Origin of the sequence: Shewanella baltica, assembly GCF_900456975.1 — a bacterium.
Lineage (GTDB): Bacteria > Pseudomonadota > Gammaproteobacteria > Enterobacterales > Shewanellaceae > Shewanella > Shewanella baltica.
The window spans coordinates 3,055,623-3,113,293 of the sequence record NZ_UGYM01000002.1 but is presented as its reverse complement, the minus strand read 5'-3'; the positions used below and the strand labels follow the sequence as shown (position 1 = coordinate 3,113,293).

General features: G+C 47.6%; 45 protein-coding genes (2 of these 45 cut by a window edge). 26 read left to right on the top strand and 19 right to left on the bottom strand.

From position 1 onward, the window contains the following. The 8 genes from DYH48_RS14125 to DYH48_RS14090 all read right to left on the bottom strand — a co-directional run. Positions 1-203 carry the 5' end (the start) of a diacylglycerol kinase family protein gene (locus tag DYH48_RS14125; RefSeq protein WP_115335153.1) on the bottom strand. 1,489 nt of this gene lie to the left of the window's left edge, so the window shows 203 of its 1,692 coding nt (coding positions 1-203); the start codon lies at positions 201-203; the stop codon falls past the left edge of the window. A 167-nt stretch (positions 204-370) separates the two neighbouring features. After that, entirely contained in the window at positions 371-565 is a 195-nt protein-coding gene (locus tag DYH48_RS14120) for a hypothetical protein (RefSeq protein ID WP_006085205.1), read from the bottom strand. Positions 566-588: 23 nt separating this feature from the next. Continuing rightward, on the bottom strand, positions 589-765 hold the full coding sequence (locus DYH48_RS14115) for a DUF1328 domain-containing protein (protein WP_006080947.1): 177 nt from the start codon (positions 763-765) through the stop codon (positions 589-591). Positions 766-1,179: 414 nt separating this feature from the next. Then, positions 1,180-2,826, bottom strand: a complete 1,647-nt coding sequence (gene pfaD / locus DYH48_RS14110; RefSeq protein WP_006085212.1) for an eicosapentaenoate synthase subunit PfaD — start codon at positions 2,824-2,826, stop codon at positions 1,180-1,182. A gap of 119 nt (positions 2,827-2,945) precedes the next feature. Beyond that, entirely contained in the window at positions 2,946-8,957 is a 6,012-nt protein-coding gene (locus DYH48_RS14105) for a hotdog fold thioesterase (protein ID WP_115335152.1), read from the bottom strand. Further along, on the bottom strand, positions 8,954-11,251 hold the full coding sequence (locus DYH48_RS14100; protein ID WP_115335151.1) for a PfaB family protein: 2,298 nt from the start codon (positions 11,249-11,251) through the stop codon (positions 8,954-8,956). Before DYH48_RS14100 ends, DYH48_RS14105 begins: the two co-directional genes overlap by 4 nt. After that, complete coding sequence (locus tag DYH48_RS14095; RefSeq protein ID WP_115335150.1) at positions 11,248-19,359, bottom strand: type I polyketide synthase; 8,112 nt, start codon at positions 19,357-19,359, stop codon at positions 11,248-11,250. Before DYH48_RS14095 ends, DYH48_RS14100 begins: the two co-directional genes overlap by 4 nt. Continuing rightward, positions 19,356-20,225 carry a helix-turn-helix domain-containing protein gene (locus tag DYH48_RS14090; RefSeq protein WP_115335149.1) on the bottom strand — a complete coding sequence of 290 codons (870 nt, stop codon included), beginning with the start codon at positions 20,223-20,225 and terminating at the stop codon, positions 19,356-19,358. Before DYH48_RS14090 ends, DYH48_RS14095 begins: the two co-directional genes overlap by 4 nt. 640 nt (positions 20,226-20,865) lie before the next feature. Here DYH48_RS14090 and DYH48_RS14085 point away from each other — a divergent pair. Both DYH48_RS14085 and DYH48_RS14080 read left to right on the top strand, forming a co-directional pair. Next, positions 20,866-21,759 carry a 4'-phosphopantetheinyl transferase family protein gene (locus DYH48_RS14085; RefSeq protein ID WP_115335148.1) on the top strand — a complete coding sequence of 298 codons (894 nt, stop codon included), beginning with the start codon at positions 20,866-20,868 and terminating at the stop codon, positions 21,757-21,759. A gap of 189 nt (positions 21,760-21,948) precedes the next feature. Continuing rightward, positions 21,949-22,500, top strand: coding sequence for a hypothetical protein (locus DYH48_RS14080; protein WP_115335147.1), 552 nt, complete (start codon positions 21,949-21,951; stop codon positions 22,498-22,500). Positions 22,501-22,641: 141 nt separating this feature from the next. On the opposite strand, the gene DYH48_RS14075 is transcribed toward DYH48_RS14080, so the two are convergent. Next, positions 22,642-24,630 (bottom strand): alkyl/aryl-sulfatase, encoded by a 1,989-nt coding sequence (locus tag DYH48_RS14075; protein WP_115335146.1) that lies wholly within the window; start codon positions 24,628-24,630, stop codon positions 22,642-22,644. 123 nt (positions 24,631-24,753) lie between these two features. On the opposite strand from DYH48_RS14075, the gene DYH48_RS14070 reads away from it, so the two are divergent. Continuing rightward, positions 24,754-25,695 carry a LysR family transcriptional regulator gene (locus DYH48_RS14070; protein ID WP_115335145.1) on the top strand — a complete coding sequence of 314 codons (942 nt, stop codon included), beginning with the start codon at positions 24,754-24,756 and terminating at the stop codon, positions 25,693-25,695. Between the two features lie 93 nt (positions 25,696-25,788). Here the strand turns inward: DYH48_RS14070 and queF are convergent, their stop codons facing one another. After that, entirely contained in the window at positions 25,789-26,646 is an 858-nt protein-coding gene (gene queF, locus DYH48_RS14065; protein ID WP_006080957.1) for an NADPH-dependent 7-cyano-7-deazaguanine reductase QueF, read from the bottom strand. A 59-nt stretch (positions 26,647-26,705) separates the two neighbouring features. Here queF and syd point away from each other — a divergent pair, with 59 nt between their 5' ends. Continuing rightward, on the top strand, positions 26,706-27,356 hold the full coding sequence (gene syd, locus DYH48_RS14060) for a SecY-interacting protein (protein WP_115335144.1): 651 nt from the start codon (positions 26,706-26,708) through the stop codon (positions 27,354-27,356). Positions 27,357-27,511: 155 nt separating this feature from the next. Here syd and DYH48_RS14055 read toward each other — a convergent pair whose 3' ends face one another. Continuing rightward, complete coding sequence (locus DYH48_RS14055) at positions 27,512-28,285, bottom strand: Zn-ribbon-containing protein (protein WP_006080959.1); 774 nt, start codon at positions 28,283-28,285, stop codon at positions 27,512-27,514. Further along, positions 28,285-28,668: a hypothetical protein gene (locus DYH48_RS14050; protein WP_115335143.1), complete on the bottom strand. Its 384-nt coding sequence runs from the start codon at positions 28,666-28,668 to the stop codon at positions 28,285-28,287. The genes DYH48_RS14055 and DYH48_RS14050 overlap by 1 nt, the downstream gene beginning before the upstream one ends. A gap of 164 nt (positions 28,669-28,832) precedes the next feature. On the opposite strand from DYH48_RS14050, the gene DYH48_RS14045 reads away from it, so the two are divergent. After that, positions 28,833-29,240 carry a DUF3192 domain-containing protein gene (locus tag DYH48_RS14045; protein WP_115335142.1) on the top strand — a complete coding sequence of 136 codons (408 nt, stop codon included), beginning with the start codon at positions 28,833-28,835 and terminating at the stop codon, positions 29,238-29,240. Positions 29,241-29,250: 10 nt separating this feature from the next. Here DYH48_RS14045 and DYH48_RS14040 read toward each other — a convergent pair whose 3' ends face one another. Beyond that, entirely contained in the window at positions 29,251-29,484 is a 234-nt protein-coding gene (locus DYH48_RS14040) for a DUF2789 domain-containing protein (RefSeq protein ID WP_012588139.1), read from the bottom strand. Positions 29,485-29,633: 149 nt separating this feature from the next. Between DYH48_RS14040 and DYH48_RS14035 the strand changes: the two genes are divergently transcribed. Beyond that, positions 29,634-30,281 (top strand): GNAT family N-acetyltransferase, encoded by a 648-nt coding sequence (locus DYH48_RS14035; protein WP_006085234.1) that lies wholly within the window; start codon positions 29,634-29,636, stop codon positions 30,279-30,281. Then, on the top strand, positions 30,265-30,570 hold the full coding sequence (locus DYH48_RS14030; RefSeq protein ID WP_006085235.1) for an Mpo1-like protein: 306 nt from the start codon (positions 30,265-30,267) through the stop codon (positions 30,568-30,570). The genes DYH48_RS14035 and DYH48_RS14030 overlap by 17 nt, the downstream gene beginning before the upstream one ends. 1,714 nt (positions 30,571-32,284) lie before the next feature. Here the strand turns inward: DYH48_RS14030 and DYH48_RS14015 are convergent. Further along, positions 32,285-32,671: a DUF3301 domain-containing protein gene (locus DYH48_RS14015; protein ID WP_115335141.1), complete on the bottom strand. Its 387-nt coding sequence runs from the start codon at positions 32,669-32,671 to the stop codon at positions 32,285-32,287. Further along, entirely contained in the window at positions 32,668-33,681 is a 1,014-nt protein-coding gene (locus DYH48_RS14010) for a DUF3549 family protein (protein WP_115335140.1), read from the bottom strand. The genes DYH48_RS14015 and DYH48_RS14010 overlap by 4 nt, the downstream gene beginning before the upstream one ends. 162 nt (positions 33,682-33,843) lie before the next feature. On the opposite strand from DYH48_RS14010, the gene DYH48_RS14005 reads away from it, so the two are divergent. Both DYH48_RS14005 and truC read left to right on the top strand, forming a co-directional pair. Then, entirely contained in the window at positions 33,844-34,164 is a 321-nt protein-coding gene (locus DYH48_RS14005; RefSeq protein WP_115336139.1) for a YqcC family protein, read from the top strand. After that, positions 34,151-35,014: a tRNA pseudouridine(65) synthase TruC gene (gene truC, locus DYH48_RS14000; protein ID WP_115335139.1), complete on the top strand. Its 864-nt coding sequence runs from the start codon at positions 34,151-34,153 to the stop codon at positions 35,012-35,014. The genes DYH48_RS14005 and truC overlap by 14 nt, the downstream gene beginning before the upstream one ends. Positions 35,015-35,197: 183 nt before the next feature. Here the strand turns inward: truC and DYH48_RS13995 are convergent, their stop codons facing one another. Then, complete coding sequence (locus DYH48_RS13995; protein WP_106650014.1) at positions 35,198-35,392, bottom strand: hypothetical protein; 195 nt, start codon at positions 35,390-35,392, stop codon at positions 35,198-35,200. A gap of 121 nt (positions 35,393-35,513) precedes the next feature. Here DYH48_RS13995 and DYH48_RS13990 point away from each other — a divergent pair, with 121 nt between their 5' ends. The 4 genes from DYH48_RS13990 to DYH48_RS13975 all read left to right on the top strand — a co-directional run bounded on the left by DYH48_RS13990 (position 35,514) and on the right by DYH48_RS13975 (position 40,572). After that, entirely contained in the window at positions 35,514-35,978 is a 465-nt protein-coding gene (locus DYH48_RS13990; RefSeq protein WP_115335138.1) for a flavodoxin, read from the top strand. Next, complete coding sequence (locus DYH48_RS13985) at positions 35,930-37,417, top strand: PTS transporter subunit EIIC (protein WP_115335137.1); 1,488 nt, start codon at positions 35,930-35,932, stop codon at positions 37,415-37,417. The genes DYH48_RS13990 and DYH48_RS13985 overlap by 49 nt, the downstream gene beginning before the upstream one ends. Positions 37,418-37,582: 165 nt before the next feature. Continuing rightward, entirely contained in the window at positions 37,583-38,449 is an 867-nt protein-coding gene (gene purU, locus DYH48_RS13980; RefSeq protein WP_012088721.1) for a formyltetrahydrofolate deformylase, read from the top strand. A 191-nt stretch (positions 38,450-38,640) separates the two neighbouring features. Beyond that, entirely contained in the window at positions 38,641-40,572 is a 1,932-nt protein-coding gene (locus DYH48_RS13975; RefSeq protein ID WP_115335136.1) for an HD domain-containing phosphohydrolase, read from the top strand. Between the two features lie 130 nt (positions 40,573-40,702). On the opposite strand, the gene dapD is transcribed toward DYH48_RS13975, so the two are convergent. The 3 genes from dapD to map are packed head-to-tail and all read right to left on the bottom strand — an operon-like array spanning position 40,703 to position 44,998. Beyond that, complete coding sequence (gene dapD / locus DYH48_RS13970; protein WP_006080976.1) at positions 40,703-41,527, bottom strand: 2,3,4,5-tetrahydropyridine-2,6-dicarboxylate N-succinyltransferase; 825 nt, start codon at positions 41,525-41,527, stop codon at positions 40,703-40,705. 21 nt (positions 41,528-41,548) lie between these two features. Continuing rightward, a complete protein-coding gene (glnD, locus tag DYH48_RS13965) occupies positions 41,549-44,134 on the bottom strand; it encodes a bifunctional uridylyltransferase/uridylyl-removing protein GlnD (protein WP_006080977.1) in 2,586 nt (861 codons plus the stop codon). 33 nt (positions 44,135-44,167) lie between these two features. Next, entirely contained in the window at positions 44,168-44,998 is an 831-nt protein-coding gene (gene map / locus DYH48_RS13960) for a type I methionyl aminopeptidase (protein WP_227257044.1), read from the bottom strand. 283 nt (positions 44,999-45,281) lie between these two features. On the opposite strand from map, the gene rpsB reads away from it, so the two are divergent. The 13 genes from rpsB to lpxA form a co-directional block, all read left to right on the top strand. Then, entirely contained in the window at positions 45,282-46,010 is a 729-nt protein-coding gene (rpsB, locus tag DYH48_RS13955) for a 30S ribosomal protein S2 (RefSeq protein WP_006080979.1), read from the top strand. Between the two features lie 120 nt (positions 46,011-46,130). Continuing rightward, positions 46,131-46,982 (top strand): translation elongation factor Ts, encoded by an 852-nt coding sequence (gene tsf, locus DYH48_RS13950; protein ID WP_006085247.1) that lies wholly within the window; start codon positions 46,131-46,133, stop codon positions 46,980-46,982. 68 nt (positions 46,983-47,050) lie between these two features. Next, positions 47,051-47,788, top strand: coding sequence for a UMP kinase (gene pyrH / locus DYH48_RS13945; protein WP_006080981.1), 738 nt, complete (start codon positions 47,051-47,053; stop codon positions 47,786-47,788). Positions 47,789-47,809: 21 nt separating this feature from the next. Beyond that, positions 47,810-48,367 carry a ribosome recycling factor gene (gene frr / locus DYH48_RS13940; RefSeq protein WP_006080982.1) on the top strand — a complete coding sequence of 186 codons (558 nt, stop codon included), beginning with the start codon at positions 47,810-47,812 and terminating at the stop codon, positions 48,365-48,367. Positions 48,368-48,449: 82 nt separating this feature from the next. Then, positions 48,450-49,277 carry a polyprenyl diphosphate synthase gene (uppS, locus tag DYH48_RS13935; protein ID WP_115335135.1) on the top strand — a complete coding sequence of 276 codons (828 nt, stop codon included), beginning with the start codon at positions 48,450-48,452 and terminating at the stop codon, positions 49,275-49,277. 20 nt (positions 49,278-49,297) lie between these two features. Next, positions 49,298-50,155, top strand: coding sequence for a phosphatidate cytidylyltransferase (locus tag DYH48_RS13930; protein WP_006085249.1), 858 nt, complete (start codon positions 49,298-49,300; stop codon positions 50,153-50,155). A gap of 4 nt (positions 50,156-50,159) precedes the next feature. Beyond that, a complete protein-coding gene (ispC, locus tag DYH48_RS13925; protein WP_115335134.1) occupies positions 50,160-51,350 on the top strand; it encodes a 1-deoxy-D-xylulose-5-phosphate reductoisomerase in 1,191 nt (396 codons plus the stop codon). Between the two features lie 39 nt (positions 51,351-51,389). Then, positions 51,390-52,760, top strand: coding sequence for a sigma E protease regulator RseP (gene rseP, locus DYH48_RS13920; RefSeq protein WP_115335133.1), 1,371 nt, complete (start codon positions 51,390-51,392; stop codon positions 52,758-52,760). A 31-nt stretch (positions 52,761-52,791) separates the two neighbouring features. Further along, positions 52,792-55,272, top strand: coding sequence for an outer membrane protein assembly factor BamA (gene bamA / locus DYH48_RS13915; RefSeq protein ID WP_012088728.1), 2,481 nt, complete (start codon positions 52,792-52,794; stop codon positions 55,270-55,272). Between the two features lie 64 nt (positions 55,273-55,336). Then, the gene (locus DYH48_RS13910; RefSeq protein WP_011846353.1) at positions 55,337-55,834 is read left to right on the top strand and encodes an OmpH/Skp family outer membrane protein; all 498 of its coding nucleotides are present in this window, start codon (positions 55,337-55,339) and stop codon (positions 55,832-55,834) included. A 3-nt stretch (positions 55,835-55,837) separates the two neighbouring features. Further along, positions 55,838-56,863, top strand: coding sequence for a UDP-3-O-(3-hydroxymyristoyl)glucosamine N-acyltransferase (gene lpxD / locus DYH48_RS13905; RefSeq protein WP_115335132.1), 1,026 nt, complete (start codon positions 55,838-55,840; stop codon positions 56,861-56,863). Between the two features lie 31 nt (positions 56,864-56,894). Continuing rightward, a complete protein-coding gene (fabZ, locus tag DYH48_RS13900) occupies positions 56,895-57,359 on the top strand; it encodes a 3-hydroxyacyl-ACP dehydratase FabZ (protein WP_006080990.1) in 465 nt (154 codons plus the stop codon). Continuing rightward, positions 57,356-57,671: the start of an acyl-ACP--UDP-N-acetylglucosamine O-acyltransferase gene (lpxA, locus tag DYH48_RS13895; protein WP_115335131.1), read on the top strand. It continues 455 nt past the right edge of the window; only the first 316 of its 771 coding nucleotides appear in the window; the start codon lies at positions 57,356-57,358; its stop codon lies beyond the right edge, outside the window. Before fabZ ends, lpxA begins: the two co-directional genes overlap by 4 nt.

The window sequence follows — 57,671 nt, the reverse complement described above, 5'->3', positions numbered from 1 at the left end:
ATATACCAAGGGATAGTGCCATCTTGGCGCTTTCTAAAAATGCTAGCCAGATTAAACCAATAGGCTGAACCGACTAAAAACAGCGACAGGCTCGTCCAAGCCCAAATAAAGGTGAGCAGGGGAGACGTGCCCGTTACCGCAAAATAGGCTAGCAACACGGCACCTGCTAAGTAGAAATATTTGATGTGGATTTTGCTTAGCATACGCGCCCTCCAATGCTGTATTTTTGATTTAACCGCTGCATGTTAAACGGCTGACTGCATCGGTGAATCGCGTCGTTGAAACTAGGTTCTAACTTAAGTTTAAATTAGGTGCTAACTCAAAAGGGTGGCAGTAGACGAGTCTATTGCCACCCTAAAGTGAGGTTTGTTTAGCACTTAGTATCTTTAGCCTTAACGCCTTCTTTCACTTCTTCACAGGCATCTTCAATGGCATTACCTGTATCTGTCATCACTTCATCAATTTTTTCGCCGGCATCTTCGGCTTTGTTATCACTACAGGCGGTTAAACCTAAAGCGAGCAGTAATGCCAGTGAAGCGCTTGTCATCAGAGTAAATGGTTTCATATACATCTCCTTTTCTAAAAAAATTAAAGTCGCGGTGACTTGCCCTTGAGGGCATTAATCAGCAGTGAAATTACGAGTAACACAATAAATAAGAAGAAAATAATTTTTGCGATTCCCGCTGCCGCGCCAGCGATGCCCGTAAATCCAAACAGTCCGGCAATAACAGCGACAACTAGAAATACTAATGTCCAACCTAACATAATAACCTCCTGCCCTTGTCTTAATCCTTCGCATGACCGTTTGTGTCATTTGTAAGGTAACGGCTAATGGTTATTTCTAGATTGCGAACATAATGCCAACTTTGCATATTTTAATTAGTTTATTGATTTTAAATGAAATTTAATTGATTAGTTTTAAGTGGGCGCGAATGTACTAAACGTAGTACAGGCAATTTTTACCTAAGCTTCGGTAAGAGTTTCAGCCTAATATTGGGATTTGAGACGTTGGAGCAAAGCCTTGATTGAAGGTCGGGGAGCTGAGGTTGATAACAAATGAAACAGAATAAAAAGCCGACACTATTAATGCGTGAATCAATTAATCCATTCATTCATCAATCAGTGTCGGCTCTTGCATTAATTCGCTTTGTTAGCAGCCTGCAATAGGGCTAAAAGCGGTTAAAAACGATTCAGCGGTTTCCAGCGTAGTAGTGTGACTGGAATGCTCGCGCCTTGGGATAACAGCAAGTTAATCCGGGATTGATACGCCGCGCCCACCATTAAGTGCTTGGCTAAATCGACCGCATTACGGGCTTTATAGTCATCTAAATAACTGCCTTTCGCCCAAGCGTTAAATGCACCCAGCGCTGGGCCTGCCCAGATTTGGTAATCCATTTCGCGGCCGACTTCACCTGTGTTTGACCAGCGGCTCGAAAGACCCAAATACCAGCGGAAAATCAGCGCCATCTTACGTTTTGGATTATCCAGTGCGCGCTCGATTTGCTTAGGATCGCGCTCGTTAAAGTGGGCGACAGTGCCAGCCCAAATGTCATCGAGTGATGAGCGGAACACTTGCTCTTCGAGCTTTTTACGCTCGTCCGCAGGGATGGCATCAATCGAATCGTAACGGGTGTAGATTTCATAAAGCTTATTGGCGCGCATCGGGAACAGAGTGCCACGCTTTACCACTTGTAATTTCACGCCCATTTCGAACATATCGGCGGCAGGCGCCATAGTCACATCGGCCATTTCTGTGGTGGCGAGTAACTTACGGGTGTGTTCGCTCGCGCCCGCTTCGACGCAAGCTTGGTTGATAGAACCTGTGACGATAAAGGCCGCGCCCATGTTGAAGGTCGCTAATGCTGCATCTGGAGTGCCGACGCCGCCGCCTGCGCCAACACGGATTGGCGTTTTATATTGATACTTAGCTTGGATTTCATCTTTTAGGGCCAAAATTGTCGGCAATAGCGTGACCAATGGACGATTGTCGGTATGGCCGCCAGAATCGGCTTCGGCCGTGATGTCATCCGCCATTGGCACGAGTTGCGCCATCGCCATTTGATCTTGGCTGATAAGACCATCACTCACTAATTGCTGGAGGATTTTGGCAGGCGCCGGCTCCATAAACTTAGTCGCGACTTCGGTGCGGCTGATTTTTGCTATGACTTTGTTGCCAATGACTATCTCGCCATGTTCGTCGCGGCTCAAACCTGCTGCGCGGTAATAGACGATCTGCGGCGTTAAACCTAAAAATGCCGAGGCTTCGACCGTGCGCACTTTATGTTTTAAAAACAGCTCAACGCTGCCGCGCTCTAATGCGGGCTCGCTTGGGCTGTGAATTAAGTTAAAGGCGTAGGGGCCATTGGGCAGCGCCGCTTGAATGCGAGTAATGGCCGCTTCAACACGGGATGGAATTAACCCTGCCGCGCCAAATGAGCACAAAATGCCCGCTTGGCCAAGGGCGATAACCAGTTCTTCCGAGGCAATACCGTTGGCCATAGCGCCGGCGTAGTAAGCGTATTTGACGCCGTGGACGCGGCGAAAATTACTGTCGCCTAAACTTTGGGTGCCAAGGGCTGGGGCAAAGGCGCTGACAGGGTGTGAGCCCAATGGCGCTTGGCTGTCACTTGTGGTCACTTCAGCCGTTTGCGCTATGCCTAAGCCTTTTTCACTGTGATTGACTAAGTAACAGGCTTGGCTTAAATCTTTGAGTTTTTTGCCTAATGAGTCGATATCAAAGCTCAGCTCTGCATCGTTGACTTGCCACGGCCAAGGGCTGAGTTTTTCGTTATTACTATTGAATTGATCTAGAGTATGGCTAGTCATCTTGGGTCTCGTTTTTAATGCTGCTGCGTTGCTATTACTTGAGTAAAAAGTTCGGGTGTAAAAAGCCAACGCAGCGGCAGGATTATTTTTAAGTGATTCAATAAATAGAATTTACCGCATTAAGCTTCTTCAATACAGATGGCGATATCTTTGACTTCATAAATCCGCAGACCATCTTTACTCAAGTTGGCATCGCCCATAATGATGCGTTTGCCATTGTCGTCTGTCACGCTGGTAATGTGTACATCCAGCGACATCTGCTTGTTTAATGGGTTAATTTGGCCGCGATACTTCCATTTGATATCCGATAATATCTGGCCGAATTTTGGACTCTTAAAGCTCGCACCAAGGTCTTGGTCAATCGCATAGGTTTGCATCAGCTCGATAATGGCTTCAACCCCTAATGAGCCTGGCATTACCGGATCTTGATGGAAGTGGAATTGGAAGAACCAATCACTCGGGTCAATGGTGCGCTCGGCGTATAAATAGCCAAGGCCCGCTTTACCGCCGGTCTTCACGATGTCGGCTTTGTCGATAAAGTTAAGCTGACCGCCCGCTAAACGGTAATGCGGCTGACCTTCTGGCGCGTTGAAGCTGCGATGCTGTTTATCTAACAGATTGATTTGGCTATCGGCGGCTATGCCATTTTGCACATGCCAAGGCTGTGTGATCTTGCCGTTGTCTATGCCTAACTGGTTTTTCAGCGCATCGCCCTTGAAGTAACCAAATACCGCTTTACCTTGGTAGAAAGGCTCGCCATCGCAGCTTAGCTCGAAGCTGAAATTCTGGATGATGTTGCTGCCAGCAATCACAGTCGATAACAGACGTGAGTCGTTCACTATGGTTTTGCCGCGTAAATCCACGTGGCGCAGCAACTTACCGCTACCGTCTAAGTTACGGAAAAACAGCTCTTGGCCGGGGAAGCCCAAGGTGGTGCCCATATAACCTGAGATAAAGCCATTTGGCTGCAGTGATATTTCCATCAGCACAGAATAGGGCATCACGGCGTGATGGCTGTTTTTATCGTAATACCAAGCATTTGCAGGCACTTCATATTCGGCGATACACGAAGAGGGCTTTTTCAGCTCGCCGCGTTTGCCGTCAATCGCAATGACGCGAGTCGTGAGCTGTAAATCACCGCAAGGCGTGCGCGGTGGAATAAGGCCGCGATAGATGCTGAAATCAGGGCCGAAGCAGTTTTCGATATCGCCCGTGGCAAATTCGAACATGTGGTACGGCGTGAACGGCAGGGTATCGGGCACGCGGTTGGCGTACTTTGAATCCGCTGGCGCAATCGGCGCAGGTACATGCTTTAGCGGCACTACGCCTTTGTTGGTTGGCGCAGTTAAATCTGGCAGCTGGGCCATCAACGGCGCAGCGAACGATGCGGGTGCTGTTGAAACCAGCGTCGCAGCCGAAGCAGCATTTTTGGCAGCATTTTTAGTCGTATTGTTAGCTGTGCAGGCATCGTTATCCGCAAGGTAGCGGGTGCATTCGGCTTCTTCTTTGAGCATCACCCCAAGGTTTTGGAAGTCCACCACCACTTTACCATTGAGCAGAATATCGATATTCGCCTTAGCATAGGGGCGCGGGCTCATACCGATTTCAGTGATTTCCATACGATAGGTGAGCAGGCCAGATTGCGGCAACACTTGACCGCGACAGCGCACTTTTTGTGATGCGTTTTCGAGTGGCTGGAAACGACCGTTTTTGACACCCCCTTCTTCTGTACTGGCATGCATTCCAATATGCAGCATAAAGAATTGCAGTAATTGTCCACAACCTTCAGCCATTAACGATCCCGCCATCACTTGGTCGCCCTTGAAATGACACGGGAAATACCAATGATCAGCTTCGAGCTGTTTATGGCCTTGAACTGAACCTAAGCCCCACGCGCCGCCATGCACCTCAAGATGGCTGACCTGTTCAATCATCAGGAATTTTTCGGATGCAAAACATAAAGAGGGCTGCAAACCATATTGGGCTTGATGAGCCGCGTGTGCGCCGCCAAAACAGTCACCGATATCGGCGCCGAGCAGTTTATGGATTTGGCTGTAATCAAATTGGTTTTGCGCGCAGTTCAGTAACGGATTAAAGCGCGGCTTATTCGGATTGTTCAAGGCGAGGTTGCGCGCTTTGATTTCGGCTTCGGTGTGAATAACGCCTTTGCCGTCGGCCAGTTCCTTGTCTGTGAAGAAGCCGGCACAGCCGCCATCCATTTTCAGGATCAGCTTGTCGCCCACGAAACATTCGTAGGAGAAGAAGAACAACAAGGTATCGCCATTGCGGGCAAAGTGATTGATGGAAATATCGTAGCGCAGGGTGTCGCCACCGCGCGGTAAGTCGCCAAGGAAGGTCAGGGTGCAATCGAGCAGGCGATAAACGCGCTCGCCCTTATTTTCAAAGTCGATACCTAAGTAGCTGATCAGCATCAAGTCGCATTGACCCGATTCAACCGCTACGGCCCACGGAATTTGACCATCGACCAAATACGGCGCGTCCACAGGAATGTCGTATTCTGTGGTCATAGTGCAAGGCTGATATTGGTTCATCTGGGCGTTTAATTTCGTCACCCGAGATACCAGCAAATAGTCTGTGGTTGGCAGGCGTACACGGCGCGAGTAGCTGTCGATAATGGCGTAATCTTGGCCAAATACTTTAGCGATATCACCTTCGGCGTACTCGACTAAATCCGCATAATCCCAAATACAAGGCTTGCTTATCGGTGTTGGCGGCGTGTACAGAGGCACTTTTGCATGGTTTGGATAAAGCACTTGGTTTGGATAAAGTGCAGTATGTGGGAGAACCGCTGTCGCAGATGCTTGAACGGTGGCTTGCTGTTGTACCGGCGCAGCTTGGTCATTGACGGCTAACTCGCTGGCAAGCTGGGCTTTCATCAAGGCATCGGCCAGTTTCAGGCCTTGCTCACGGCTTTGTAAAAAGGCTAAATGAGCTTCACGGGCGAGTTGCTGATTACGTATAAATGCAGCGTCTTTTAGCTCTGCTTGAGCGGCGTTGTTATTGGGCGTGCTTAGGGCATTAATTGGCATGCTGCTTAATGTCTCTTTTTGTAGAGCCGTGGTTGGGCTGCTTGTTGCAAAGCCACTCGTGTCTTTGCTCGCTATTTGGGCCAAATGTTTGCGTTGGCTGCGCTTTGGCAATGCAGTGATGGCTTGGGCTTTTTGTTGTATAGCATCAAGGCCAGCGAGCGGCGTATCAAGGATATGCTGATAGATATCGCGGCCACCGAGTGTCACTTGTTTTATTAAGTGTTTTTGCTCTGAAAGCGTTAAGTCTTGCTCAAGCCTTTGCTGCAAACTGTGTGCTTGCGTGGCACTTTGACTGAGCAATAATTGCGAGCATTTACCTTGGCTAAACGTGGCAACGAGCGCGTGCTGCACTTGATTAGCTTGTGGCTGTACTTGGTTTTTTAATTGCCCATGATTTTTAAGCTGAAGCAGCGCGCTCAAAATACTCGCCATGCCCGCAGCGGCAAAGTTGTGACCTAGGGTATCTGCGGCTTGGTTGCGCTCACTTACACTCGGCAGCAGGGTATTGAGTACCAGTTCCGAATCGGCAAGTTGCTCAACTGCAATACTGGTTTCAATCAAGCTAATTTGGCTGCTATTCACCTTGGCTTGGGTTAACAAGTCATCGCAAATGCGCGCCGTGTTGCTGTGACCTTGCGGGTCACACATAGCGCCAAACACTTGGCCGCTGATATGACCATAACAGTCGCCATAGCTGTTGCTATTGGCATTGTCAGCGCTTGGCTGGGCTGCACTTGATTGTGTTGTCGTGAGCACTAATGCGCCTGCACCTTCACCGACTTTCCAACCAGTGCCAGTGGCATTAAATGCCACTGGCGATACGGCGTTTTTGAGGATCACTTGCTCAAGGCTGCCACTTAAATCGACGGCAGCGATCACTACGGCATCTAAGGACTCTTGGGACAACAGATTTTCGGCTACATCGATACAGCGGGCGACCGATTGCTCCGCCGCCGAAATGGTAAAGGCAGGGCCGTTAAAGTCCCAAAGGGATGCGATGCGTGACGCCATGATATTGCCAATAAAACTGGTGTATTGGTTCAGTTTGGCGGCATCGAGCACACTGTCCATGGCGATTTTTTCAAGGGCGAGATACTCAGCTTGCGTGAGGGTGATCCCTTGTTTTTTAAGGCTGTCTGCCAGTTGAGTGTGCAGGTTCACCCTGCCACGGAACTGGTGCAATTCAAGCTCTGTTTCCATCGCCACTAATACAGCAACCTTGCCACCGGGCTTTAAGTTCGCATCACGAATCGCTTCATCGGCCACTTTGATCAGCAGCAGTTGCTGGGAGATCAGGCGATCATCCTCATTAGGCGGCACTTTAAAGCGCAGGAAGTCAAAATCGAACTGGTCGATATACGCGCCCTGTGGTGCGGCTGCGAGGCCAGTTCCGCTTAAACCAAAGTTGGCTAGAATATCAGGGTGTTTATCTAAGCCTTTCCAGCGTTTAGCGGGCAGCGGGATAAAGGCATCTTGCTTTGCGCTTATCGTGTTATCCAGTGCATTAATAGAGGATAAAGGTCCAAAGTGCGATGCTATACCAATGATATTTAATGGCGTGTGCTGGTAACTTACAGCGGCTGCGGCTTGTTCATTCTTTTTGTTTGTATTGGCAGCATAGGATTCCAGCAACAAATGCGCATTACAGCCGCCAAAACCAAACACGGAAACACCGGCGTGGCGGCGGGAGTTTCCGGCTTTATCGGGCCAAGCATGCAATTCTGTTGGCAGATTTTTTGCGCTAAACAAGCCCTTAGGCGAAGATATCGGCGCTGATAAGTTAATACTTGGCGGCAGTCGGCCCGAGCGCATGGCAAAAATCATCTTCATGATCCCCGGCATGCCTGCGGCGGTGAGTAAATGGCCTAAGTTGGATTTTGCTGAACCGATCAGCGGCACTGCAGAGCCCGCGAGTTTGTCCTCGAAGAAGCGCTCCATCGAGGCGAGTTCGACTTTATCCCCAAGCGGCGTGCCGGTGGCATGGCATTCAATCACTTCGATATTGGCAGGCTGAGTGTTTGCCGCACTATAGGCGCGCTCGAAGGCTTGCACTTGGCCCTTGCTGTTGGGGCTTAATACAAACTGGCCTTTACCGTCGTTCGACAAACCAATGCCGCTGACGACGGCATAGATGTTATCGCCATCGCGCTCGGCATCTTCTAAGCGTTTTAAGACTAAAACACCAGCGCCTTCTCCGGCGAATAAGCCCTTGCTGTTGCTATCAAAGGGTGCCGAGATTCCATGATCAGGGTAGGCGTGGAAAATCGAGAATCCCATGTTGATAAAGAAGGGATCTGCGCCCGATACCGCGCCTGCAAGCATCATATCGGCCTTGCCAGTTGTTAGGTAATCGCAGGCGAGTTTAAGTGCGTAAACTGAGCTAGCGCAGGCGGCATCGAGACTTAACTGAGTGCCACCTAAACCGAGTGCATCGCTGACCAGCTTTGAAGCTGTGTGGGCAACGGCGCCATTGGCGACGTTTAATGCTTGCTCGACGTTTAACACTTCTCCAGCGTGAGCTTGGTTAAAATCAGCCAGTTGAAAAGCGCTTTGGTTAAGTTTGTTTTGCAGCGCCTTTTCAACGGTTTGATGATACAGAGGCAAAAACAGTTCGTTGGAGCGGGCGGTCGGGAACGACAAGGTTCCCATCACGATACCTGTGCGCGCCAGTACGGCATCGCTTGGAGCAATCCCTGCGTCTTTGAGGGCTTTACGACTGCAATCGAGTGCCCATAAAAAGCTTTCATCTAAACCGTCAAAGGCGGACTCAGGCAGTTGATAACCTTTGGCATCAAACTGGAAGTGTTGGATGTAGCCGCCTTTATCACAGTAAAAACGGTCAGACTGACCCTGCACACCTTGGTAATCGGCGGGATTAGCATTGAGCTTTTCGCGGCTAATTTGGGTGCGTGAGTCTTTTTTATCCAACAGATTTTGCCAGAAGGTTTGTGGATTATCGGCGTCAGGATACTGAGTCGCGAGACCGACAATCGCAATTTTTGACGCACTTTTTGATGCGCGGTTTGACGCAATGGTAGGCACGGTAGTTTTATCAATAGTAGGGGAATGCTGAGAACTCACAGGGGTTCTCCTTTTGGTGATACTGCTGATGATAAAGGGGCTTTGTTTGCACTTAATGGCTGGATGAGCGGCGCGAGCGACAGCGGTACTCTGTGGCTTATCAGCTGAGCTAAACACTTGAGTAAGCTGGTAATCGCGTCGGCACCCTTGGCATTGCAGGCAATGGCGGCTGTCGCCGCGTTCGCCGTGCTTTGGCTTGCGTGGGCGTGGCTAATTTTATCTATGAGTGTGCTAGTTTGCCTATCGGCGCCCACTTCGACAAACAGCCTTGCGCCTTGCTCAGTGGCATTTTGAATGAGCGCACTAAAGTCGAGTGGCGAACAAAAGGTATCGGCAATCGCGCGGCCAATGCTGTGGCTATCCACGATTACTGGCGCAGTTTGCGCTGCGCTGATAAAGCGGATAGACGAATCTTGCGCCGCCGCTTTCAGCGCCTCAGGTTCCAGTGCCTCAGGTTTTAGCGCTTGAGTATAGAAATCTTGTACTTGCCAATGGACTAACAGGGCAGGCGCGGTATGCATTGCCGTGACGCGATTGGCGGCAATCCCGCGTTTGCCTAACTTGGCAAGCAGGGCTTTACAGCTTGTTTCGCAGCCTGCAATGACGCAAGTATCACCTTGGGTGATGGCTAAATAAGCACGAGGAAACTCTGGTAATAATGCCTTTATTTCATTGCTATCAGCGCGCACCACAAAGCTGTTCCACACTATGGCTTCATCATCCGCAAGCTGCCACGCTCGGCGGACTGCGGTTAGCTCGCCAGAAATCGCATGGTTGAAAATATCGCTATTTTCAGTGGCGTTAATCATCCCGTGGGGTGTTTGCCACACATCTAGGCTGGCCCACATGGCCGCTTCGCCCATAGAGTAACCGAGCGCCATTTTAGGTTTAATATTAAAGACTTGGGTCAACAGTTTAGTGAATAGATAACTGGCCCCCACGCCACTAATCGCTTGCTGACTTAGGTTCATGCCAGCCGCGGTTTTAACATCTGCCGCATAAATCTGCGGTGATTGCAGCATGGCGCTTAAATCGCCTTCACGTTCTAGCTGGTGATACAGCGCGGGGAAGTACTCATGCAAGTTGTTGAACATATTGGCGTAAACCGTACCAACACCAGGATATACAAAGGTCAGTCCCGTATCCCCTAGCGGCTTAGCGGTAAAGCAGCTGCCCGCTGGTGTCTTAAAGTGCTGACCATGATGACGCACCGCATCATTTTCAAGCGCCGTAAGCATGGCCTTAGCTTCAAGTTTGAGATCATCAATCGATGCCGCCATTAAGACTAATGCTAGTGGTGCGTTGGCATTGTAGCGTTCAAACAAGAATGCGAGTTGATGTGATGCAAATGACGTGTCTAGTGCGCCAATGTCTAGTGAACCAAGCAACTGAAACAGTTTTGCTTTTAGCTTATTAATACTGTCACCACTTATCGGCACAAACAGCCTGTTTTCATCGACAAGAGCTTTGGGCGCGGCAAGTTGTGTGCCTTGGGTCAGCACTAGGCTTTGGCTTAGATTTCGAGACTCATCCGCTTGATGTGACGTCTTTGCTACAAGATTTAGACACAACACCCGCGCTTGATGTTGGTCGCTAAACCAATAGCCAGTTTGATGATTGGTGTCGTTTGTCTGTTTTATACCAGTAGTGCCTTTAAGCGGCGCTTGTGTTCGCGCGGCGAGTGCGGTTACACCTTGGCGCAGCGCAACAAATGTCTCGTTAAGAGTGTTGGCGACAGTCTGATGTTGAACGGTTTGAGCTGGGCTGCGCTTTGCCGCCGCTAAGGCCGCATTAGCAACAGTCGCCGCATTTTCAACATCTGTTGTTTCATTGCCAGCGGCAAAGCCAGCAATAAATGCGTGTGCGTGAAGGCGCAGTTTGGCAGCGCGTAAACCATCGAGCAAATACAGAGACTGGGGCAGATTGCCATCATTGAATGTCAGTTCAACGAGCTTGCCTTGTTCAATGGCTGTTGTTGCTTGGCCTAACAACGCAGTGAGCGACCTTTGCTCATGCACTGACGGTTCATGCACTGACGGTTCATGCATTTTCGACTCGTGCAATGTCGGTTCATGTGCTGTCGATTGGTTGGCATCGGCAGCGCAAATTTGAACTCTTTCACGTTCCGCAAACGTCCCTAATATTTGTGCTGAGTGAGAGTCAAGGTTGACGGCATCGCCAAGCAACACTGCAATACGCAGTGGCTTGGCGCTTTTGTCAGCATTAGCAGTGTCAGCAATCGACGTTTCAGCTTGGCCGCTATGGGTCGTTGCTAAAGGGTGGGCTAAGTTCACTCGACTTTCGCCTCCACGCTTTCAATGCTTTTATTAGCAACTTTATTCGCAATTTTATTAGCTAAAAATGCACCGTTAAGGTTTTTGCTAATCGTGACTTTGGCGTTGTTCATCTCGCAGCTTAAACGACCATCTTGATGATACAGTGCAATATTGGCTTCAAGGGCACGGCCAGAGTGTTTTACCACTTCCAGTACTAAATAGCCTTTATCGCCAAAGGCAAATGGCGCATGGGAAATAAACTCACCAATGCTTGATGGCAAACTCGCCGCGCCATATTTTAGTCTCGCCCACACCAGCATCGCCTGCAGCAACAAATCTTCCGCAAAAGCTTGTGAGCCTTTAGGGGCCAGATTGGGCACAAAACTCCCGCAATCCGCTAACGCAACATGGGGAATACTCACCTTGGCGACTAAGCTCGCATCGTCAAACTTCACCACAGACTCAATACCTTGCAGTCTTGGGCCGTGGAAAAGCGTGCCGTCGCTGTAAATGCTGCTTGCGGTTGTGATGGCAGAAAGTCCTGCCAAGCTATGCGCGTCAAAGGCAGTTGCTTTGCTATTAGTGCCTAAGTTATCACTAGGCGCATCATCAATCACTAAGATGGCTTGATATTGCGGACGACCTTCAAAGCTGATTAAGGCACTGAATTGTCCACTCAAGCACTCGTCTGTGTCTTTCGCGGCTTTATCCGTTAACGCAATCGGTGCAAGCTCAAGTTCTAGCGTGATGGGCGCGCCGTTTTCTAACGCACCTTTTTCTAACATCACAGCGTCGAAAATAATGCCCTTCAACAGCTTGTAGCTTTGCACTTTGACTGGTTGCTTGAGCACATCAAAGGCGGCTTCACGCATCCACTGAATCGCGCACACAGTCGGTAATACGGGATTACCGTTAATGCAGTGATCTTCAATAAAGATCATTGCCTTAGGGTCCAGTGTGCGCTGCAGTTTTACAGTGCTTGGATTTACAGCGCTTGGATTTACAGCGTTAGGCAAAGCATGCGGACCCGACGAGTCAGTGGTCAGATCCGCTTTAGGCTTTTTTAGATTGCTACCTTCAGTTTCTTGTACTTCGTTAGGCGTGTCGTCATGGGGTGCGCTGCCTTGCATGTCAGTACCGACCAGCAATTGTGCGCCTGTGTTGCTCAGTAATTGGCTCGCAAATAACTCAGCACCCGCCTTTAACGGGATCACATAAACACCGCGATCGATAAACATCTTTTTCAGCGCAGGATTCACCATGCCGCCATCCCACGGACCCCAATCGAAGCTCATCACTTTGGCATTTGGCAGTTGCTGCGCCAGTTGCAGTGCGGCTTTGTTGAGTATGTCGTTGGACATGGCGTAATCGCTTTGGCCAGTATTGCCGTAAAAACCCGCCGCCGAAGAGAATAGGGCAATCAGTTTTAATTTATCTAAATCCAGTGCGGCAAGTAGATTGCTTATACCTGTGACCTTAGTGCCATACACCCGTGCTAACTCATCTAAGGTTTTGTCTTGGATGTGTTTATCGGCGAGTACGCCCGCACCATGGATGATGCCAGTAATAGGCGACAACTCGGTGATCGGCACTATCGTGCTGGCGATCGCATCTGGATTGTTAACATCGAGGCTTAAGTACTCAGCGCTCGCGCCCACAGCGGTAAAGGCTTGCAGTGCGGCTGCAATTTCTAGGCTGCTTTGAACTGGCCATACTAAGGCATCCACTTGTTTTGGCGTGGGTTTCTCGCCCAAGCTTTGAATGTGGGTAATAGCTGCGGCTTTAAGTTCACTGTTATTTTTGCCCTGTGCCCAAGCGGGAATGGCCTGTTGGCTACTTCTGCCGGCAAGGATAAAGTGTGCCTTACTGCGTTTGGCCAAACTTAGCGCACATTCAAAGGTCACGCCTTTTGCGCCGCCGGTCACCAGAATTTTATCTGCACTCGTTAAATTCGCCGCGCCGTGGCGGGTATCGGCCTTGCCTGCCACTAAGGTCACGCGCTCAAGTGCTTGGGCTGCGCCTTGGCTAACACCGACTTCTAATAGCTTATCGGTTGTAAATAACTCAGCGATCACCGCATTGGCCAGTTGTTTGGCATCAAGTGCGGGCGCGATATCTAAGGCGCGGCAATGCACACTTGGCCACTCGTGGCTTAAGGTTTTCGTCAGGCCTGATAACGCTGCTTGGTTTAATTCGCTATTGGCAATTTGGCTGTGGTTAAGATAACCAAAACCACCGTCGATACGACTGACGCTGATAAAACTACTACCAGTATTGGCGGTCGCTGCTGTTGTTAAAAACGGTTGTAAGTGCTTGGCGAACAAGAACGCTTGCTCGACGGATGCCTTGGCGGCACTGGACAACACTAAACCTTTCGCATCGGCTGAGGTTTTATGTTGTGGTTGCAGATGAATAAAGCCTGCAACTGTACCTAAGCTTTTGATCTCATTAATTACTGCACCAATGCTGGCATCGTCAATCGCCGCCAATGTGAAGCTGGCAATGTGGCTATTGAGCGGTGATGCACTGGCTACAAGGTTTTCTGGCGAGCGCACAACCGCAACCGTTAGACCTTGAGCATGCAATTTCTCGGCAAGTACGCCAGCATTGTGACCATCATCGCTAATGATAATGCAGGCATCTTTAGCAAAAACGCGTGTTTGAGCTTGTTGCGCTGATTGCTTTGACGATTGCTGTGGCGATAGTTGCGTTAGCTCAGCCGCCGCTGGCAACTTTTTTAGCACTACCTCGCTATGGGGTGGTAAATCATGTGGTGGCAAATCGATAGTAGGTTCAGGCTGAACGACAGCGCTAACTGGCGCGGCATTCTGGCTTACCGCGTTTTGGCCTAGCTTACCTTGCCCTAAATCTTGCGAAAAGAGCATAACGATTTCACCTAAGGTGCGACACTCGGCCAGATCTTCAGGATTCAGCTCAGGTAAGCCTGGTAGCTCGTCTTGTACTGTGCCTAAGATTTCAACGCGCTTGATGGAATCGATACCTAGATCGGCTTCCATATCCATGCTGAGTTCTAGCATTTCAGTGGGGTAGCCCGTCTTGTCGGCCACCACTGACATCATGGTTTGTTGGACTTTTTCAGCACTTAAACCGTTATTCGCTGGAACTTGTGCTGGCGTTGCTTCAACGTTTGCCGCTGGTGCAACTGCTACCGCGCTAACTACTGGCAATTTGCTGTTCATGTAGTCAACGATTTCGCCTAAGGTGCGACACTCTGCCAGATCTTCAGGATTCAGCTCAGGTAAGCCTGGTAGCTCGTCTTGCACTGTGCCTAAGATTTCAACGCGCTTAATTGAATCGATACCTAGATCGGCTTCCATGTCCATGCTGAGTTCCAGCATTTCAGTGGGGTAGCCTGTCTTGTCGGCCACTACAGCCATCATGGTTTGTTGAACAAGTGCAGCACTTAAGCCGTTAGATGCTGGAGTCGCAATTGTCTGGGCGACATGAGCAACTGAGGCTGCTGCAGCAACAGGCAATTTACTTTGCATGTAGTCAACGATTTCACCTAAGGTGCGACACTCGGCCAGATCTTCTGGGCTGAGCTCTGGTAAACCCGGCAGCTCGTCTTGCACTGTGCCTAAGATTTCAACGCGCTTAATTGAATCGATACCTAAATCGGCTTCCATATCCATGCTGAGCTCCAGCATTTCAGTCGGATAGCCAGTCTTGTCAGCCACCACAGCCATCATAGTTTGTTGCACTAAGGCAGCGCTTAAACCGTTATTCGCTGGAACTTGTGCAGGCGTTGCTCCAACGTTTGCCGGTGGTGCAACTGCTACCACGCTAACTACTGGCAATTTGCTGTTCATGTAGTCAACGATTTCACCTAAGGTGCGACATTCGGCCAAATCCTCTGGGCTGAGCTCTGGTAAACCCGGCAGTTCGTCTTGTACTGTGCCTAAGATTTCAACGCGCTTAATAGAATCGATACCTAAATCGGCTTCCATATCCATGCTGAGTTCAAGCATTTCAGTCGGATAGCCTGTCTTGTCAGCCACCACAGCCATCATGGTTTGTTGCACTAACGCAGCGCTTAAACCGTTGGCGGCAGGAGCTGTTGGCGCTGTTGTAGAAACTACAACTTGGCCAGCCGCAGGCAGTTTGCTGTTCATGTAGTCAACGATTTCACCTAAGGTACGGCACTCGGCCAGATCTTCTGGGCTGAGTTCAGGTAAGCCCGGCAGTTCGTCTTGTACTGTGCCTAAAATTTCAACGCGCTTAATCGAATCGATACCTAAATCGGCTTCCATATCCATGCCAAGTTCCAGCATTTCAGTGGGGTAGCCTGTTTTGTCGGCAACCACAGCCATCATAGTTTGTTGAACAAGTGCAGCACTTAAGCCGCTTGTTGCTGGTGCCACAGATGTCATCTCTGGCATAACTAAAACAGGAGCTGCTGGCGCAACTTGTACTGTCGCAGCAGGCGCATGAGCAACGGGAGCGGTTTGCACAACAGGTGCAACAGGTGTGTTAATTGCTGGTCTCGTCGCAACAGCCTGAGCCGCTATTGGTGCGGCATTGTGCGCAACTGTCGATGCAGCAAAAGGTGCTGGAGCCGGCGCAGTTGCTCGTGGCTGACTTGCAACCGCTGGGGTAAAGTTAATCGGCGCATTGTTTAGCATCGCCAAGGCCGCTTGGCTGCTACTGCTTTGCAGTTGCATAAATTCGGCGTGGCTTTGCAGGGTTTGCGCTTGATGCTGGTGGAACATTTCCATCGAGCGTTGCAGGCTTTCTGGGATAGCAATGCCTTGGCTCGCCATCTTGGCTTGTTCTGTCATCAGTGTCGTGAAGGTATCGCCATATTGCTGCGGGATAGCTAAAAACTGTTGATGTAACTGCGCCGCTTGAGATTGTGCGCTGAAAAATGCCGTTAACGCATCGCCGCTGACGTTAGGTGTGCTTGGGTTTAACTGCGCCGTCGCTTGCTGCTGATTGCTTAAGCCTTGCGCAACGCTTGGGGATGTTTGTTTCATTTCAACAGCTGCCACTTGATTAGCTTCCACTTCTATTATTTTCTCAACAACTTTTTCGACGATGACTTCTTTCTCAACAATTTTTTCGACTTCTTTTTCGACAACCGTTTCAACGATGCGATCCACATATTGCACTTGGCTAGTCACGCTGCCTGTGGCGAGGGATTTGGCCATCTTAGCTTTGGTCGCAGCACTAATATGGTTAGTGGCGGTGAGTTTGATGTTCATTGCTGATGGCGCTTCACGTTCGGCAATATCTTGTGACGTGACGGCTTGATAGGGATCAACCTCAGTTAATGCCACACCGGCTACCGCGAGTTGCACAGCAGCTAAGCGTAATTGACTGTCACTGTCGCCCTTAGGATTCGGGTTCATGCTGACAAGGCAAAGCTCATTTAAGTGTTCGCCTAAGGTATTTTCAACTAACTTTTGCAATATGTTCTTAGGGCCAAACTCAACAAACACACGGGCGCCAGCGTCATACATGGCCTGCAGTTGTTCGCTAAAGCGAACCGATTGCAGCATGTGTTGTTTGAATTCTGCTTTAATCGCTTTGCCATCGGTTGGGTGTAATTGACCCGTTCCGTTGGCATAAAGTGCGACAGAAGGTGCGCTGAATCTAGCTTTATCAATGGCTTTGGCAAATGGCTTTTGTGCGTGTCCAACCAATGGGGTATGGAACGCGCCAGAGACAGGCAGGGCAATCGCTTTAAAGCCCAGTTCGCTAATGGCATTAGCGGCCAGCTGAGTTTGCTCTGTGCCACCTGCGATGACTAATTGTGTCGGCGCGTTGTAGTTGGCAATTTTAACGCCATCAAACTGGGCTAAACAGCTATTGAGCGCATCGATGTCATTCTTTTGCTTAAGAATGATGGCGAACATGGTTCCTAAATCAACTTGAGTCCCTGTATCGCTCGGCACTTGCGCCATGGCGTGCCCACGGGCGAAGGCCAGTTCGACGTAATCTTCATTGGAAATCACGCCTGCCGCGCAAAGGGCTGACAGTTCACCAAAGCTGTGACCTGCCACCATATCGGGGGCAAACCCCGCTTGAGTTAATAGCGAATATTGCGCCATTGAAACCGCGCCTATGGCGCTTTGGGCGAACAGGGTATTGGTCAGCGCCGCTTCTTGGGCTTTCACCGCATCGGCATCGAATGCCGGAATAGGGTAAAGGATGTTGGATAACGGTGTTTGGCCGTGGTGAGCAAATACCTTATCGCTGGCCATCACTTGTTGGCGCATTTCAGGGAAATGGCAGGCGAGTTCGCGGCCCATGTTGAGGTACTGTGAACCTTGACCGGCAAACAGGGCGGCTACTTTCTTTGATTCATTCTTAGCCACTAAGGCATGAGAGCGGTAGCTGATACCAGAAGGTAATTGCCACACTTCAATTACATTGGTTTCTAAATGCGCAATCGATTGATTTAACTGAGCTTGCAGCTGTGCGATATCCTTAGCTACAAAACCTAAACGGGCATCTGTGCTTGCCAGTGTGCGTAGTGGATATTGCTGAGCGATAGCGTTCAGACTCGCAGCGCTGCTCTTATTCGCGTTCGTGTTCACACTTTGGCTCAGCGCAGCTTTTAACTCGCTAAGCAGCGCGGCTTTATTGGCGGCGGCAAACAATAGTGTCTGCGGCACACTGCGCTGACGATATTGCTCGTCACGGCTATGCTCAGGTTTGTATTCTTCTAATACAAGATGGAAGTTGGTGCCGCCAAAACCAAAGGAGCTGACGCCAGCACGGCGCGGTGTTGCATCTGCGCGTTGGAACCATGGGCGAGTTTCGGTATTTAAATAGAATGGCGAACTTTCGATATTCAGTTTTGGATTAGGCTGGCTGACGTTAATGGTCGCAGGTAATACCTTGTGATGCAGTGCCAGCGCGGCTTTGATCACCCCGGCAGTACCCGCAGTTGATTTAGTGTGGCCCACTTGGGATTTCACTGAACCTAACGCGATATGCTGATTGGTGTCGTTGCCTTGGGCAAATACCGATTTTAAGCCATTGAATTCGGCCACATCACCTGCGGCAGTACCTGTGCCGTGGGCTTCAACCAAACCAATGCTGTGCGGTGCAAAACCCGCGTCGTCGTAAGCGCGTTCGAGTGCTTTAGCTTGGCCCTCAGGGCGCGGCGCATAAATACTCTTAAACTTACCGTCCGATGAGGCGCCAACGCCTTTAATGACGGCATAAATCCGGTCACCATCGCGCTCGGCATCTTCAAGGCGTTTAAGCGCGACCATGCCAATACCTTCGCCGATCATCATGCCTTTTGAATCGATATCAAAGGGTTGAATGGTTTCGTTAGTGGTGAAGGCGGGCGTTTTTGAGAAGCTCATGTACATGGACGGCGAATTGTCGGTACAGACGCCGCCGGTGATCATCATGTCGCTGCGACCTTCGGTCAGTTCAGTCAACGCCATACGCATAGCGGCAAGCGAGCCCGCACAGGCAGCATCGACCACACAGTTCATGCCGCCAAAATCAAATCGGTTGGCGATACGGCCTGCAATCACGTTGCCGAGTGAACCTGGGAAAGAGTTTTCTTCCCAGTGGATATATTGGTCTTGGAACTTTTTGATCAGCATTTCGCTGTCTTCATCGCTCAGGCCGCTGCTTTTGAATACTTTTTTAAGCACTGGATATTGCAGGCGCGAGTTCAAGCTCTGACTGATTTTTTGACCACCGCCCACGCCTAGCGTGATACCGATACGATCACGATCGTAATCGGTGGGCAGATTGGCATCGGCGAGCACTTCTTTGGCGACAATCAGCGACAATAGTTGCGAGGTGTCTGTCAGTTCTAAAATATTGGGCGGCAGACCGAATTCCATGGGGTTGAAGTCGACTTCAGGCAAAAAACCACCGCGTTTACAGTAGCTTTTATCGGCTTTGCTTTTGTCGGCATCGTAGTAATCTTCGGCGCGCCAATGGGTGTCTGGGATGTCAGTAATGGCATCGATTTTTTCGCTGATCAAATCCCAAAATTTATTTAAATAACGCGAGTTGGCGAAGATACTGGCCATGCCGACGATGGCAACGGGCATATCTTTCAAACGTTTGTTGAGTCGTTTATCTTTTTTTGACTCAGTCGCAGAATTAGGTACAGAAGGGGTATGGCTCATAAAGAGTCTCCACGGGTCGACCTGGATACGGTGACCTTGTTTTGGGATTCAGCCGCGCTTGTCTTTGGCGTGCCATGGGCACCGGGAAAACGGGCTAAGAAGGTGTGATAGTTGCGAACGAGCAACTTTCGTAAATGAAACGGCCCATGTCGGAGGACATAGGCGATATATCTATTGGTCGCTTGGGTGTTGCTGTCTTGATAAATATCGAGGTAAATCCAATCACTTGCCGTATCTATGCCTAATAGCACTGAGCTTGGAGCTTGCTCTGTAAGCTGCGGCGGTATGGTGAGTGATACCACTTGCACCACAGTATTGCCGTCGGTACTCGGCAATGCGAGGGCTTTGGCCAAGGTTTCGGGGTTGACCGTATAGGTTTGGATATCGCTGCCTTGAGTCACAGGTAATTGATTAAAATAGCGTTCGGGTACTTGTGGTGCTTCAAACTCATCGAGCCGCGATATGCCGTAGCGCTTTAAGCAACGGGCAAGGCCGGAGCGCGACACATTGGGATTAATGTAGGTTTGGGTGACGTGGAGCAATCTATCTAAGGTGAGTCTGAGTTGGTAACGTAATCCCACCACCACGTATTCTTCCATCGGCGTGAGCGTCGTGTTGAGATGGTGGGGCGTGTTCGAACTGTTGCTGATGGACTCACGCTTACGCCACTTACGCACCGTTGCCTCGGTAATATTTAAAATCTTTGCCAGCTGGCTCACGCTCAGATCTGATTGTTGGATAAAGAGTCGCATTTCAGGCGTAGTGGTGGCGTTGCGATGCCGAGGTGTGCTGTCTTTTTGCGCCACTGGAGTCGTGCTCTTGGGGGCGTATGACGGCGCTTTAGATTGAGAGTCGCGAGTTGCCATTAAAAATAATTATCATCCGACATAATCTATTGGGACTGATAAGCGATTTTGGCTGAGTCACGACTGACATTTATGACTAATGTCGTGACACTCATCTTAAAACCTGTGCTTATCATCTGTGTCACTTAATGGGGATGCAGATTACCTGAGGTTTCGGAGCGATACAATCATCTGGGACTGGAATTTATTGGCTTTCGTTGAGTAATGGTATTTTCTGTGCGTTATGTTGGGTTTTCGCTGGCCGCTTGGGCTGTTTAATACTTTGATAGTGGAAGATTTATATTTGTAGCGGCGATGAAGGCAGCTTTTTTGAGTTATCGGGGTAAAATAGCCCAATATTGGCCTAAGTCCTTTTCGTCATGAATGAGGCTATGCGGCTAAAACTGTTATTTTTTGGGCAATTGCAGCAAAAATTTGCGCTTGGGATTGAGCTAATAGTCGTTCTAAGAATTGCTCTTATTAGAGTGCGGCTAAGAATTGAAATAGGGCTTAGTTGAAACTATTTAAGATGCATAATGAACTCAGATAATGATGAACCTAGACAATAATGAACTCAGATAAGAATGTTGCTAAGTGCTCTCCAAAAAGCCAGCCAATGATAACTCATCAGCCACAGAGCTTTGTACAGCTAGGCTCTCGAATGACCGACTCTCTAGCATCTAGCAAAAACGGCGTGAATGTGGATCTATTTTTTATTCCACTGAGCGATATTTCATTGCCGCAAATATCACTCGCCGAGTCTTGGTTAAGTGAGGATGAACTGGCAAAGGTCAGGCGCTATCGCGATCCCAAGGCGCAAATGAAGGGATTACAGGTCAGGGCAGCGTTGCGGGCCGTGTTATCTCACTATGCAGATTTATCGCCACAGGAGTGGTGTTTCGAATATGGCGCTAGGGGTAAACCGAGCTTAACGACGGCATTACGGCAGCAAACTGGGCTTGAGTTTAACCTAAGCCATAGCGGCGATTGGTTATTGATTGGTGTGGCTCAGTTTCATGGCGTTGAGTCTGGTTTATTTGGGGTCGATATTGAAAGATCGCGGCCGAAGACGGATATCTATCCAATCCTAAATCATTATTTTTCTCCCCAAGAAACGTCAGCCTTGCTCGCTCTCGCCGATGAAGCGGGTCAGCGGCAGCGCTTTTTCGATTTATGGGCGCTAAAGGAGTCCTATATCAAGGCGACAGGTCTCGGCTTAGCGCAGTCGCTTAAATCCTTCGCCTTTGAGCTAAAGCCGTTTGAGCAATTGGCGGCAGAATCGCTTGAGTTATCATGCCAAGATGCCGGATTGAGGCAAGCCTGCGGCGTAGCTTCAATGCTTAATGTTTATCCACATATTCCATTACAAGTCCCGCTACAAATTCCAATACACACACTGGATTTAGCAGACCCTATGCATTGGCAGGCACATTTTGGTCGTTTGACCGAGGAGTATCGCTTTGCCATTAGCCTAGCGCATGCCGGTAACGCCAGTATTCCTTTAACGTTAACCGCACAGCTGAGCAGTATAGAGTACTTACTTGTTGCTGATTAACGACGAAAGTGCGTGTTTTTTTCACGCCAGTAAACTCAGATAAACCGCTGAAGTTCGCGATCGCATTTAGCCATGGTTCTTTCTCCGTCTTATCTTACTATCAACTTTTATTCATCTTCGGTTAAACATTGCTGGGTATAGTCACACCGATAATATTTTGAATTTGAATGGATTAAATGAGGTTTAGTAATGAAACGGATTAAGTGCATGTTACCGGCTACTATGCTGGTGATGTTATCTGGTTGTGGTTATTTTGGTGGCGATGAAAAGCAACAATTAGAGCAGGCTTGGTTAGCCCAAGATCCACAATTGCAGCAAGTGGTTGAGCAAATTCGTGCTAATGGCTTAGATGTTGTGGCCCAAAGCGCAGCGGCGGGCACAGTTTCGGCCTGCGTGGCTGAAAAACTGAGCCAAGATCCGCTTGGCAAGTTAGTGAATGTTGAAGGCTCGCTGGTGGAGTCGGCCAAGGTGGCAGAATTGCTGGGTGACTTACAGAAAGTGATGGAACAAGACATCAGTTTTGATCAGGTCGCGAGCTTGCTGCAAAAAGGCGCCGATGCGGCGGCCTATGCTAAAAGTCTCATCGAGCAACAAGGTTTAGATCAAGCCTTACAAAGCCTTAAGCAAATGGCGACCGCGAGCGAGCAATTTGCCCAGCAAGATTTAGGCGCACATTTCCAGCAATTATTACTTGAGTGTAAAACTGTAGCGCCAACTCCAACGCCAGCCCCTGCGAACTAATTCTACTTTCTGAACTCACAACATCATCCTGAATCTGCTTGGCATGATGCCAATCCCCCAGTGTTAGAGGCGTTCAAGGTGAATATACGTTAGTCCGTTTTCCCATAAAAAAAGCCCTGAAGCTTCAGGGCGTTGATGTCATTATTTCGCGCTAGGTAGCGGGACGATTTCAAAGTTTTCATCAAATTTTACTAAGGTCGACGCTATTTTACTGAAGGCCGCTTTATCGCCCTCGAGTTTGGCCGTGCCGTTGGCAAGTAAGTCTTTGAGGGTCACTTTGCCGAGTAAAATCCCGGTAATGTAGCGCTTATCAATATAAAGATTGGTGTCGGCCTCCATTGGTTTATCAACCTTAATATTGCTTAAGTTACCGTTGCTTAGCTCGACGTAGAGAGTGTCTTTGGTATCGGGGTTAATTACATTTAGCCTGATGAGTCCAAGTTCTGCGGCCTTGATGCTATCGACTTTTACGGCTAGGAAGTCAAACAGAGTCGAGATATCCATTTCACCTAAAATATCTGCCGATGCCGATTTGGGCGCGCCGGGTTGGATCCCTACGCGTAACTCTTGGGCGCCGGTAAGATAAATGTTACGCCAGCCTGCGCCTTCGGCTTGGTAGCCCAGTTGCTCATAGGTATCGGCAAGTAATTGTCTGGCCTTTTCGTTATCGGGTTCTGCCATGATCACTTTATTCAGTGCCGTCGCCACGAAACGGTATTCACCTTGGGCATAGTCGGCTTTGGCATGTTTAACCACGGCTTTAGCACCGCCCATATACTCGACAAATTTCTTCGCTTCATCCTTTGTCGGTAGCGGGTTTAAGTTGGCTGGATTCATATCGAAATAGCCTAAAGACATGTTGTACACGGCTTTCGCATTATGGCTGTAGGTACCATGGTAACCATTGGTATACCAAGTATCGCGCACCGCCTTAGGGATAGTGGTTTGAATCGCATCGCCAATATCTTGAATACCCACACCGTTATTGGCTAAACGCAGGGTTTGATTATGCACTAGGCCATAGTTATCCCTTTGCATTCTGAGGTAAGCATTCACATCCGCATTACCAAAGACGGGCGCCGAGTGGGCCTCAAAAAGTACCTGTGCATCATCGCCAAAGCGTGTCAGCAATGCATTGATATCCTTTGACCATTTGATGGCATCACGGACTTTTGCACCGCGCAAGGTGTAAATGTTGTGCATGCCATGGTAGGTGAGTTCACCCGTCCACAGGGCTTTCATTGAGGGAATATAGGTGGCCATTTCCGAGGCGGCTTCTGTGCCTGAGGCATCCATAAACACCATGTCTATGCCATCAATGGTGAGTGTTTCCCACTTATCTTTGCCGTTTAAGGTGACATCGGGTTTAACGTAGGTCACTTCGCCTTTGGATAACCCCTTGGCGAGTGCGGCATCGACAATGCCTTGATCGTTTCGCTCTAATGTTGCGCCGTATTGATAGGCGGCGCGGCGGCTCATAGCATTACCGGCGAGGACGTTTTCGTCGACAATTTCTTTGGTGATGTTATTTGAACCATAGACTTTGACCTTAGGGTACATGTCTTTGATTGCACGGGAACCGCCAAAATGGTCCGCATGACTGTGGGAATAAATCATCGCCACCACAGGTAAGTCATTACCCTCAGGCAAGTTTTTTAGCGCAAACTCTAGGGATAACTTTGCCGCTTCTTTGGTGAGCAGCACGTCATAAAGGATCCACCCCGTTTTACCGCGGATAAGCGTTAAGTTCGACAAGTCAGTGCCGCGAACTTGATAAATGCCATCTGTGACCTTGTATAAGCCGTTAGACACCATATTCAACTGAGCTTGGCGATAGAGTGAGGGATTGACTGTGTCTGGGGTTTTGTCGCCGATAAAGCTGAATTCGGTGCGTAAAATGGCGGCAGTTGGTTCATCGAGTTCGGCGATGAGATTTTTAGAAAACTCTTCAAAGGCTTTTTTATCGGTGTAATTTAGAGTGGCTGCAGTGGCCTTGTTGACCTCAGCGGTTTGCTGGGTCGCAGGCTTTCCCTGATAGTGCAGACTGATATGTTCATGCTCGTGTTCTGCCGCCGAAGCGCTGAGGGAGAACGTTGCGATAATACTCAATGTCATCAAAGATTTTTGCATAATTTTACCTACAGATAGGAGGGATAGTGTCGTTGATGGTTTGAGTATAGACAGCTTGTGTATTTAGATAACTCGCGTTAGCTTGGGTTGTAATATTCATATTGTGAATGAGTGGTTTCCCTTATGCCGACACAAAAGCCGTTAGATTTAAACTTATTGCGAGTGTTTATGGTGGTTTACCGTACTCGTTCATTCACGCAAGCGGCTGAAGAGTTGGACTTAACTCAGTCTTCAGTCAGTAACGCGATCAGTCGATTCAGGGTATGGGTCGGGGAGTCACTGTTTAATCGGGTGGGGAGGGGAATTGAACCGACGGCGGTGGCGCGGGAAATGTATCGTAAGTTTGAGCAGCCAATGGCGGATATCGAAACCGTATTGTTGGGATTTGAGCATTTTGATCCAAAGTGCAGTCAGCGACGCTTCTATGTATATGCCAATGAGTCGGTTATCGAAGCGCTGCAAACTGGTGTGCAGGCGTTATTACAGGATGCGGATATTGAAGTGATTTTCCGAGAATCACCGCCACAGGAGGCTGATTTATATCGTGATATCTTGCTTGAGCGAGTCGCTGTGGCGATAGACATTAAACCCGCGCAGCAAAGTTTGCTCTCGAGCAAATTACTCTTCACCGAAACCTTAGTGTGTATCGTCAGTCGGCAGCATCCTCGGATTCAAGGCGCCATTACCCATGGGCAGTATTTTGAGGAGAAACACGTCTTTTTGAATATGCGGCGTTTTAATCTTACTGCGGGGGATTTGTTTACCGAAGGCGTCTTGCCTAGACGCAAGATGTATAGTGAGCAGTCATCGTTATTGAGTATGTTTGCTACCGTCGGCAAAAGTGAGGCGATAGGCATAGCGCCTTTGCGATACGCCAGTCAGTACGCCGAGTTGTTCGGCATCCAAATTTTACCTATGCCACTGAAAACAAGACCCATTGATTTGTATATGGTGTGGAGCAGTAAATACACTCAAAACCCGAGCCATCAATGGCTGCGAGGCTTATTGCTTGATGCCAGTGCGAGCACTGTAAATGAAAAAGCTCTGAATCTTGCTAGCAGCTAGGCTAGCGATTCAGAGCTTAGTTTCGGTTTTTAACCTTAGTTTTTTCTTAGTTCTAAACCTTAGTTCGTAATTTGATACTCGAACGAACGTTAATTACTGCCTTGCGAGTCTGTGGCTTTCGCCAGGTTGCTCGAAGTCACTGCGATACGGGTTGATATCTAAACCGCCGCGGCGCGTATAGCGGGCGTAAACGGTCAATTTAGTGCAATGACAGAAACGCTTCAAATCGACAAAAATCCGCTCGACACATTGCTCGTGGAACTCGTTATGTTGGCGGAAAGAAATCAAATAGCGCAGTAGTTTCTCGCGATCGATTTTAGGCCCTTGATAACGGATCATCACGCTGCCCCAGTCGGGTTGCGAAGTGATCAAACAGTTGGATTTCAGCAGGTTTGAATTAAGCGTTTCCGCGACCGTTTGCTTATCGTCCGTGCTGTTTTCCAAGTAATCAGGATTAAAACTATAATCGCTGACTTCAATATCGAGATCGTCAATACACGTGCCTGGTAACTCGATAATACGCTGAATGCCAAAGCTTTTTGGTTCGATGATTTTAACGCTAATATCACCTTGAGCACATTGGCTTAAGTCTGCGACTAAGGTCTTTTGCAGTGAATCTATGCTATCGAACTTGGTTTGATTAAAGCTATTGAGATACAGTTTGAACGATTTCGACTCAATCAGGTTCAGGCTTTCATAGCTTAAATGAAATTCAGCTATGGCCACCATAGGCTTACCTTTAGCATTTAACCAAGACAGCTCATAACCCGTCCAGATATCGGCACCATGAAACGGTAACGTCCCAGTGAGTGCAATAGCATTACGGTTTAGTGAGCGTGGAACCCCTTGCAGCAGCGACGCATCATACTCGGCTTGATAGTCTGTGGCTTTACCTAAAGTCAGGCCAACAAGCGCTTGCGCATCACTATAGGGATCGTGATTCTGTGTCATCAATACTGTTTCCATGTCAAAATAGGCGCACATTATACCTGAAATTGGATTGTGCTTAAGTGTCTTGTCTGCTCGCACTCGATAAATTTTTGCAAAACTATCATCAAGCTTACCTAACGAGTTTAGGTGAACTACCGCGTTATTACCCACAGGGTGAGCCTTCTGTGTGTATTCAAGGCGAATTTCATGCTGATCTTGATCAAGCGGTTTCTTGGCAGCCGGTGAAACGCGAAGTCGAAGGCAGTTTTGCCAATGTTGAGCATGCGCTTGAGTTGACTTTGTGGCCGGAAATTAATCATTTTTACGGTCTGTATTTTTCTGCGCCGTTATTGTTCGACTCAAAATGGGGCACGGGTGAGTTACTGCAAGTGTGGAATGAGGATGATTTTACCTGCCTGCAGCAAAATCTGATTGGTCATCTGATGATGAAGAAAAAGCTCAAGCAGCCACCGACGTGGTTCATTGGCCTATTAGATGAGGGCGATAAAATGCTCACCATCAATAACAGTGATGGCAGCGTGTGGATTGAAATCCCTGGTGAAGTGCAATCAGAGCAATTAGCCTCGAGTTTGACTGCGTTTATCGAAGCAATATCGCCACGGATAGCACCGCCCGTTAAACATGAAGAACTGCCGATGCCCGCATTAGAACATCCGGGGATTTTTGCCAGCTTTAAACGTATGTGGCAAAACCTCTTTGGTAAACGCTAGTTGGTGGGAGCTGGGCTCTTTATCTTGCTGCGAGCTCTTAGCCTTCAACCACGTTTAGTCAGAGTGTTAACGCTCAACCACACTTAGTTTGAGCGGAACATTCAACCTAAGCATGGCTTATCTTAGGTTGAGGTCTTTGGCGGGATAAAATGATGTTACTGATGATCCCAAGACAGATTTGATACTATGCGGCAAGGCTCGCAGCGAAAGTGGAACATATCCAATAAAGGTTCATCGAGTTTCCAATCATGACTGCCACAACGTGGGCAAGGTCGGGCTTTTTCTGAGGCCAAATCTTGGCCGCCGACGCGGTATAAGTAGTAATAGGTAGGGATTTTAGTGAGATATTCGATACGGCCGCGTAAATCCCAACCTCTACGAAATAAATCACTGTCTGGACTCGATAATTCCTCAAGTGCGGCAAATTCTGCTTTGGTGGCCGCCGCCATTTGTAGCTCGTCACAGGCTTGCCATTCGCTCTGCCAACGGATAATGCGTTTGTGATCGCCATTAAAGGTTGCTGGGAGTCGATATAAAGGAATGGGCAATAGATTATCGCCGCTGCGCAGGGGCGAGCACATGTGCACAAAGCTGGTATAGAGCAGTTGCCAGCTGGGTGTGTCGGTATTGCTGACCTCAGAATTAATGTCCTGACCGATAAACTTTTCCCGCGGCGCGAGTAGTTTGGCTTCGGTTAATTCTGCTAAGGCTTTTTTGACCCAAGGGCTGTGATATTTATGCGCTAAACTGCTTTTCTCTGGCATCAGTAAACGCACTCTAAACTCACCGTCATTAAAGGCGACCGCAAATTCTCGCCCTAAGATTTGGCCATTAGCTCGATAGGCTTCAAGGAGCTGATTAATGGCTTTTTCGGCGGCAGAGATAGTGGTGTCGGCGAAGCATTCGAAGCGTAGTTCAGTGACAAACATTAAGCGGTTTTTCCTTGGGATTCTAATAAGTTGATGCGTTGTTTTAGTTCAAGCAGTTCATTTTTTAATTGCATTATTTCTGCTTTTTGCTGCTCAGCATGACGTTCAAAATATGCCTGTTGTATCTGCAGGCGATCGGCAAGCAGCGCAAGCGTCAAGGTATCGTTAGTTGCAGCGGCTTCGATTGTCGGGCTGATGGCTTGTAACTCGGCTAAACGCTCGCGATCCGCCTTAGGCATAGATTTAAATTGCTGCAAGCCTTGGATCAATATCGGTAAAGGTAGGCTGCTACCTAAACGGTTTTTTATTAAGGCAAGGCTCGGTACTTTACCGCAGGCTTCGAGCGAACGTGCAGCCGCTAATACTTGGTCAAGTGGACTCATAATTAGCAAAATTCCTTAATTTGTTGAATGATTTAAACTAATCTCAAAAGGTTGCGTAAGTTTTTCCATTTAAAAACAGTGTTTTGTCATTTGGCATCTATTTTGCTTATTGTCCTGCCTAAATCGCTTTTTCAAGCAAAAATAATAATCACACAGGATGTCACATGATTAACCATAAATTGAATAACAAACTTATCGCCATCACTTTTTTAGGGCTTGCAAGCTTAGGTCTTAGCGGCTGTGTGGTCAATGTCGGTGATGGCGAATCGGGTTGGGATAGCAGCGAATCATGGGAGAAAGTGCAGGATAAAAACCGCACTAACTTAACCAAACTGAGTTTAGGGATGCCCAAAGACCAAGTGATGATCTTAATGGGCACCGCTGATTTTAGTGAAGCCTACATTCAACAAAGTGTTCAACAAGGTGAATCGAATAAAGAAGTCTTAGTGTTGTTTTATCGTACCCAGCGCAATAATGGCGATGGAAAGACCACTAAGGACGAATGCACACCTATCGTGCTGAGCAACAATGCCTTAGTGGGTTGGGGTGAAACGGCTTACAGTAAAATTTAACCCGCGAGTTTTATAGCTTACGTAGCTGAGTATCGAGTTGCTCAATGGGCTCAGTCCAGAGGGCATCAGCTTCTAGGCCTTCGATGATAAAGCTCTTTTGAGCTGGGGTCCAAAAGGGCGCTTGGCTTAGATGGATGTGATGGTCGATATCATGGGTTGCAATAAATTGCGCTATGGCTTCATCGCTACTGTCTAAACCGAGTTGCTCGAATAAGTGGCTTAGGTCTACTGGAGTTGTATCCATCATTGTTTCCTTTTCAGTATAGTGCCTTCGTTTAGAGTAAGCGCCTGATTGAAAAATGCAATCTATGATTAAAATTTGCACTTTTCCGTTTCCTTGGTAAATTAATTGTTACTCATAAAAAGTGTGAGCTAAGTCAAGGAATACTAATAATGGACAATGAAACCTTGGAAGACTGCCGTGCAGTCTATTTGACCGCGGAAGACTTACGCATCGCCGCCTCTATCCTCTATAACGCTTACCATGATGACCCTTTTTTTGTCGATTCACTTTTTACCTCAGATAAAGCCGCTTACGAGCAAAAACTGCGCGCCGCGATCCGCGAAGAACTCAATACGTTATGGCAACAAAAACAAGCACTCATAGGTTTGTTCGACCATGAAAGACTGGTTGGTTTAGCCTGTGTGGTAACGCAAGAAGTGCCTTTGGGAGAAGGGCGTTACTGGCATTGGCGCTTAAAGATGTTGTTAGGTACGGGCTGGCAATCGACCCAAGCGTTGATGAAAAAAGAGTCCAGTATTGTCGAACTCTTACCCAGTAAGCACTGCGGTATTTTGCAGTTTATCGCCCTTGCACCGAACGAGCAGCATAAAGGACTCGGACATAAGTTAGTGCAAGCGGTAGTGAGTTGGTGTGATGAGCAGCCGGATCTGGATGGCATTGGTGTGTTTGTCGCCCAGGAGAGCCATCTGCAATTATTTACCCAGCATGACTTTGTCTCTTTAGGCGAGCTCAATATCGGCAGTGTCCATGGTCAGTTATTATTCTATTCGGTTCAACAAGATGACTCACTCTTATAAACGGTTCGCCGATTTCTATCCTTTCTATTTATCCCAACACCAGCACCCGATTTGCCGGCAATTACACTTTGTTGGCAGTAGCTTAGTCCTGCTGCTGATTGGCATTGCCTTGGTTTCACAAGCCTGGTGGCTATGTTGGTTTATTCCGGTCGTTGGCTACGGTTTTGCGTGGGTGGGACACTTAGTATTCGAGAAGAATCGACCTGCGACATTTCAGTATCCCTTTTACAGTTTGATGGCTGATTGGGTGATGTTTGCTCAGATGATCAGCGGCTTTTTTAAGCGTTAAAAAAGCCGTCCGAGTGAGATGCCCATGCCCGTGTGAGAGATCGCTTACAAACGCTGTAGGACATAATGTTTTCTTTTTGATTGTTTTTTGTTCTCTTGCGTTTAATTTTAAATAGAATCATTAACTTGTGTTTATTTGCCTTATGTTTGACCGTAATTTCTTTTGTAGTCCGTTCTTTGAGCCGAACAAAAAAGTCATGGTTAACGTAGAATTCACTCATGGCCAAAGCAAATGGATAGCAAGGAAAGCGAAACAGGCCAAAGGGACGCAAGAAGCAACGAATTAAGATTTCAAGGTTGAAATCGCTGACGGTAGGAAAACTGTCATTCGCCTAGGATAGGCTAAGGAAAAGCAGGATTGCTTTTCAAGGATGATTAGAGACAGTGAGTCGTATCGTCAGGATGATGAATTTCAGGAAGAATACAGGACACGCTTAAGGATTAAGCATGAACTCGAGACAGGATGTGTCGAGACAAGGATAAAGTATAAGGGTGAACAGCTTGTACTACTCTATGGAAGACAAATTTTTGCAGGATGCAATAGGAAAAAGTCATAGGAAGTGACAGGCTCTGTAAAATGGATTTACAGGTCAAAGGACTGAGTGTTATCTCACGCAAGTTTGATACACAGGTACGAAAAGGGATTACAGGGACGACGCAGGACGCAAGCAGACGCATGGATGGTGCAGGGAGCACAAATCGAGCAGGACGGCTTACAAAGGATAAATGGGGCGCACTTTAGTTGCGCCCTTTTCTTTGGTTCATTTTCAGTATTAATCTCGCTTTGCCAAGCTATAACGCTATTCACATTGACTTTATCTTAACTCTGCTTAAAGACTTATCACCGTAAAGCATGTTTACCAGTCTTACTTCTCTTATTGCCCAATAATTTACTCTCTGTGTGCTGGTCATGCGCGAATGAACTTTGAGCGATAGCGGTTTATGCATAAGTCCTCAGGGGAGACATCTAGCGTTTTGCTTACTTTTGATTCGAATTGCCATCCTCCGTGTAAGAGATCTCTTACAAGTATGTAAGTAATTTGTAGGTTCAAAGGGTGGTCATGTCTTGGGGTTGGTTATTATTTATATTTATATCAGTCAGTTAGTCTATTTTTCATCAGTTAAACTCACTATTTTCGTTAACATTTTAAATAATCCGCAATGAGTACTTTCGTTGGTTGGCGTAGAATTCATCTTGTAGAAGGAATTACGGGCAACAGGATGTTGGCGATCAGGATGATCGAACAGTGACTAAGGAATGTGACTTAAGGAATAGGGATATAGGCCTTTCAGGATGAAAGATAGCCAATACCAAGGAAGGGAGACTATCAAGGATTGATAGACTCATTGCATAGGATGGCAATGGCACAGGGAGTGCAATTGAATGGATGCAATACCCGTTTCATGGATGATGATGGAACCGCTCAGGAAAGAGCAAGCTTGGGACTGGATGACCAAGAGATAGGGAAGTACATGAGTACAAGGACCTCAAGGATTGAGCAGGGATGAAGCAGGACGCAGATTGACGCATGGATGGTGCAGGGAGCACAAAAATAGCGGGATAGCTTAACAGAGAATAGGAGGGCGTGGCTTTAGGGCCGCGCCCTTTCTTTTTTTATTTTTACAGCGAGTTATTTTGCAGCACCAGAGAATGACTGATTATTCTCTATTCTGGCGAACAGCTTATTTGGCATCTCATCTATAGTCGATAATACTTAATGACACTTGCCTGAGCTACAGCCGCTTTGCGTACCACAACCGCCAAATTTCCCCTGTGCTGTCGGCGCTTCTTGCCATTCGGGCTCTGGGAAGATAGGCCATTCTATTTTTTGAATTTTCTTACCTTGCATCCAAATATGGCCACTGTACTGGTTAATGCCGTCAGTGCTGAATTCAAATAAATATTTCGCTTTCCAACAAATCCCTGTGGTGCCGCCAATACTTGGGCGCGCGGTTTCCATTGCTATGGCTAACAGTTGCACTTTTTGTCGCCAACATTCTTTTTTGGCAAAAATGCGGCTCAACTCTGCCATTTGGCGTAACTGCCAAAAAAATGCGGCAATCACGACGAGGCCAATAATTAACAGTAAATCTGACATCATTTGCTTGCTGCCTTAAACAAACCACCTATGGCTTGTGATAGTTGAACGCTTCGATTGGGGTTTCTTAATTCGCCTAGTAGTTGATTGCGCAAACTAGGGATAGCCACAATATCAGCAAAGACCTGATTAAAAAAGGCTTGGGGCTGCAGTGCTAGGGCTTCTAAGTAAAGACTGCGACTTGAATCTTGTTTTAATATCGACCAGTTACGCCCGGCAATGCTGATGAGGGCATTGGTATCTAAAGAGGCTTGGCCGTGAAGATGTTCGAACGCTTGTTGGCTGTGTTTGGCGCTAGAAGCCAAAGCCCGAAGGAAATAGGCTTGGTGTTCTGGGGCTGCATCTTGAAGTTTTGCGAGAATTTTATCGGCGAGCGTGTCGCTAATCAGTAAGTGCTCAAGACACTGACATAGGGCGATTTGCACTTCGATGGCGGCAGTATCAAAACTCGATACTAAGTGCTGCTCATGATCAAATTCATTTGCGCGCGCGCACACATCGGCTATGCCTTGCATCCCAATATGTTGCCATTGAGCTGGGGCAACTTGGCCTGACAGGTACTGCACGGCAAATTCGTATTGCGATGACGCGCGTTGGCCGAGTTGTTTACGAACAAGCGCGTTGAATACGGCGAGTTTTTCCTGGCTTGGCTTGAAGTTAAACGGATTATTCGCGAGTCGTTCTTGCTGCTCATCACTGAGTGGTTGAGTGGGATCTTGCCCTAATGCCGCTAATATCATTTCGATAAATTGTGAGCGCGGTGCAGGCGACAGTAATCCTTGCTCATCTAAGGCCAGTTTTAGAAACCAAATAAAGTGTTGCTGACTTGCATCCCAAAAGACGATAGCAAACTGCGCATGTCCTTGAATGGGGTAAGGATAAGGGGTAGACAGAGATTCTATTTGGTGAAACGCGAGCATATCAATATGTTGCACCCTACGGCCAAGATCATACACTTGGAACTGGGTTTTGGCTGTGGTTAAAAACTGGCTTAAAGTTGTAATTTCAGTCATTTGGCTGCCATATCAATCAAAGAGGCTCAATAAATTGGCGCCATTATAGGGGGAAGTGCGTCTGGATGGTATGATTGCGGCACTTTAATCGACCTATTCGGCCTGTGGATTGTGGCAAGTTCCTCAATCACAATGGCTAACATGAGAATGGATCTGAAAGCTATGTTATACAGTCAAACCCAAGCTAAATTGGCTCAGATTGCCCAAGCGCTGCAAGCGGCCGAGTTGTGGTCTAAGCAAGCGCCTTCTGCCGCTGCAATGGGAAGCACAGCGCCTTTTGCCTGTGATCTTATGCCCCTTGAGCAGTGGTTGCAGTTTATTTTACTGCCTAGAATGCAGACTTTAATCGAAACGGGTGCGCCATTGCCGACGCAAATTGCGATAGCCCCTATGGCTGAACATGTTTGGCAGGATATGCCCCCGCGCCAAGCTCTGATTGGCGTATTGAATGAATTGGATATGTTGTTAAATGAATCAAGATGATATCTGGCTTGAAACGCCTGAAAATGCACTGAATGCATCCCAAGAGGATGATTCAGAAGAGCAGGCGCCTGAGATTGAAATTCTTTATGAAGATGATCACTTAGTGGCAATTCATAAACCTGCAGGCTTATTGGTCCACCGCAGTTATTTAGCGCGTCGGGAGCGATTTTTTGCCATGCAGCTGACCCGCGACTTAGTGGGCTGTCATGTGTTCCCCGTACATCGTCTCGACAGGCCGACATCTGGCGTGCTTTTGTTTGCCAAGAGCAGTGAAGTAGCCAATGCACTGTGTGAGCAATTTGCTTCCCATACGATTGAAAAGCAATATTTGGCTTTAGTGCGCGGTAATATGCATGAGAGTGGCATTTTAGACTATGCGCTTAAGGTTGAGTTGGATGAGTTGGGCGATAAGAATGCCGATCCTAACAAAGCCGCGCAGGAAGCTGTGACGGCTTATGAGCCATTACTCAATACTGAAATTCCGTATCCGTCAGGCCGATATCCCACTAGCCGATTTGCACTGGTACGCTTGAGCCCTAAAACGGGGCGCAAGCATCAGCTCAGAAGACACATGGCGCATTTACGTCACCCCATAGTTGGTGATACCACCCATGGTGACGGTAAGCAAAATGCGTTTTTTCGCGAGCATTTTGGCATTAATCGCCTGTGGCTTATCGCGAAAAAGCTCAGCTTCACCCATCCTGTCACTCAAGTTCGACTCAGCATAGAAACCGAGCTCGAGCCTGAGTGGGAAACCGTGTTTGCTGAGCTAGGTTGGGACGAGGCGACCTTAAGTCAACAGGCTGAGTTGTTAATCGCCACGGATGAAATACCAGCTGGAAATGCGTAACTCATGACCTTAACTCAGACAATCTCAACTGAGACAATCTGGACATAATTGGCCGTCAGCCAAGTGAGTGGCATCAAAAGTCATTCGCTTGGCTTGGTTATTGACACTAAGCAATCGAATCAAAGTTGTTGAACCCATAACGGTCGAATCAACACTGTTTCATCAAAATGAGTCTTGCGGTTGTTAGTCGAGGCGTTGCGGAGTTTGTGCAGTTTGCGGACGCAGTTCTTGCATCATCACGGCTAAGGTTGAGAATCCAGAGGTAGACACAAGTGGTGATGTGAGATTTTGCTGGGCGGAGTGGAAATAGTTTTTACGTCGAATATGGGTTGTTTTGTGGTGTTGCTTGAGGTGTTTTTGGCGGGTGGACTGTCGCATCAGATGTTTCCTCATGCTCAATGACTTGATTTATAAAAATTTTGCGCCTTAGCTTGCCCATCCGCTGAACAATAAAGTAAGGTCAGCCTAATAAGGTTTGCAACGCAATGTGGAGTGTATCATGAAAAAGGTGAATCTGGTGTTTGGCACTGTCTATGGTAGTGCACAATTTGCCGCCGAAACCCTAGAGAAAGAAATGCAAGTTTTAGGTTATGATGTAACATTGTGGCAACCGAATGGCGTCGCCAGCTTTATTCCTCCGCAGGATGAATTGTTAGTCGTGGTGACTTCTACGACGGGCCAAGGGGACTTACCCGAAGATATTCAGCTTTGGTATCATAATCTTAAAAATCTTGCGCCCTATTTGCCCGAGCTTAACTACAGTGTGATCGCACTGGGTGATTCAAGTTATGAAACTTTCTGCGGCGCCGGTAGGGCTGTTGATGTGCTCTTGAGTGAGCTTGGCGCTAAACCCCTTGTAGAATTATTAGAAATTGATGCCTGTGAAACCATGGAACCTGAGGTTGAAGCGATAAAATGGCTAGAACGCTGGAATCAAGTCGTCAAAACCGAGCTCGTCGCTTAGGCAGTTTCGTTACTCAGCAGTGGTTTAAATTTGCCCAGCGCTTAAGCCAAGCGCTGCTTATTCCTATTGCCATTTTACCTGCCGCTGGGGTCATGCTCGGCCTCACCGTTAGTCCTATTCCTTTTATGCCCGAAGAGCTGACAGTGTTGATGTTGGCGGTGGGCAAGCTCATTTTCGCCATCATGCCGATGTTATTTGCCGTGGCGGTCGCTATTGGCTTTTGCCGCGATCAAGGCATTGCCGCCTTTACGGCGGTGTTTGGTTATGGGGTGATGACGGCGACATTAGCCGCGCTAGCTGATTTGTATCGACTCCCAACCCAGCCTCTATTGGGAATGGATACCTTAGATACTGGGATTGCGGGCGGCATGATGCTCGGCAGCATTACTTGTCTTGCGGTGCGCTGGAGTCAATATATACGCTTGCCTGCGATTTTCTCCTTCTTTGAGGGACGCCGCAGTGCATCTTTGTTGATCATTCCCCTAGCGATGGGCTTAGGTTATGTGCTCGCCCATGTGTGGCCACCCTTAGCGCTATTGATTGAGCGGGTATCTGACTGGGCGGTTTATCAAAAACCGGCTATCGCCTTTGGCGTGTATGGCGCATTAGAGCGGTTACTTATTCCCCTTGGCTTACACCATATTTGGAATGCACCTTTCTATTTAGAAGTGGGCCAATATCAGTTATTAGGGCACGAAGTCGTTCGTGGCGAGGTAGCGCGTTATTTAGCGGGCGATCCGCAGGCGGGAAACCTTGCCGGTGGTTACCTGATTAAAATGTGGGGATTACCTGCGGCGGCGCTGGCAATGTGGCGCTGCGCCGATCCCTCTGAGCGCAATCGCGTGGCGGGCATTATGCTCTCGGCGGGGGCGGCCAGTTGGTTAACTGGGGTGACTGAACCTATTGAATTTGCCTTTATGTTTGTGGCGCCAATCCTATTTATTATTCACGCCTTACTCACTGGGCTCGCTTACTTTATTTGTATCATGCTCGATATTCACCACAGCATAGTGTTCTCCCAAGGGCTGGTGGACTTTACGCTGTTATTTCCATTGTCCCGTAATGCCAGCTGGTTTATTTTCCTCGGGCCTTTGACCGCCATCATATATTACCTTTTGTTTAGGTTGAGTATTTTAGCCTTTAATTTGAAAACACCCGGCAGGCTTGAGCATAACGACAGTGACAGTAAAGGACCTAAAGAAAGTTTACGGGCGATTATTGCGGCGCTTGGTGGGCGTGACAATATTGTTGAGCTGAATGCCTGTTTGACTCGGTTACGCTTGAGCGTACATAAGCCAGAGTTAGTCAATAATGTGCGTTTAAGTCAGTTGGGCGCTAAGGGCGTAATTGTGATGGGCAAAGGTGTGCAGGTGGTTTATGGCACTAAGGCCGAAACCTTGCGTAAGGTATTGCAGCGTTACTTAGATACTCGCCGCTAGGATTGTATTTTTACAAAATTAACTGCTTAATTTTTACATTTTATTGATTCAAGCCTCTGAAATGTCATTTTTATTTTCGCATTATAGGATTTTCATGCTGTTCAGCACGATTTGCTATGGCAAACTCGATGTAGGGACAATATAGGAGATCCAACTTTGCAACAAATGACCGAAACTCGCGGTAATACTTCGCCATCCATAGAACGTAAAATCTTACTGACGGATTGCGCCGATGCCCAAGGCCTTATCGCCAAAATCACCAGTGTTTGTTTTACCCATAAACTGAACATCATTAAAAACAGTGAGTTTGTGGATAATGCCCAAGGGCGTTTCTTTATGCGAACTGAGTTAGAGGGCATTTTTAACAGCGAACAGTTATTGCAGGATCTGCGCGACGTGCTGCCTGCTAAGAATCACATGACCTTGGTCAGCGCTGGCAAGAAACGCATTGTGGTGTTAGTGACGAAAGAAGCGCACTGTTTAGGCGATCTGTTGATGAAAGCCTATTACGGTGGTTTAAGTGTCGAGATTGCCGCTGTGGTGGGCAACCATGATGCGCTGCGCGAACTGGCTGAAAAATTTAACATTCCCTTTCATCTGGTGAGTCACGAAGGCCTAGACCGAATTCAACACGAGCAAGCACTGTTGGCTGCGGTATCCCAATACGAACCCGATTATTTAGTCTTGGCTAAGTACATGCGGGTATTAACGCCTGATTTTGTGGCGCAATATCCTAATCGTATCATCAACATTCACCATTCTTTCTTACCTGCTTTTATTGGCGCAGCACCCTATCGTCAGGCTTGGGAGCGCGGGGTGAAAATTATCGGTGCGACGGCGCATTTTGTGAATAATTGCCTCGATGAGGGGCCGATCATTAAGCAAGACGTTATTCCCGTTGATCACAGTTATAGCGCCTTAGAAATGGCGCGTGCAGGGCGCGATGTTGAAAAGAGTGTGCTGAGCAAAGCGCTGCAGTTAGTGCTTAACGAGCAAGTGGTCGTGTACGGCAATAAAACGATCGTCTTCTAAAGCGTAGGCCGTCGCGCTAAGGTAATGACAAGCGTAGCGATAACATGACATTCAGCTAAGCCTATTTTAATCCGCGTATGTCATGGGATCAGCTATCATTATGTTTATTGGAGATTTTATAGTGCTCACATTCGGGCGAATATCACGCTAAAGCGTGTCGCCCATGCTCTAATCAAAGACTGGAGTGCTGGATGTCAACTAGTCAAAGCCTTATCGTTGGAATGAAAGACTTGCCCGATAGTTTGAATTTGTCTTGGGCACAGCTTGATGAGCAATTTCGCGTGCTACGGATGAGCCAAGCCTTTTACAGCCGTTGCAAACGCTCGGCGGCGCAAATCATTAATCAACCTATTAGCCAACTGTTTAGTGCCTTTAATGCCGAGTTGTGCGCCGATATCGTGAGGCGACGTGGGCAAGAGATAGGTTTTCAATTACAAGACCATAGAGGTATACGTGTGCATCTCGCGCTGCATTCCTTGCCTGAAATGGGATGGTATTTGATTCTATCCGACATCAATTTTGAAGATCCGCAGATGAAGGAGCTGCATTCGGATTATCGCCGAGCGATTCAAGCCAGCGATGCTTGGCTGCAACACATTGAAGATGTGATTAAATCCTCCCAAGAAGAAGTGTTTAAAGTTGCCGTCTCCAAGGCGATGTCGCTCACGGGCAGTCGATATGGCTTTATTCTGCTGCATAACGAAAAGTTAAAAACACTCACGCTCGCGGCACGTTCAGACTATCCTCCCGCCGAGGCGAATCAAGCCGATTTCATCGAAGATAATACCCAAGTGTCTGAACTTGAAAGCCGCATATGGCTTGAATGCGTGCGAGATTATAAGCCGATTATCCAAAATCAAACCGACTCCCAAAGGCGCTTAGGGGATCTGCCCTTAGATAAACTGTTACTTGCAGGGCGTTATTTGGCGGTGCCGATTTTGTTTCGCAGCCGCTTGGTCGGCATAGTGTGCGTGGTCGACCGTAACGAGCCCTATAGTCGCAATGATGCAAGATCATTACTCACCTTCGCCAGCATCCTATGGCACACCATCGAACTGCCGCGCACATTACGGGCTGTCTCTCGCCAGTCCAAAATCATTAAATCGCAAAAAGAGCAGTTATCTCAGTCGTTAACCCAGCTTATTAGTGCCATTTCTGAGGCATTGGAACTAAAAGATGCCTATACCGCAGGGCATCAAAAGTCGGTGGCGCAATTAAGTTATTTGATTAGTGAGAAATTAGGCTTAGATCCACTGCGTCTCGAAGGACTGAAAATTGGTGCCTTAGTCCATGATATCGGCAAGTTGGCCATTCCATCGCAGATCTTGACCAAACCTTCGAAGCTTTCGAAAGAAGAATACGCATTAATACAGACCCATCCACTCCATGGCGCTGAAATTATTGAGGATGTGGAGTTTCCATGGCCCATTAAAGAGATGATTTTACAGCATCATGAGCGGCTCGATGGCTCGGGCTATCCTGCGGGTTTAAAGGATAAAGCCATTCTCTATGAGGCGAAAATTATTGCCGTAGCCGATGTTGCCGATTCGATATTATCCCACAGGCCCTATCGTCCATCTTTGGGGCTGGAGAAAATGACCGAAGTGCTGCGTGCAGGCAAAGGGACTCTTTTTGATCCTGAGATAGTCGAAACCTGTTTAGATATTTTGATTAATCGTGAGTTGAGTATTAGCGACCATATCGGCGCTGCGCCGCTTGAACCTCTAGTAACGATTTCCCTCGACCATGAGTTAGTCGACGTTAAGCGTTTGCTTACCGCCGCTCACGCTAAGGTGGCCGTGGTATTGGATGAACAACATAAGATACTCGGCGTGATCACCAGCCACTTACTGGAACATTGGTTTAGCCCATTACTTGGCACTGCAGCTGAGCGTGAGCAGGATAGGGCATCACTGCATAAAAAAGCCCATCAGATCATGCAGCATTCGGTGCCTATTATCAGTGAGGTGGCCACGTCGGAAGATGCCTTATTGCAGTTGAATCTTTTGGACTCAGAATATCTTGTGGTGGTGAACAAAGCGCAGCAGCCATTGGGGATTATCGGCTGGCGGGCCATCGCCATGACGAGAAATGCATTTCGTGAAGTCGAACGCTTGATTTAAGTGCTTTATTAAACACTTTATTTTCAAGCCTGATAATGACAGCGCAACTGTAGGCTAAATTATTACCGACAATAAAAAAGATGCCCTCGGGCATCTTTTTTATGGAACTCATGTTATCGAACGAATACTGTTAATCAACAATACGTAGTAATTCGTTGATACCCACTTTACCGCGGGTTTTTGCATCCACTTTCTTAACGATAATGGCGGCATAGAGGCTGTACTTGCCACAGGCAGAGGGCAGATTGCCAGAAACGACAACGGAACCTGCTGGTACACGACCGTAATGCACTTCACCAGTTTCGCGATCATAAATTCGAGTGCTTTGGCCGATATACACGCCCATAGAAATCACTGAGCCTTCTTCAACCACAACGCCTTCAACAATCTCAGAACGTGCACCGATAAAGCAGTTATCTTCGATGATGGTTGGGCCCGCTTGTAATGGCTCAAGTACGCCACCAATACCTACGCCGCCAGATAAATGCACATTTTTACCGATTTGTGCACATGAGCCAACGGTCGCCCAAGTATCAACCATAGTGCCTTCATCTACATAGGCACCTAAGTTCACATAAGATGGCATCAACACGGTATTTTTACCTATGAATGAGCCTTTACGCACTGTAGCCGAAGGCACCACGCGAATGGCTTCCGCTTTAAAGCGAGCTTCATCATATTCGGCAAATTTTAACGGCACTTTGTCGAAGTATTTGGTTTCGGCGCCATCAATAACCACGTTATCGAAAATACGGAAGGACAGTAATACCGCCTTTTTCAGCCACTGGTGTACATGCCATTGTCCGTCGATTTTCTCGGCGACACGGACTTCACCTTTGTCGAGCATATTGATGACATTTTGCACATCGTCACGCACGCTGGCGTCAACTGTGCTTGGCGTGATGTCGGCGCGAGCTTCAAAAGCCGCCTCAATACGTTGGCGTAAAGCCTCCATTTACTTCTCCCACTGGTCTCGTTAATTAACTGATTCGATATTCTTTGCACTCAAGGCACTGATTAAAGCGTCCCTGAGGGTATTCTCTTGGGTTTCGTTAAGCTGCAGGCCATCGTTGGTTTGCAGCATAAAAAAGTCTTCGGCTCGCTCACCAATGGTGGTGATCTTGGCCGCGAGTAACGTCGTGTTGCAACGGTAAAAGATATCCCCGACTTTTGCCAGTAATCCTGGCGAATCTAAGGCGATAAGCTCCATCATACTTGTACCATGACGACTGCTTTCGAGGAAACTCACTTGTGTCGGAACATTAAAAGGTTTCATCTTGCGCGACAGTTTTCTAAAGCGTGGCAGTTTTGGACTGTCGCTCGACAGGGCTTTTTCGAGCGCCTTACGGATACTTTGAATACGTGACAGCTGGCTAACGGGCGCGCCATCTTGCTCTAAGATCACAAAGGTATCGAGGGCATAATTATCTTTTGACGTCATGATGTTGGCATCATGGACGTTGATATTTTTATTGTCGAGTACCGCCATCACAGTTGCGAACAATTTAGGTCTGTCTTGGCAATAGACAAAAAGCTCAGTGCCACCACGGGTGGTGTGTTTGGACACTAAGACTAAGGGCTCATCCTGTTGTTTATGCTTTAAAATCGCTTCGGCGTGCCACGCGACTTGATTGGGCTGGTGGCGTAAAAAGTAATCTGCCTTAAAACGTTGCCACAGGGTATCGAGATCTTTCTCTTTTAGTCCACGGCGCAGCAGCTCTTTTTTCGCCTTGGCTTGGTATTCACGTACTCTGGCACGAATGTCGACGGGTTTTTCTTTACCGCGGGCGAGCACCCTTTGGGTTGAAAAGTACAAGTCGCGCAGCAGTGAGCCTTTCCAGTTGTTCCAGGTTTTTTCGTTGGTGGCGCAGATATCGGCGACGGTTAAGCAGTACAGATAGCTCAAATGCACGGCATCGCGGACTTTATTTGCAAAATCGGCCACCACATCGGGATCGGAAATATCGCGGCGCTGGGCGGTGACAGACATCACCAGATGATTCTCAACTAGCCAAGCGACTAAACGACCATCGTGATCGTTTAACCCGTGTAGCTTACAAAAGGCGAGGGCGTCGGCGCCGCCAAGTTTACTGTGATCGCCACCGCGGCCTTTGGCGATATCGTGGAAGATAGCGCCTAATACCAGTAAGCCCTTTTTCGGCAGTTGGTTGATGAGAATCGAGCCTAAGGGAAATTCTTCTTTTTGTTCGGCTTGAGAAAAACGCTCAATATTGAGCAGCAATCTGTGGGTATGTTCATCGACTGTGTAGGCGTGGAACAGGTCAAACTGCATCTGACCTTCAATGTTTCGCCATGCGGGTAAATAGGCCGATAACACGCCGTGTTTGTGCATTAAAGACAAGGCAACAATGCCGCGAGGATGGCGCAAAATTTCCATAAAGGCTTGGCGGCAAAGCGGGTTTTCTTGCAAGGCTTGCGGCTGGGCGCGTCTTGCTCGGCGCAGTGAACGCAGCGTTGGCGCGTAAATACCTTTAATATTGGAGTTTTTAGCGACTAACAAAAACAGCCGTACAATTTCTTCGCCGCTATCGAACAGATCATCACTGAGCGCTTCGATAAAGGTGCCGCGGCGCTGGTAGTGTTTGTCTATCGATTGAATTTCTAAGGCTTTTGTGTGCCCCAGCGTTGCGCGCTTAAAGAGCTGCAACAGCATTTCGTTCAGCTCCATCACTCGGCGCACCGTGCGATAGTAGCGCTTCATCATCTGCTCAACGGCAAGCTGGGTGGCGTCTTCATAACCCATAAGTTCGGCAACTTGGCGCTGCACATCAAACAGTAAGCGATTTTCATCGCGACCGACCACCATGTGCAGGGCAAAGCGTAGCTTCCATAAAAAGTGCTGACATTCGAGCAGCTCTTCTAATTCACCGGGCTCTAAAAAGTCGTATTGAACTAATTCTTCGAGGCGAGCGGCGCCAAAGTGACGCATGGCCACCCAAGCAATGGTTTGAATATCCCTAAGTCCGCCGGGACAACTCTTGATATTGGGTTCTAAATCGAAGGCACTGGCTCTGGCATGGCGGGCATTTTGTTCGTCACGCTTAGCGATAAAGAAGTCGCTTGAGGTCCAAAAGTCACTCTGACGAATGGCATCGTAAAGTTGGTCGAATAAAAACTCGGGCCCTTCGAGCAGTCGTGCCTCTAACAGGTTAGTGGCTATGGTGATGTCTTCACGGCCGAGAGTAATAGTGTCGTTTAACGTACGGACACTGTGGCCGATTTCGAGATTGGCATCCCACAGAAAGGCAATAAACTGACTGAGTGCCGCTTCTGCGGCGGGTGACAAGATATCATTAAACAGGAACAGCAAGTCGACATCTGAATGGGGATGCAGCTCACCACGGCCATAGCCGCCTACGGCAATCAGGGAAATATCAAATTCCCTTAGACCGTGCTGTTCCCAAGCTTGCTTTACAAGGGCATCGACAAATTGACAGCGCTGCGTGACTAGCTCTTCAATTGGGGTTTTAGCCTTGAAACTGGCTAAAAGAGTCTGATTCTGTTCGATTAATGATTGTTTAGCGAGCAGAGCTATATTCATCGAGTCCCTTGTTTTTATTTTTGTTGGTTTGGCCTATCGCTCGTGATTGATGATGCGTGGGAAATCTTCATCCTCACGCAGGGTCAGTACTTCAACCCCTTTTTCAGTCACAAGTAGGGTGTGTTCCCACTGGGCAGAATTTTTACCATCGGAGGTGGTAACCGTCCACTTATCATCGCGATCGAGTATGGTCGTGTGGCGACCGGCATTGATCATAGGTTCAATAGTGAAACACATGCCTGGGCGTAATACTGTGTTATCGCCGTTGCGGTAATGCATGACCTGAGGTTCCTCATGGAAACCCGAGCCAATACCGTGGCCACAATAATCTTGCACGATGGAATATTTCTCAAGGCCTGTTTTGCTTGCTTTGATGAATTTTTCGATAGTATTGCCAATTTCACCCAGTTTTAGGCCCGGACGCACCTTACGAATGGCCAAATACAGGCTTTCTTGTGCGATGCGGCACAGACGTTTGTCCTTCGCGCTCACTTCACCGATTAAAAACATCTGCGAAGTATCGCCGTGATAACCGTCTTTAATCACTGTGATGTCGATATTGAGGATATCGCCTTCTTTCAATGGTGGGTTGTCGTTTGGAATACCGTGGCAAATTACATGGTTTACAGAAGTGCAAATGGACTTAGGAAAACCATGATAGTTAAGCGGCGCCGAAATCGCACCTTGCTCTTCGGTATATTTGGCGCAGAGGTCATTGAGTTCATTGGTGGTTACGCCCGGCTTAACATGCGGAGCGATCATTTCTAATACCTGTGCGGCAAGTTTGCCCGCAGCACGCATTTTTTCAATTTCTTCAGCTGTCTTGATGACTATACTCATTGCGTTTTCTCTTGTGTCTTTAATGTCTGTTGGCCACGCAACCTAATGCAAAAATTTGTGCTTTAGGGCTATTTATGGTATAAAGCGCGCCGTTATGTTTAAGTCTTGATGAATTGTCCTAGCCAGCTTTTGCTCTGCTTAGATACTTGCAAGACTAAAGATGGCGGCCATTATACATGGCTATTTGTCTAAATACTAAATCACACACGTGTCGACACATTCTTCGGGGTGCCCTCAGTTATCAATTGCGGGGTCGAAGACATGGGATGCGTGGAGGTCTAACCCCCTAAATTTTAAGGTAATAGAAATGACTACAGTTTCAATGCGCGATATGCTTCAGGCCGGTGTCCACTTCGGTCACCAAACCCGTTACTGGAACCCAAAAATGAAGCCATTCATTTTCGGTGCTCGCAACGGTGTTCACATCATCAACCTTGAGCATACAGTGCCAATGTTCAATGAAGCGCTGGCTTTCATCAGCAACGTAGCTTCAAAGAAAGGTAAAGTATTATTCGTTGGTACTAAACGTGCTGCTGGCGAAGCGATCAAAGAATCTGCTCTGTCTTGTGATCAGTTTTATGTTGATCACCGCTGGTTAGGCGGTATGTTGACTAACTGGAAAACTGTTCGTCAGTCAATCAAACGTCTGAAAGAACTAGAAAGCCAATCAGTTGACGGTACTTTCGACAAGCTGACCAAGAAAGAAGCGCTGATGCGTACTCGTGAGCTTGAAAAGCTGGAAAAATCTTTAGGTGGTATTAAAAACATGGGCGGCCTGCCAGACGTATTATTCGTCATCGGTGCTGACCATGAGCATATCGCTATTAAAGAAGCTAACAACCTGGGTATCCCTGTTGTTGCAGTTGTTGATACTAACTCTGCGCCAGATGGTGTTAACTACATCGTTCCTGGTAACGACGACGCTATGCGTGCTATCCGCCTGTACACTTCTTCTGTTGCTGCTGCTGCAAAAGCTGGCCGTGGTCAAGATTTGGCTGTTCAAGCTGAGCAAGACGGTTTCGTAGAAGCCGAATAATAATAAGGCGCGATGATTATCATCACCCTTATTAACCAAGATTTTTGATTGGTTAACAGGGGCCATTCGGCCCCTGTTTTATATCTGCAAATTAGTCGATTTTTTATAGAGGATTTAACAATGGCAATTACTGCTGCCCAAGTTAAAGAACTGCGCGACCGTACTGGCGCAGGCATGATGGATTGTAAAAACGCTCTGACAGAAACTAACGGCGACATGGAGTTAGCAATTGACAACATGCGTAAGTCTGGTGCTGCTAAAGCTGCTAAAAAAGCGGGTAACATCGCTGCTGACGGTACAATTCTGATCAAGAATGGCGAAGGTTTCGCTGCGCTGTTAGAAGTTAACTGTCAAACTGACTTCGTTGCTAAAGATTCAAACTTCTTAGCATTCGCGAACGCAGTATTAGATGCCGCTGCTGCATCTAAAGTGACGCTTGAAGATTTAAAAGCACAGTTCGAAGACGCACGCGTTGCGTTAGTAACTAAAATCGGTGAAAACATCAACATTCGTCGTGTTGAGTACATCGATGGTGCAAACTTATCTTCATACCGTCACGGTGAGCGCATTGGTGTTGTTGTAGCCGGTGAAGCTGACGAAGAAACCTTAAAGCACATCGCAATGCACGTTGCTGCTTCTAAGCCTGAATACGTGAACCCAGAAGATGTTCCTGCAGAAATCGTTGCAAGAGAACAAGCTCTGCAAATCGAAATGTCAATGAACGAAGGCAAATCGGCAGAGATCGCTGAGAAGATGGTTCTTGGTCGTATGAAGAAGTTCACCGGTGAGATTTCTCTGACTGGTCAAGCTTACATCATGGAACCAAAGAAAACTGTTGGCGAAATTCTGAAAGAGAAAGGCGCTAAAGTCACTAACTTCATTCGTTTAGAAGTGGGTGAAGGTATTGAGAAGAAAGAAGAAGATTTCGCAGCTGAAGTTGCTGCTCAAATCGCTGCTTCTAAAAAGGCTTAATCGCCAACGCTAAATACCCCCAAGACCGCGGCAATAGCTGCGGTCTTGTTATGACCAGGATAAAAATTATGAGCACCAATCCAAAACCCGCATTTAGACGCATTCTTCTTAAATTAAGTGGCGAAGCACTGATGGGCGACGAAGGCTTCGGCATCGACCCCAAAGTATTAGATCGCATGGCTCAGGAAGTGAAAGAGCTGGTTGAGCTGGGTATTCAGGTGGGTGTGGTTATTGGTGGTGGTAATCTGTTTCGCGGTGAAGGCCTAGCAAAAGCAGGCATGAACCGTGTGGTGGGCGATCACATGGGTATGCTGGCAACGGTTATGAACGGCTTGGCAATGCGCGACGCCTTGCACCGTGCCTATGTTAATGCCCGTCTGATGTCAGCTATCCCGTTAAAGGGTGTGTGTGACGATTACAATTGGGCTGAAGCGATCAGCTTGCTAAAATCTGGCCGAGTGGTTATTTTTGCTGCCGGTACAGGTAATCCTTTCTGCACGACCGATTCTGCGGCCTGTTTACGCGGCATTGAAATCGAAGCTGAAGTTGTGTTGAAAGGCACTAAAGTCGACGGTGTATACTCCGAAGACCCAATGAAGAACCCAGACGCCGTTAAGTATGATGAAGTGACTTATGCGGAAATTCTGGAAAAAGAATTAAAAGTAATGGACTTAGCAGCCTTTACTATGGCGCGTGATCACGACATGCCTATTTTAGTCTTCAACATGAACAAGCCTGGCGCTCTACGCCGCGTTATCATGGGTGAAGAAGAAGGCACGCTGATCAGAGCGAAAAAAGTTATTTAATGACCAAGAAGGACATTTAACGTGATTGAGAACATTAAGAAAGATGCGCAAGAACGCATGGGTAAATGTGTAGACGCAACTAAAAACCAAATGGCAAAAGTGCGTACCGGTCGTGCCCACCCAAGCCTGCTTGATTCAATTCAAGTGTCTTACTACGGTACTATGACACCACTGAACCAAGTGGCTAACGTGGGTGTTGAAGATTCTCGCACCCTGTCTGTGACTGTATTCGATCGTAGTGCTATCCAAGCCGTTGAAAAGGCCATTATGAGCTCAGATTTAGGTCTGAACCCTATGTCTGCAGGCGCAACATTACGTATTCCATTACCAGCGCTGACTGAAGAACGTCGTAAAGACTTCATCAAAGTCGTGCGTAACGAAGCTGAAAACGGTCGTATCGCCATCCGTAACGTACGTCGTGATGCCATTTCTGAAGTGAAGAAGCTTGAGAAAGCCAAAGCTTGTACTGAAGATGATGTTCGTCGCAGCGAAGAAGAAGTACAAAAGTTCACCGATGCTCACATTAAAAAGATTGATGAGATTTTAGCGGCCAAAGAAATTGAGTTGATGGAAGTATAATCTCAAGTTCGATAAGCTAGAGTTGATGCGCCGTGTAGGGGTATACTACACGGCGTTTGTCTATTTTAAAGGGCTGTATTAGATGTCATCCACAGTGGAACTTGATCCGCACCCTAGGACGAGTGAGAGTGATTTACACACTCAAACGACCTTGCCGGGACAATTACCCGAACTCGTGAAACAGTCGTTACCTAAGCATGTTGCCATTATCATGGATGGCAATGGGCGCTGGGCACAAACCCAAGGTAAACCACGAGTGTTGGGACATAAGGCCGGTGTTAAAGCCGTTAGAAGAGCCGTAAGCACGGCAAGCCAATTGGGCATTGAATCGCTAACTTTATTTGCATTTTCTAGCGAGAATTGGCGAAGACCCGATAAAGAAGTCAGCTTGCTGATGGAATTGTTTTTTACCGTATTACAGCGCGAAATTAAATTGCTGCATAAGAATCAGGTTAAGCTGAAGATTATTGGTGATATCAGCCGTTTTTCGGCGCGATTACAGAAGCAAATTGCAGCTGCGCAAGAGAAGACATCAGGCAATACTGGCTTGGTTCTGAATGTTGCCGCTAACTATGGTGGCCGTTGGGACATACTTCAAGCAGCCCAAAAATTAGCGGAAAAGGTCGAAACTGGCGAAATGACCAGCAGTCAGTTCACCGAAGAAGCCTTAAGTGCACATTTGTGCATGCAAAATCAGAGTGAAGTTGATTTAATGATCCGCACGGGCGGGGACTGTCGCATCAGCAATTTTGTGCTGTGGCAGGCGGCCTATGCAGAATTGGTGTTTACCGACACCCTTTGGCCTGATTTCGATGAACAGGCTTTTCATGAAGCGATTGCCATTTTTGCAAGTCGCCAGCGCCGCTTTGGTTTGACTGGAAGTCAGATTGATGAGATGCGTACATTGTAAAACCTCATGAGGGATTTTTTTTGCTAAAACAACGAATAATAACAGCAATTTGGTTAGTTCCATTAGTTTTGGGGGCGATATTTTTACTCCCTGCCAACTACTTCGCTTGGGCCTTGGTCGGCGTCTTTCTCATTGCTGCAAAGGAATGGGGAAGAATTATCGATAATCAGTGTGACGTCACCCAGTGGAGCTTCACCTGTACGGTCGGTATCTTGTTGGTGGCACTTAATCTGATTGTGCCAATCGATGCGGTTTGGTTAAGCCATCAGTTACACCCTATCTATTTAGCCATTCTCTACATTGGCGCACTTTGGTGGTTAGCCTCACTGTTATTAGTGGTGACTTATCCGAAAAGCGCTAAGTTCTGGCAAAAGAATCCTATGTTTAAGTCCATGTTTGGACAGCTAACCTTAATACCTTGTTTTGTCGCCCTGATCGCGCTCAAATCCATTAGCTCGCAAGCTTCGCCTTATTACGGCCCTGTGTTGGTGTTATTGGTGATGTTGATTGTGTGGGCCGCGGATTCAGGCGCTTACTTCGTGGGCAAGGCGATAGGTAAAACCAAACTGATGCCAGCGGTAAGCCCAGCTAAAACGCTTGAAGGTTTACTCGGCGGTTTAGTGACCACTATGATAGTGGTTGGTGCGGTGATGTATTATTCGCCTGAGCAAGAACTGGGCTTAGTTGTGGCCGTGACCTTATTTGTTGCCTTAGTGTCAGCACTGGGTGATTTATCTGAAAGTATGTTTAAGCGTGCGGCCTGTATCAAAGATTCTGGCACTATTTTGCCCGGTCACGGCGGCGTGCTCGACCGCATCGACAGCCTGACTGCAGCCTTGCCGGTGTTTACCCTGATCTACATTGCATTCTGGATGTAACGCTATGCAAAATATGGTGATTTTGGGTGCTACCGGCTCTATAGGTGCCAGTACCTTAAGTGTGATATCGGCTAATCCACTCGCTTATAGCGTGTATGGATTAGTGGCCAACGCGAGCGTTGATAAGATGCTTGCACTTTGTTTGGCGCATAGACCGAAAGTGGCGCATATGGTGGATGAAGCGGCAGCAAAACAGTTGCGTGCCGTTTTACCTGCAGGGCTCAATATCCAAGTCACCACAGGCATGAACGATTTACTCGGGTTAGTGACCGCTGCCGAAGTGGATACCGTGATGGCGGCGATTGTTGGGGCTGCAGGGCTAGTACCGACGCTTGAAGCCGTAAAGGCGGGGAAGCGGGTATTACTGGCCAACAAAGAAGCCTTAGTTATGTCAGGTGAGCTGTTTATTGAGGCGACTAAGCGCTCTGGCGCTGTGCTCTTGCCTGTGGACAGTGAGCATAATGCCATCTTCCAATGTCTCCCCCAAGAAGTGCAAGCCAACCTTGGCCGTTGTGACTTAGCGGCATCGGGTATTTCCCATATTCTGTTAACCGGTTCTGGCGGACCTTTCCTGCGGTCGGATCTTGCGACACTGGCCGCCATGACGCCTGCCCAAGCCTGTAAACATCCTAATTGGTCCATGGGACCTAAAATCTCCGTCGACTCCGCCACTATGATGAATAAGGGCTTAGAGTTTATTGAGGCACGTTGGTTGTTTAACACTCAGGCTGAGCAACTTAAGGTGGTTATCCATCCGCAAAGCGTGATCCACTCTATGGTGCAGTACCGTGATGGTTCCGTTATTGCCCAAATGGGTAACCCAGATATGCGTACGCCTATTGCCCATTGCATGGCTTATCCGCAAAGAATTCATTCTGGCGTTGAACCTTTAGATTTTTTCAAAGTCGGACAGTTAAGCTTTTATGAACCTGATTTTGAACGCTTCCCCTGTTTGGCTCTGGCAATGGACGCGTGTGCCCAAGGCCAAGAGGCGACAACTGTGTTAAATGCAGCCAATGAGATTGCTGTTGAAGCGTTTTTACAGGGACAAATTGGCTTTACTCAAATTGCAAAAGTGAACGAAGCTTGTTTAGTGACTGTGCCTAAGCGCCCTATGGGCAGCATAGAAGATATTTTAGCCTTAGATGCGCAAACCCGCGTCTATGCGCGTGAGACCTTAGCAAGCATCGCTTAGCAATCGTTGAGTGATTAAATCAATGACGTAAGGAGTGGGATGTTAGATTTTTTATGGAACTTAGGTTCTTTCATCGTTGCACTGGGCCTGTTAATCACAGCCCACGAATACGGCCATTTCTATGTCGCACGCCGTTGTGGTGTCAAAGTCGAACGTTTCTCCATTGGTTTCGGTAAGGCGATTTGGCGCCGTGTCGGTAAAGACGGCACTGAATACGTGTTAGCCATGATCCCACTCGGTGGCTATGTCAAAATGCTCGATGAGCGCGTCGAAGACGTCCCAGAAGCATTAAAAGATCAAGCATTCAATCGTAAAACCGTATGGCAGCGCATTGCGATTGTGGCTGCTGGCCCGATTGCGAATTTTATTTTTGCCATCGTTGCCCTGTATTTTATGTATCTGATTGGTGTGCCGTCACTGAAACCTGTGATCACATCGACAACACCTGGAACTGCCGCCGCGCAAATCCAGGTCACTGAGCCCATGCAAATAACGGCCATTTCCGGCCAGGCTGTACGTAACTGGGAAGAAGTGAATTTAGCCTTAGTGGGCCACATAGGCGATGAAAGCCTGAGTGTATCGCTGACGCCATTGAGCGGTTTGCAGGGCTTAGATTCCAGCGCGCGCTCTTATACCTTAGATACCCGCAATTGGCATTTTGATCCTGAAAAAGAATCGCCGATTACCACCTTAGGTTTAGGGATATATCGCCCCGAAATCGACCCGACAATTGCTGCTATTAGCCCTGACAGCGCCGCTGCCAAGAGCGAGCTAAAAGTTGGGGATACCTTAGTGGCGATAAATGGTAAAAATTATACCGATTGGCAGGCTTTTGTTGACATTATTCAACATTCTGCCAATGTGCCTGTGAGCTTAACTTTGCGTCGTAATGGCGAACAGTTTAACGTGGTAGTGACACCGTTAAGCAGTAAAAACGCCGATGGCCAAGAGATAGGTATGCTTGGGGTGAGCCCAACCCAAGCGCCATGGCCAGACAATATGCGTTTACAACTTGAATATGGACCAATCGATTCTTTCGGCATCGCAGCGGATAAAACATGGCAACTTGTTGCTGTGAGCTTTAAGATGATTGGCAAATTATTTACCGGCGATGTGTCGGTGAAAAACCTGAGTGGACCCATCTCGATCGCACAGGGTGCGGGCAGTAGTGCAAACTATGGCTTGGTCTATTTTCTCGGGTTCCTCGCGCTCATCAGCGTCAATTTAGGCATCATTAACTTGTTGCCTTTACCTGTGCTCGATGGGGGACACCTGCTGTATTACTTTATTGAAGTAATAACTGGTAAACCTGTACCTGAAAAGGTGCAGGAAATAGGATTCAGATTTGGGGCAGCAATACTGCTGATGTTGATGAGCATTGCGCTTTTCAATGATTTTGCCCGACTCTGAGCAAGGACAGACTAATAATTAGAAGTGCTCTATGAGATTGAATAAACTTTTTGCCTCGATGTTATTCGTCGGTGCGTCGTTTTCAGGGACTGTGTTGGCTGATACTTTCCAACCGTTTGAAGTGACCGACATCCAAGTTGAAGGTTTGCAGCGAGTTGCACTCGGTGCTGCCCTGTTAAGCTTACCAGTAAAAGTAGGTGACACTGTTGACCAGTTAAGAATTCAACAAGCCATTAAAAGCTTGTATGCATCGACTAACTTTGAAAATGTCTCCGTGAGCCGAGATGGCGGCGTATTAGTGGTGAAAGTCACTGAACGTCCTACCATCAGTGCCGTGACATTCGATGGCAACAAAGACATTAAAGATGAACAGTTACAGGAAAGTCTGGACGGTTCTGGCGTTAAAGTCGGTGAGTCGCTTGATCGCACTATGTTGACCGGTATTGAAAAGGGTCTGCAGGATTTCTACTACGGCGTGGGTAAATACGGCGCTAAAGTGGAAGCTCAAGTGATCAACTTACCCCGTAACCGGGTTGAGCTGAAATTTAAGTTCACCGAAGGTTTAGCGGCCGAAATCCGCCAAATTAACGTGGTCGGTAATCATGAGTTCACCGATGCTGAGTTGATTGGCATGCTGGAACTTAAAGATTATGTGGCTTGGTGGGATCTGTTCGGCGAACGCCGTTATCAGAAGCAAAAGCTGCAGGCAGATCTCGAGACCATCAAAACCTATTATCACAATAAAGGTTATATCCGCTTTGAAGTCACCTCGACTCAAGTGGCGATGACACCTGACCGTAAAGGTTTATATATCACCATCAACGTAGATGAAGGTGAGAAATATAAAGTTAAAGAAGTAAACCTGACGGGTGATTTGATGGGCCGTGAAGAGTTGATGAAATCAATTCTGCCGATCAAAGCGGGTGATATGTACAACGGCGGTGATGTGACTTTCACCGAAGAAATGTACAGCAAATATTTAGGCCGCTTCGGTTATGCCTACCCAGAAGTCAAAACGTATCCTGAAATTGATGATAAGACTAAAGAAGTGACCTTAAACATCAATGTTAAACCGGGTAAACGTGTTTACGTGCGTGCGATTAACTTCACTGGTAACACAGTGACCAAAGATGAAGTGATGCGCCGTGAACTGCGTCAGATGGAAGGGGCTTGGTTAAACTCAGCGCAAGTTGAGCAATCTAAAGCGCGTCTTAACCGTTTGGGCTTCTTCGAAACCGTTGACACTGAAACGATTCAAGTGCCAGGTACCGATGATTTAGTCGATGTTGCGGTGAAAGTGAAAGAGCAGCCGTCGGGCTCATTCAACGCCGGTGTCGGTTATGGTACTGAATCAGGCCTGAGCTTGCAGTTTGGTGTGCAGCAAAATAACTTCTTAGGCACAGGTAACCAAGCGGGTATCAGCTTGAGCACCAACAAGTATTCTAAGAACGTTAACTTATCCTATACCGATCCGTATTGGACGAAAGATGGCGTGAGTTTAGGGGGTAGCGTTTATTGGAGCGAGTTTGACGCCAATGAAGCTAACTTAGAGCGTTATAAAAACAGTTCTTACGGTGTGGCGTTGAACTCGGGTTTCCCGATCAACGAATACAATCGTATCAATGGTGGCATAGGCTATCGTCATAACACGATTTCTGAAATTTCTGCCTATGAACAAGCACTGCGTTTCTATAACATCTACCGTGATGACGATCCAAATGCGGACTTAAGTTTTGATAACTTTGAACTGAGTCTGGGCTGGTATCGTAGCACCTTGAACCGTGGCACTTTCCCAACAGACGGCTCGTCTCAGCGTTTGAACGGTAAAATGACTTCGCCAGGGTCTGATTTACAGTATTTTAAGACAGACTTTGACACTAACTTCTATTTCCCTATTAACCGTAGTCAGAGCTTTGTGCTCTTGGCCCGTGGTCGATTAGGTTATGGTAACGGTTATGGTCAATTTAATGATAACGACCAAATTCTGCCTTTCTGGGAAAACTATTACTCAGGTGGTAGCAGTTCACTGCGTGGCTTTAAGTCTAACTCTGTGGGGCCTCGTTCATTCTATCTCTACCGAGGTAGTGAACCATGTGCACCGGATCCATCGGGCGATGGTTGTAGTTTGCCGGGCGATCCTAACAGTATCCAAGTGAGTTCTGGCCGTTCAATCGGTGGTAACGCCCTTGCGACAGCGAGCATGGAGTTGATTGTACCGACGCCATTCTTGGATGAGGCTTACACAAACTCAGTTCGTACGAGTTTCTTCGTTGATGCGGGTAACGTTTGGGATACTGAGTTTGATTACAATGCATATCAAACACTTCCAGCGGACGAGTTTGCTAAGTTACAGGACTACAGTGATCCAGCACGTTTACGCGCTTCTTGGGGCTTAAGTGTGCAGTGGTTATCACCTATGGGTCCTATGGTGTTTAGCTTAGCGTGGCCGATTAAAGAATACGAAGGCGACCAAACAGAGATCTTCTCTTTCAATATTGGCAAAACTTTTTAAAAGGCATACACTCGGCAAGTTTTGCTGACTATAACAAGGTAACAAGGAGTTTATTTTGAACAAGATGGTAAATCGCGCGCTGATGACGTTAGTTTTGTTAGGCGCGCCGTTAATGGCACATGCTGAGAAAATTGCCGTAGTGGATATGGGCGCTGTGTTCGAACAGCTGCCACAACGTGAGCAGATCTCTCAATCTCTGAAGAAAGAGTTTGGCGATCGCATGGCTGATGTCCAAAAAATGCAAGAAGAAATGCGCTCTCTAATGGAGAAGCAGCAACGTGACGGTGCGTTAATGAACGATGCACAAAAAACGGAACTGGTTCGTAAAATGGAATCGCTAAAATCTGAATATCAGTTAAAAGGCAAAGCATTGGATGAAGACTTACGTCGTCGCCAAGGTGAAGAGCAAAATAAACTGTTAGTTAAAGTGCAAAAAGCCATCAACACTATCGCTGAAAAAGACCAATATGATTTGGTATTACAACGTGGTGCAGTCATTTATGTTAAGCCTAACGCTGACATCAGTGGCAAAGTGGTTGAAGCCTTAAGCAAAGGCAAGTAATAGATGAATAGTGTGACTTTAAAAGAGCTAGGCCTGTTACTAGACGGTGATATTCAAGGCGACGAAACGCTAATTATTAATAGTGTGGCGACCTTAGAACATGCCAAAGCAGGTCAAATCTCTTTTTTAGCCAACAGTAAATATCGCTCTCAGCTTGAGGCAACTCAAGCGAGTGCGGTGTTATTGTCAGCTAAAGATGCGCAGGATTATCAAGGTACTGCGTTAATTGTAAAAGATCCTTATGTCGGTTTTGCCCGTGTTGCCCAGTATTTGGACACTACGCCTAAAGCGGCGGTGGGTATCCATCCTTCGGCTCAAATTGACGCTTCTGCCCATATAGGTGAAGGTGTTGCGATTGGGGCGAATGCGGTTATTGGTGCGAACGTCATTTTAGGTGAAAATGTCCAGATAGGTGCCGGTGTCGTGCTCGGACAAGATGTGGTTATTGGCTCAAAAACGCGTTTGTGGGCTAATGTCACTGTCTATCACGATGTGCATTTAGGACAAGATTGTATTATCCATTCGGGCGCCGTATTAGGCTCCGATGGTTTTGGTTATGCCAATGATCGCGGTCAGTGGATTAAAATCCCACAAACGGGCGGCGTTCGTATCGGCGATCGGGTTGAAATAGGTGCTAATTCAACGGTAGATCGCGGTGCATTAGGCCATACCGAGATCCACGATGGGGTGATTATCGATAACCAAGTACAAATTGCCCATAACGATATTATCGGTGAAAATACCGCTATCGCTGGTAGTACGACTATCGCTGGCAGTGTCACTATTGGTAAATATTGCATTATTGGCGGTAGTTGTGCCATCGCAGGTCATTTGAGCATTGCCGATGGTGTGCATGTGTCTGGTGCTACCAATATTACCACTAATATGCGTGAGCCCGGTTTATACTCTTCTGCCACAGTGGCAATGGACAATAAACTTTGGCGTAAAAACACAGTTCGTTTCCGTCAGTTAGATGAACTGTTCCAGCGTGTTAAAACGTTGGAAAAAAATTTAAAAACACCAGATTAATTGCTCCAAGGCAATTTGAGGAACTCGGTTCGTGTCTAATCAAATGAACACTATGGATATTAAAGAAATACTTAAATATCTGCCCCATAGATATCCATTCTTATTGATCGATCGTGTGCTTGACTACACCCCAGGTGTCAGTCTGCAGGCGATTAAAAACGTTTCAATAAATGAGCCATTTTTTCAGGGACATTTCCCGATTCAGCCTGTGATGCCTGGCGTGCTTATTTTAGAAGCCATGGCACAGGCAACTGGCCTGTTAGCCTTTAAAACCATGAGCAGTGATGTGCCACCTCCAGGGGTGTTGTATTACTTTGCTGGTATCGACAATGCGCGTTTTAGACGTGTCGTTGAGCCAGGTGATCAAATCCATTTTGATGTCAAAATGATTAAAGAGCGCCGCGGGATTGGCGTCTTCTACGGTGAGGCCAAAGTGGATGGTGAAGTGGTTTGTTCCGCTGAAATCATGTGTGCCCGCAGAGAGATTAGTCAGTGATAGATACATTAGCGTTTGTGCATCCCGATGCAAAAATTGGCAATAACGTCACCATTGGCCCTTGGACCTATATCGGTGCAGGCGTTGAAATTGGCGATGATTGTTGGTTGAGTTCCCATGTGGTTGTTAAAGGCCCAACGATTATCGGCAATGGTAATCGTATTTTTCAATTCGCCTCAGTAGGCGAAGAGTGCCAAGACAAAAAGTACGCTGGCGAACCCACACGACTGATCATTGGTGACAATAACGTCATCCGTGAAAACGTGACTATCCACCGCGGTACAGTCCAAGATAACAGTGAGACGCGTATTG

Excerpts from the sequence above, each read along its gene's own strand:
- DYH48_RS14120 (WP_006085205.1), bottom strand. The coding sequence starts at position 565 with ATGAAACCATTTACTCTGATGACAAGCGCTTCACTGGCATTACTGCTC.
- DYH48_RS14115 (WP_006080947.1), bottom strand. The coding sequence starts at position 765 with ATGTTAGGTTGGACATTAGTATTTCTAGTTGTCGCTGTTATTGCCGGA.
- pfaD (WP_006085212.1), bottom strand. The coding sequence starts at position 2,826 with ATGACTAGCCATACTCTAGATCAATTCAATAGTAATAACGAAAAACTC.
- DYH48_RS14095 (WP_115335150.1), bottom strand. The coding sequence starts at position 19,359 with ATGAGCCATACCCCTTCTGTACCTAATTCTGCGACTGAGTCAAAAAAA.
- DYH48_RS14090 (WP_115335149.1), bottom strand. The coding sequence starts at position 20,225 with ATGGCAACTCGCGACTCTCAATCTAAAGCGCCGTCATACGCCCCCAAG.
- DYH48_RS14085 (WP_115335148.1), top strand. The coding sequence starts at position 20,866 with ATGACCGACTCTCTAGCATCTAGCAAAAACGGCGTGAATGTGGATCTA.
- DYH48_RS14080 (WP_115335147.1), top strand. The coding sequence starts at position 21,949 with ATGAAACGGATTAAGTGCATGTTACCGGCTACTATGCTGGTGATGTTA.
- DYH48_RS14075 (WP_115335146.1), bottom strand. The coding sequence starts at position 24,630 with ATGCAAAAATCTTTGATGACATTGAGTATTATCGCAACGTTCTCCCTC.
- DYH48_RS14070 (WP_115335145.1), top strand. The coding sequence starts at position 24,754 with ATGCCGACACAAAAGCCGTTAGATTTAAACTTATTGCGAGTGTTTATG.
- queF (WP_006080957.1), bottom strand. The coding sequence starts at position 26,646 with ATGACACAGAATCACGATCCCTATAGTGATGCGCAAGCGCTTGTTGGC.
- DYH48_RS14055 (WP_006080959.1), bottom strand. The coding sequence starts at position 28,285 with ATGTTTGTCACTGAACTACGCTTCGAATGCTTCGCCGACACCACTATC.
- DYH48_RS14050 (WP_115335143.1), bottom strand. The coding sequence starts at position 28,668 with ATGAGTCCACTTGACCAAGTATTAGCGGCTGCACGTTCGCTCGAAGCC.
- DYH48_RS14045 (WP_115335142.1), top strand. The coding sequence starts at position 28,833 with ATGATTAACCATAAATTGAATAACAAACTTATCGCCATCACTTTTTTA.
- DYH48_RS14040 (WP_012588139.1), bottom strand. The coding sequence starts at position 29,484 with ATGGATACAACTCCAGTAGACCTAAGCCACTTATTCGAGCAACTCGGT.
- DYH48_RS14035 (WP_006085234.1), top strand. The coding sequence starts at position 29,634 with ATGGACAATGAAACCTTGGAAGACTGCCGTGCAGTCTATTTGACCGCG.
- DYH48_RS14030 (WP_006085235.1), top strand. The coding sequence starts at position 30,265 with ATGACTCACTCTTATAAACGGTTCGCCGATTTCTATCCTTTCTATTTA.
- DYH48_RS14015 (WP_115335141.1), bottom strand. The coding sequence starts at position 32,671 with ATGATGTCAGATTTACTGTTAATTATTGGCCTCGTCGTGATTGCCGCA.
- DYH48_RS14010 (WP_115335140.1), bottom strand. The coding sequence starts at position 33,681 with ATGACTGAAATTACAACTTTAAGCCAGTTTTTAACCACAGCCAAAACC.
- DYH48_RS14005 (WP_115336139.1), top strand. The coding sequence starts at position 33,844 with ATGTTATACAGTCAAACCCAAGCTAAATTGGCTCAGATTGCCCAAGCG.
- truC (WP_115335139.1), top strand. The coding sequence starts at position 34,151 with ATGAATCAAGATGATATCTGGCTTGAAACGCCTGAAAATGCACTGAAT.
- DYH48_RS13995 (WP_106650014.1), bottom strand. The coding sequence starts at position 35,392 with ATGCGACAGTCCACCCGCCAAAAACACCTCAAGCAACACCACAAAACA.
- DYH48_RS13990 (WP_115335138.1), top strand. The coding sequence starts at position 35,514 with ATGAAAAAGGTGAATCTGGTGTTTGGCACTGTCTATGGTAGTGCACAA.
- DYH48_RS13985 (WP_115335137.1), top strand. The coding sequence starts at position 35,930 with ATGGCTAGAACGCTGGAATCAAGTCGTCAAAACCGAGCTCGTCGCTTA.
- purU (WP_012088721.1), top strand. The coding sequence starts at position 37,583 with ATGACCGAAACTCGCGGTAATACTTCGCCATCCATAGAACGTAAAATC.
- DYH48_RS13975 (WP_115335136.1), top strand. The coding sequence starts at position 38,641 with ATGTCAACTAGTCAAAGCCTTATCGTTGGAATGAAAGACTTGCCCGAT.
- dapD (WP_006080976.1), bottom strand. The coding sequence starts at position 41,527 with ATGGAGGCTTTACGCCAACGTATTGAGGCGGCTTTTGAAGCTCGCGCC.
- glnD (WP_006080977.1), bottom strand. The coding sequence starts at position 44,134 with ATGAATATAGCTCTGCTCGCTAAACAATCATTAATCGAACAGAATCAG.
- rpsB (WP_006080979.1), top strand. The coding sequence starts at position 45,282 with ATGACTACAGTTTCAATGCGCGATATGCTTCAGGCCGGTGTCCACTTC.
- tsf (WP_006085247.1), top strand. The coding sequence starts at position 46,131 with ATGGCAATTACTGCTGCCCAAGTTAAAGAACTGCGCGACCGTACTGGC.
- pyrH (WP_006080981.1), top strand. The coding sequence starts at position 47,051 with ATGAGCACCAATCCAAAACCCGCATTTAGACGCATTCTTCTTAAATTA.
- uppS (WP_115335135.1), top strand. The coding sequence starts at position 48,450 with ATGTCATCCACAGTGGAACTTGATCCGCACCCTAGGACGAGTGAGAGT.
- ispC (WP_115335134.1), top strand. The coding sequence starts at position 50,160 with ATGCAAAATATGGTGATTTTGGGTGCTACCGGCTCTATAGGTGCCAGT.
- rseP (WP_115335133.1), top strand. The coding sequence starts at position 51,390 with ATGTTAGATTTTTTATGGAACTTAGGTTCTTTCATCGTTGCACTGGGC.
- bamA (WP_012088728.1), top strand. The coding sequence starts at position 52,792 with ATGAGATTGAATAAACTTTTTGCCTCGATGTTATTCGTCGGTGCGTCG.
- DYH48_RS13910 (WP_011846353.1), top strand. The coding sequence starts at position 55,337 with ATGGTAAATCGCGCGCTGATGACGTTAGTTTTGTTAGGCGCGCCGTTA.
- lpxD (WP_115335132.1), top strand. The coding sequence starts at position 55,838 with ATGAATAGTGTGACTTTAAAAGAGCTAGGCCTGTTACTAGACGGTGAT.